The 42,288-nt window shown below is 51.4% G+C and carries 41 protein-coding genes (1 of these 41 only partly in view); 22 read left to right on the forward strand and 19 right to left on the reverse strand.

Annotated elements, in window-relative coordinates:
- Positions 1–300, forward strand: partial view of a sulfatase-like hydrolase/transferase gene (locus ACO0LF_RS14955; RefSeq protein ID WP_423015239.1) — the final stretch only. It extends 1,533 nt beyond the left edge of the window; 300 of the gene's 1,833 nt are visible here — the last part of the coding sequence; its start codon lies off the left edge, out of view; its stop codon occupies positions 298–300.
- A 173-nt stretch (positions 301–473) separates the two neighbouring features.
- Here the strand turns inward: ACO0LF_RS14955 and ACO0LF_RS14960 are convergent, their stop codons facing one another.
- On the reverse strand, positions 474–608 hold the full coding sequence (locus ACO0LF_RS14960; protein WP_423015325.1) for a hypothetical protein: 135 nt from the start codon (positions 606–608) through the stop codon (positions 474–476).
- Between ACO0LF_RS14960 and ACO0LF_RS14965 the strand changes: the two genes are divergently transcribed.
- Complete coding sequence (locus ACO0LF_RS14965; protein ID WP_423006141.1) at positions 544–1,245, forward strand: ZIP family metal transporter; 702 nt, start codon at positions 544–546, stop codon at positions 1,243–1,245. The two genes, ACO0LF_RS14960 and ACO0LF_RS14965, sit on opposite strands and share 65 nt — an antisense overlap.
- A gap of 182 nt (positions 1,246–1,427) precedes the next feature.
- On the opposite strand, the gene ACO0LF_RS14970 is transcribed toward ACO0LF_RS14965, so the two are convergent.
- Genes ACO0LF_RS14970 through ACO0LF_RS14980 form a run of 3 tightly spaced genes read right to left on the reverse strand, consistent with a single transcriptional unit; the run spans position 1,428 to position 4,375 of the window.
- Positions 1,428–2,273 carry a sulfurtransferase gene (locus ACO0LF_RS14970; RefSeq protein WP_423015241.1) on the reverse strand — a complete coding sequence of 282 codons (846 nt, stop codon included), beginning with the start codon at positions 2,271–2,273 and terminating at the stop codon, positions 1,428–1,430.
- Positions 2,274–2,299: 26 nt separating this feature from the next.
- Positions 2,300–3,220, reverse strand: coding sequence for a DMT family transporter (locus ACO0LF_RS14975; RefSeq protein ID WP_423015243.1), 921 nt, complete (start codon positions 3,218–3,220; stop codon positions 2,300–2,302).
- Between the two features lie 54 nt (positions 3,221–3,274).
- On the reverse strand, positions 3,275–4,375 hold the full coding sequence (locus tag ACO0LF_RS14980) for an aromatic ring-hydroxylating oxygenase subunit alpha (RefSeq protein ID WP_423015245.1): 1,101 nt from the start codon (positions 4,373–4,375) through the stop codon (positions 3,275–3,277).
- Positions 4,376–4,860: 485 nt separating this feature from the next.
- Between ACO0LF_RS14980 and ACO0LF_RS14985 the strand changes: the two genes are divergently transcribed.
- Both ACO0LF_RS14985 and ACO0LF_RS14990 read left to right on the forward strand, forming a co-directional pair.
- Positions 4,861–5,364, forward strand: a complete 504-nt coding sequence (locus ACO0LF_RS14985) for a GNAT family N-acetyltransferase (protein ID WP_423015247.1) — start codon at positions 4,861–4,863, stop codon at positions 5,362–5,364.
- Positions 5,365–5,433: 69 nt separating this feature from the next.
- Complete coding sequence (locus ACO0LF_RS14990; RefSeq protein ID WP_423015249.1) at positions 5,434–6,123, forward strand: Rid family hydrolase; 690 nt, start codon at positions 5,434–5,436, stop codon at positions 6,121–6,123.
- Here ACO0LF_RS14990 and ACO0LF_RS14995 read toward each other — a convergent pair.
- Genes ACO0LF_RS14995 through ACO0LF_RS15005 form a run of 3 tightly spaced genes read right to left on the reverse strand, consistent with a single transcriptional unit; the run spans position 6,020 to position 8,106 of the window.
- Positions 6,020–6,514: an SRPBCC family protein gene (locus ACO0LF_RS14995; protein WP_423015251.1), complete on the reverse strand. Its 495-nt coding sequence runs from the start codon at positions 6,512–6,514 to the stop codon at positions 6,020–6,022. The genes ACO0LF_RS14990 and ACO0LF_RS14995 overlap by 104 nt on opposite strands.
- A gap of 41 nt (positions 6,515–6,555) precedes the next feature.
- Positions 6,556–7,236, reverse strand: coding sequence for a GntR family transcriptional regulator (locus tag ACO0LF_RS15000; RefSeq protein ID WP_423015253.1), 681 nt, complete (start codon positions 7,234–7,236; stop codon positions 6,556–6,558).
- Positions 7,237–7,278: 42 nt separating this feature from the next.
- The gene (locus tag ACO0LF_RS15005) at positions 7,279–8,106 is read right to left on the reverse strand and encodes a fatty acid hydroxylase family protein (protein ID WP_423015255.1); all 828 of its coding nucleotides are present in this window, start codon (positions 8,104–8,106) and stop codon (positions 7,279–7,281) included.
- A gap of 591 nt (positions 8,107–8,697) precedes the next feature.
- Between ACO0LF_RS15005 and ACO0LF_RS15010 the strand changes: the two genes are divergently transcribed.
- Both ACO0LF_RS15010 and ACO0LF_RS15015 read left to right on the forward strand, forming a co-directional pair.
- Positions 8,698–9,630 carry a lipase family alpha/beta hydrolase gene (locus tag ACO0LF_RS15010; RefSeq protein ID WP_423015257.1) on the forward strand — a complete coding sequence of 311 codons (933 nt, stop codon included), beginning with the start codon at positions 8,698–8,700 and terminating at the stop codon, positions 9,628–9,630.
- 131 nt (positions 9,631–9,761) lie between these two features.
- Positions 9,762–10,718, forward strand: a complete 957-nt coding sequence (locus ACO0LF_RS15015) for a lipase secretion chaperone (protein ID WP_423015259.1) — start codon at positions 9,762–9,764, stop codon at positions 10,716–10,718.
- A 495-nt stretch (positions 10,719–11,213) separates the two neighbouring features.
- Here ACO0LF_RS15015 and ACO0LF_RS15020 read toward each other — a convergent pair whose 3' ends face one another.
- From ACO0LF_RS15020 to ACO0LF_RS15030, 3 genes are all read right to left on the reverse strand, one after another.
- Positions 11,214–11,636, reverse strand: coding sequence for a DUF7684 family protein (locus ACO0LF_RS15020; RefSeq protein WP_423015261.1), 423 nt, complete (start codon positions 11,634–11,636; stop codon positions 11,214–11,216).
- Positions 11,637–11,726: 90 nt separating this feature from the next.
- Complete coding sequence (locus ACO0LF_RS15025; protein WP_423015263.1) at positions 11,727–12,245, reverse strand: hypothetical protein; 519 nt, start codon at positions 12,243–12,245, stop codon at positions 11,727–11,729.
- A 267-nt stretch (positions 12,246–12,512) separates the two neighbouring features.
- On the reverse strand, positions 12,513–14,831 hold the full coding sequence (locus ACO0LF_RS15030) for a DUF1631 family protein (protein ID WP_423015265.1): 2,319 nt from the start codon (positions 14,829–14,831) through the stop codon (positions 12,513–12,515).
- 521 nt (positions 14,832–15,352) lie between these two features.
- Between ACO0LF_RS15030 and ACO0LF_RS15035 the strand changes: the two genes are divergently transcribed.
- From ACO0LF_RS15035 to ACO0LF_RS15065, 7 genes are all read left to right on the forward strand, one after another.
- On the forward strand, positions 15,353–15,640 hold the full coding sequence (locus ACO0LF_RS15035) for an exodeoxyribonuclease VII small subunit (RefSeq protein WP_423015267.1): 288 nt from the start codon (positions 15,353–15,355) through the stop codon (positions 15,638–15,640).
- A complete protein-coding gene (locus ACO0LF_RS15040; RefSeq protein ID WP_423015269.1) occupies positions 15,637–16,530 on the forward strand; it encodes a polyprenyl synthetase family protein in 894 nt (297 codons plus the stop codon). The genes ACO0LF_RS15035 and ACO0LF_RS15040 overlap by 4 nt, the downstream gene beginning before the upstream one ends.
- A 264-nt stretch (positions 16,531–16,794) precedes the next feature.
- Positions 16,795–18,636: a 1-deoxy-D-xylulose-5-phosphate synthase gene (gene dxs, locus ACO0LF_RS15045; RefSeq protein ID WP_423015271.1), complete on the forward strand. Its 1,842-nt coding sequence runs from the start codon at positions 16,795–16,797 to the stop codon at positions 18,634–18,636.
- A gap of 87 nt (positions 18,637–18,723) precedes the next feature.
- Positions 18,724–19,074: a response regulator gene (locus tag ACO0LF_RS15050; RefSeq protein ID WP_423015273.1), complete on the forward strand. Its 351-nt coding sequence runs from the start codon at positions 18,724–18,726 to the stop codon at positions 19,072–19,074.
- A 107-nt stretch (positions 19,075–19,181) separates the two neighbouring features.
- On the forward strand, positions 19,182–21,764 hold the full coding sequence (locus ACO0LF_RS15055; protein ID WP_423015275.1) for a tetratricopeptide repeat protein: 2,583 nt from the start codon (positions 19,182–19,184) through the stop codon (positions 21,762–21,764).
- 131 nt (positions 21,765–21,895) lie between these two features.
- The gene (locus tag ACO0LF_RS15060) at positions 21,896–24,811 is read left to right on the forward strand and encodes a tetratricopeptide repeat protein (RefSeq protein ID WP_423015277.1); all 2,916 of its coding nucleotides are present in this window, start codon (positions 21,896–21,898) and stop codon (positions 24,809–24,811) included.
- 12 nt (positions 24,812–24,823) lie between these two features.
- Entirely contained in the window at positions 24,824–25,396 is a 573-nt protein-coding gene (locus tag ACO0LF_RS15065; protein WP_423015279.1) for a hypothetical protein, read from the forward strand.
- Between the two features lie 23 nt (positions 25,397–25,419).
- On the opposite strand, the gene ACO0LF_RS15070 is transcribed toward ACO0LF_RS15065, so the two are convergent.
- Positions 25,420–26,094: a hypothetical protein gene (locus ACO0LF_RS15070; RefSeq protein WP_423015281.1), complete on the reverse strand. Its 675-nt coding sequence runs from the start codon at positions 26,092–26,094 to the stop codon at positions 25,420–25,422.
- A 273-nt stretch (positions 26,095–26,367) separates the two neighbouring features.
- Between ACO0LF_RS15070 and ACO0LF_RS15075 the strand changes: the two genes are divergently transcribed.
- The 4 genes from ACO0LF_RS15075 to ACO0LF_RS15090 all read left to right on the forward strand — a co-directional run bounded on the left by ACO0LF_RS15075 (position 26,368) and on the right by ACO0LF_RS15090 (position 29,555).
- Positions 26,368–26,871, forward strand: a complete 504-nt coding sequence (locus ACO0LF_RS15075) for a YfbM family protein (protein ID WP_423015283.1) — start codon at positions 26,368–26,370, stop codon at positions 26,869–26,871.
- Positions 26,872–27,097: 226 nt separating this feature from the next.
- Positions 27,098–27,787 carry a DUF1963 domain-containing protein gene (locus ACO0LF_RS15080; protein ID WP_423015285.1) on the forward strand — a complete coding sequence of 230 codons (690 nt, stop codon included), beginning with the start codon at positions 27,098–27,100 and terminating at the stop codon, positions 27,785–27,787.
- A gap of 135 nt (positions 27,788–27,922) precedes the next feature.
- Positions 27,923–28,486: a hypothetical protein gene (locus tag ACO0LF_RS15085; RefSeq protein ID WP_423015287.1), complete on the forward strand. Its 564-nt coding sequence runs from the start codon at positions 27,923–27,925 to the stop codon at positions 28,484–28,486.
- 331 nt (positions 28,487–28,817) lie between these two features.
- The gene (locus ACO0LF_RS15090; protein ID WP_423015323.1) at positions 28,818–29,555 is read left to right on the forward strand and encodes a glutathione peroxidase; all 738 of its coding nucleotides are present in this window, start codon (positions 28,818–28,820) and stop codon (positions 29,553–29,555) included.
- 59 nt (positions 29,556–29,614) lie between these two features.
- Here ACO0LF_RS15090 and ACO0LF_RS15095 read toward each other — a convergent pair whose 3' ends face one another.
- Positions 29,615–30,262, reverse strand: a complete 648-nt coding sequence (locus ACO0LF_RS15095) for a DsbA family oxidoreductase (RefSeq protein ID WP_423009598.1) — start codon at positions 30,260–30,262, stop codon at positions 29,615–29,617.
- Positions 30,263–30,700: 438 nt separating this feature from the next.
- Between ACO0LF_RS15095 and ACO0LF_RS15100 the strand changes: the two genes are divergently transcribed.
- From ACO0LF_RS15100 to ACO0LF_RS15110, 3 genes are read left to right on the forward strand one after another with little or no spacing between them, the layout of a single operon-like run.
- A complete protein-coding gene (locus ACO0LF_RS15100) occupies positions 30,701–31,813 on the forward strand; it encodes a patatin-like phospholipase family protein (protein WP_423015289.1) in 1,113 nt (370 codons plus the stop codon).
- Between the two features lie 2 nt (positions 31,814–31,815).
- Positions 31,816–32,565: an acetoacetate decarboxylase gene (locus ACO0LF_RS15105; protein ID WP_423015291.1), complete on the forward strand. Its 750-nt coding sequence runs from the start codon at positions 31,816–31,818 to the stop codon at positions 32,563–32,565.
- Between the two features lie 18 nt (positions 32,566–32,583).
- Entirely contained in the window at positions 32,584–33,366 is a 783-nt protein-coding gene (locus ACO0LF_RS15110) for a 3-hydroxybutyrate dehydrogenase (protein WP_423009592.1), read from the forward strand.
- Positions 33,367–33,464: 98 nt separating this feature from the next.
- Here ACO0LF_RS15110 and ACO0LF_RS15115 read toward each other — a convergent pair whose 3' ends face one another.
- Together ACO0LF_RS15115 and ACO0LF_RS15120 are read right to left on the reverse strand one after the other, a co-directional pair.
- Positions 33,465–33,863 (reverse strand): DUF6968 family protein, encoded by a 399-nt coding sequence (locus ACO0LF_RS15115; protein WP_423015293.1) that lies wholly within the window; start codon positions 33,861–33,863, stop codon positions 33,465–33,467.
- Positions 33,864–33,958: 95 nt separating this feature from the next.
- Entirely contained in the window at positions 33,959–34,510 is a 552-nt protein-coding gene (locus ACO0LF_RS15120; protein WP_423015295.1) for a cob(I)yrinic acid a,c-diamide adenosyltransferase, read from the reverse strand.
- A gap of 106 nt (positions 34,511–34,616) precedes the next feature.
- Here ACO0LF_RS15120 and ACO0LF_RS15125 point away from each other — a divergent pair, with 106 nt between their 5' ends.
- Positions 34,617–36,041: an FAD-binding oxidoreductase gene (locus ACO0LF_RS15125; protein ID WP_423015297.1), complete on the forward strand. Its 1,425-nt coding sequence runs from the start codon at positions 34,617–34,619 to the stop codon at positions 36,039–36,041.
- A gap of 188 nt (positions 36,042–36,229) precedes the next feature.
- Positions 36,230–37,117 (forward strand): LysR substrate-binding domain-containing protein, encoded by an 888-nt coding sequence (locus ACO0LF_RS15130; RefSeq protein WP_423015299.1) that lies wholly within the window; start codon positions 36,230–36,232, stop codon positions 37,115–37,117.
- A 200-nt stretch (positions 37,118–37,317) separates the two neighbouring features.
- Here the strand turns inward: ACO0LF_RS15130 and ACO0LF_RS15135 are convergent, their stop codons facing one another.
- The 5 genes from ACO0LF_RS15135 to ACO0LF_RS15155 all read right to left on the reverse strand — a co-directional run.
- The gene (locus tag ACO0LF_RS15135; protein WP_423015301.1) at positions 37,318–39,651 is read right to left on the reverse strand and encodes a putative bifunctional diguanylate cyclase/phosphodiesterase; all 2,334 of its coding nucleotides are present in this window, start codon (positions 39,649–39,651) and stop codon (positions 37,318–37,320) included.
- Positions 39,652–39,927: 276 nt separating this feature from the next.
- Positions 39,928–40,851 carry an aldo/keto reductase gene (locus tag ACO0LF_RS15140; protein WP_423015303.1) on the reverse strand — a complete coding sequence of 308 codons (924 nt, stop codon included), beginning with the start codon at positions 40,849–40,851 and terminating at the stop codon, positions 39,928–39,930.
- On the reverse strand, positions 40,848–41,498 hold the full coding sequence (locus ACO0LF_RS15145; protein WP_423015305.1) for a DsbA family protein: 651 nt from the start codon (positions 41,496–41,498) through the stop codon (positions 40,848–40,850). The genes ACO0LF_RS15140 and ACO0LF_RS15145 overlap by 4 nt, the downstream gene beginning before the upstream one ends.
- Before the next feature lie 294 nt (positions 41,499–41,792).
- Positions 41,793–41,936, reverse strand: a complete 144-nt coding sequence (locus ACO0LF_RS15150) for a hypothetical protein (RefSeq protein WP_423015307.1) — start codon at positions 41,934–41,936, stop codon at positions 41,793–41,795.
- A 56-nt stretch (positions 41,937–41,992) separates the two neighbouring features.
- Positions 41,993–42,288, reverse strand: a 296-nt coding sequence (locus ACO0LF_RS15155) for a hypothetical protein (protein WP_423015309.1), incomplete at its 5' end; no start/stop codon positions are given.

Consider the following 42,288-nt stretch of genomic DNA (forward strand, 5'->3'; position numbering starts at 1 on the left):
CAGGTCGATATCGCTCCCACCATATTGACCGAGTTGGGAATTAACATACCAAAGACTTGGACTGGCCAAGCCTTACAAGAAGATAGCAAAACCAGCAATACATTTTTCAGACAAGCAGGAGATAAGGGCCTCGTCGACAGCAGTAAATCACCTGTGATTTGGAAATATTGGATGAATATCAATACTGGTAAAGAATACGTGTATCAGCTTGATAAAGATCCACAAGAGTTAAAAAATTTGGCGAGTGAAATCCCATCAGCGCAAAAACGCCTATGGCAACAAACGCTCCGTTCACAATAAAATACCTTTGCCTGGAAAGACCGAGGTTTTCATCGCGAGTTTGACAAGCAAAATTTAGCTTGTCAGGCTCTCAATTTGGACAGTGCCCCTTGAGCCGCCTGCGACAAATTTGCAGAAACCCCCGCAATATGCTTTAATTTGCAACCTGGTTGCAAATTCCCGAGGCTTAAAATTCACTCCACGCTGTTATCCATCCTGTTTGCTACCACGATTGCTGGTGTCCTGAGCATCACTGCTGCTGCCATATTCTCGTTTTCGCTGCTATCCAAAGTGGTAGAGCGCATGGTCAGTTTGTCGGTGGGCATCATGCTGTCCACTTCTTTGCTGCATGCCTTGCCGGAAGCTTTTGAATCCGGCGCTGACCCGCGCACGCTGTTTGCCTGTCTGCTGGGTGGCTTGCTGGCTTTTTTCTTGCTGGAAAAATTCGCTATCCTGCGTCATTCCCACCATCATGAAGGGGATGGGCATCATCATGAGCATGGCCATGATGCGCATGAGGCAGGCAAGGCTGGCTGGATGATACTGGTGGGTGATGGCTTGCATAATTTCACTGATGGTATTTTGATCGCCGCAGCTTTTCTGGCCAACCCCAAGCTGGGTCTGGTAACTGGCCTGGCCATCATCGCCCATGAAATCCCGCAAGAGATAGGTGATTTCATTGTCTTGCTGAATGCTGGCTTCAGCCGCATGCGCGCCTATATGTATAACCTGATCTGCAGCATGATGGGTGTGGTGGGCGGTGTGCTTGGCTATTACACGCTGGAAAGCGCCAGCGGCATGATCCCCTATGTGCTGGTGTTTGCGTCTTCAGGTTTTATCTATATTGCAGTAAGTGACCTGATGCCGCAGATGCAGAGACGGGCGACCTTGAAAGAGACGATACCGCAGATTATTCTGGTGTCACTGGGGGTGGTGCTGGTGTTGTTTGTGACTAGTCACAGGTAATCTTTTACAGTTTGGTCACGCAAGGCTGCACTTCCTAGGTTGGGCCGAGCATTGTAGGTTGGGCTACGGGGTATCAGCCCAACACTCGGCGTTTAAATAACGCATACGTTTATTGAGGCCCAGTGTTGGGCTGGTGAAGCGTAGCCCAACCTACGAGAAACGTAATCCTCCCTGACCTCAACTCAACGCTCCACCGGCCTGCTCGCATCCGCGCACCATTCACTCCAGGATCCCGGATACAGGGCAGCCCCCGGCAAACCCGCCACTTCCAGTGCCAGCAAGTTATGGCAGGCTGTCACGCCTGAACCACATTGCATGATGGCCTGGCTGGCGTCGCCCACGACGGCAGACCATTCCTGTTGCAATTGTTCTACCGGTTTGAAACGACCATCGGCTTGCAGATTGTCTTTGAAGAAGCGATTTTTGGCACCGGGGATATGGCCGCCGACCGGGTCTATGGTTTCATTCTCGCCGCGGAAACGGTCTGCCGCGCGGGCATCCACCAGGGTTTTGGCGGCGCTGCTGATATTTGCCAGCACCTGGCTGACATCGACTGTGCCCACCACAGCTGCCTGCTCGCTGATATTGCCACTGCGTGCCGCAGGCACTTCTGTGCTTACTTGCTGTCCTGCGGCTACCCAGGCTGGCAAGCCACCATCGAGCACGGCGACGGCCTTGTGGCCTACCCAGCGCAGCATCCACCACAGGCGCGCAGCAAACATGCCGCCATGGGCGTCATAGATGATGACCTGACTGTCCTCATTGATGCCCAGGGCTTGCAGAGTGGCGATGAAGTCGGTTTTTTCAGGCAGAGGATGGCGACCACGGAAGACACCATCTGCGCCCACTTTGGCAGCCGACAGGCGCTGGTCGAGGTGGACGAATTGCGCGCCGGGGATGTGGCCCTGGTCATAGGCTGCCTGGCCTGCATTGGTATCCATCAAATCATGGCGGCAATCCAGCACGACCCACTTCTGGTCGGCGATATGCGGGGCCAGCTCGGTTGCACTGATCAATGTGGTGTACATCTTGGTCTCCTGAAAAAAGATGATGATTATTCTGAACTGATGGCATCGCCTGGTATGGGTTTGCGATTGGTTTTGGCATTATAGAATGTTGCGATGAGGCCGCTGCATAAAATCACGGCGATGCCCACCCAGCTTAACCAGGCCAGGCTGACTTTCCAGATCAATACATCCCAGACACTGGAAAACACAATACCCACATATTGCAGGTTGGCTGTGACCAGGGTATTACCAAGACGGTAGGCGCGTGTCATGGCCATTTGCGCACTCGCTGCGGTCACGCCTATTGCCAGCAAGAGCATGGTGCCTCTGCCTGAGAGCTGATGCCAGCTAATCTCGCCTGTCGTGGAAAACACGGTTTTTCCTACCAGCACGCCGATTAAACCAGCGACGGCGCAGGTCAATGAAAAATAAAACACCACGCGATATTCTGGCTCGCCCAGCAAACCCATTTGCCTGACTTGCATATACGCCCAGGCCGCCAGCATGCCCGACATCAGGGCCAGCACACCACCCATGACCTGATCGGTATGTATGCTGGGGCGCAGCAGCAAGACCACACCGACAAAACCCATGAGGATGGCGGCGATGGGTTGCCAGGTGATACGGCGCTGCTTGCTCCACCAGGCACTGGTCAGCAAGATGGCGGCGATCCAGATGGGGGACATGTAATTCAGAGTCACCGCCATCGCCAGCGGCAATTTGCCCAGGGCATAAAACCACAGCCATAGTGAGACCACGCCCACGCCACCACGTACCAGATGATGGTAGGGCATGCGTGTTTTTAAAGTGCCCCTCTGGAACCTGACCAGCGTGGCTATCATCAACATGCCTATGGCACCACGATAGGTGACAATTTCAGCCGTGGAATAATCAACCGATGCCAGCTTGACGCAGACACCCATGATGGAAAACAGAAAGCTGGCAAGCAGCATCCATAAAGACTGCATAAATACTCAACTCCAAAAGATAAGGGAGGCACACGCCTCCCTTAACATCTTGCATTAAACTGCGATTTTTCTTCGATACCATTCATGGAAGTGTTGCATGCCATCTTCCATCGGTGATTGATATGGGCCAACTTCATTGACGCCACGGTCAAACAGGATCTTGCGTCCGGCGTCCATGCGCTGGCCAATTTCATCATCCTCGACACAGGTTTCCATATAGGCCGCACGTTCAGCCGCGATGAAGTCGCGCTCAAACAACACGATTTCTTCAGGATAATAAAACTCAACCACATTGCGGGTCTTGCCAGTGGCTGTTGGCCACAGGGTAGATACCACCAGCACATGCGGATACCATTCAACCATGATGTTCGGGTACAGGGTCAGCCAGATCGCGCCATACTTGGGTGCTTCGCCATTGCGGAACTTCAAGACCTGCTCTTGCCAGCGCTGGTAAGTCGGTGAGCCTGACTTTTGCAAACCCTTGTGCACACCTACGGTTTGCACGCTATAGTCTTCGCCGAATTCCCATTTAAGGTCATCGCAAGAGACAAAGCTGCCCAGGCCAGGATGAAAAGGCTCGACGTGATAATCTTCCAGATAGACTTCAATAAAAGTCTTCCAGTTGTAATCACATTCATGCACTTCGACATGGTCGAGCATATAGTCAGTGAAATCCAGGTCCTGGGTGACACTGAGTTTGGACATGCGCTCCATGACGTTGTAGCCGTTTTGCTCGAACAACAGGCCATTCCAGTTTTGCAGCGGCGTGCGTTGCAAATTCAGGCAAGGTGTGTCGGCAAAATGCGGCGCGCCGATGAGCTCGCCTTTGAGGTCATACGTCCAGCGATGCAGCGGGCAGACAATATTATTGGTATTGCCGCGCCCATTGAACATCAATGCCTGGCGGTGACGACAGACATTCGACATCAGCTCTATGCCCTGTGCGCTACGCACCAGCATGCGGCCCTCGTTTTCGGCAGCAAGCGTGGCAAAGTCGCCGACATTGGGCACCATGAGTTCATGGCCGACATAACGCGGACCAGAATGGAATAAATCTTTGAGTTCGCGCTGTAACAGCGTTTCATCAAAATACACGTAAACCGGAAGTTGCGCGTCAGAACGCGCGAGTGTAGACAAAGAAGCCAGATCGGACATCCCCACCCCCCAAATTAATTTGCACCAACCTAAGAGAGAAAGAATCCACAAAAACCTGTTCCGTAAGGATTTTCAATCCCAACGAAAATTCAAACGATCAAACGACTTGAAGAGGAAATTTTGGACAGAACCGGGGATTATACCTGAACTTTAAAAAATTGCTCTAAAAGCTTAGCTAAATGATATAAAAAGACCAAGCTCATGAGTTGGCGCAGCAATCAAGGCGGCAATTCTTATGGCTACGCCCTCATCAAAGACCTGACATCACTGCCTGCCGAGCTAGTCCTCACTACTGCGCCCTCGCCTCAACTGAACATCACAGTTTGCAGAATTCCTGCAATGCACGCACTTATTTTGCAGAAATCCGACCATGACCAAACGCTATCATTTTGGCCAGATATGAATGCTGGCTATACAAGATAAACCAGATATACAAGACATAGCGGCATGCACCATGACAATAACAGCACGCAAACTACACCATCATGCACGACACCAACATACGTATCCAAGTAGCGACATCCGCTGATGCCGCCACCATCCTGGCGATGACTATACTTTTTCGCAATCATCTGGAACGTATACAGCCAAGCGACCAGCAGTTTGCAGCTTTCATACCGCGTTTGCTGGCCTCACAGGATGCCAGCTTTTTTCTGGCTTATATCGCGGATGAGGCGCTTGGCTATATCTTGCTGCGCTACCGCGATTCGATGTGGGTGAATGGCAAAGAAGCGACGGTGGAAGATCTTTTTGTTGATCCAGCCAAACGCAAGAACGGTATAGGCCGTGCTCTGGTTGCCCATGCACTGGCCCATGCAGAAGCCAGTGGCTGTGTTGCGGCCTGCCTGGACACCAATGAATTCAATCTGGCATCAACCAGGATTTATCGCGACCTGGGTTTCAATGATCATTCACAACGCTGGAATGGCAGGCAAGTGTTTTTTCGCAAAGCATTGACCAGCACTGCGACGCCAGTAATGGCGTCTTGAAAATTAATGCACGGCGAACCTGCTTGTCTTTGCTGCCGGGGTTCGAAGATTTTTTTATTGAAAGATAGTATGCAATATCGATTACTCCTTGCCCTGGCATTTGCCGCATTGTCACTGCCCGCCAGCGCCGAGACCGGAACCAGCATCACACGCACAGGCCCGGACACCAGCATAGTCTCGAATGCGATCTGGGTCGGTGACCACTTGTATTTGTCAGGAGAAATCGCCACGCCAGGCAAGCTCGCCGGCAAGCACGACACAAAACCTGTCATCACTGGCGACACCCGTGCGCAAACCATCAGCACATTGCAGGCCATACAAAGCAGCTTGCGACAACAAGGCCTGGACATGGCTGACGTGGTACAAATGCGGGTCTATCTGGTAGGTGACCCTGCCCTTGGTGGCAAGATGGATTTCGCCGGTTTGAACCAGGCTTACCGCCTGTTCTTTGGCACGACAACGCAAGCCAATAAACCTGTGCGCACGACGGTACAAGTTGCTGCCCTGGCCCTGCCGGAAGCGCTGGTGGAGATAGAAGTGATGGCAGTCAAGTCAGGCAGGCAATGCATACCTGGTCAACTGCCTTGCCATGCTGTCGGACCTTCAGACAACCCCACGACTCCCCCTACAGTCAGTCAGGCAGTCAGCAGGATCATCATGCGCTCGCAAGCAGGGGCTTGTCGTCAACAGGCGCAGCCCGGCTGCCAGCATGTAAAACAGTTTGCAGGCGCTGCAAGGACAAAGCCGATTCTGCTGTAATACGACGACGCAGTACCAGGACATTCAGGATTTTCAGCACCAGGTTAGGCAAGACATAATGCAGATGTCTCTCAAACAAGGTGCCACCGCTGGCGCTTGCTGAAAATTGATAAGTGACCGTCAGGCTGGCACCATTATCGACTTTCGCCCGGCCAGTCCAGCGCCGGGTGTCGTCGCATTCAGTCACGGTCCAGATCAGGTGCCCGGTGCGGCCTCCGGCGCGCACATCCTCTTCAAAGCTGCTGCCAACCTCTGCTATGCCCGCATTACTGGTATACAGCTTCAAGGAAGAAGGATGCCAGTCCGGCCAGTGAGCAGGTGCGCAAGCATAGTCAAATACTTGCTGGATGGGGACTTGTATTTCTATGGCATTGTAGATATGGGTGCTCATGGTATTTTCTTGTCTCCGCTGCAGTTGATGTTGGTTTGGGTTTAACTTCTATCCAGTGCGGCGCGGGTATAGGCTTCGACATTGTCTAGCAGCTTTTCCGTGGCAGTAACGGCTGCCTCGGCATCGCCGCTGGCAATGGCATCGGCCAGGTCGGCGTGAGTGCTCGCAGTGACATGCAGGATATCTTCAAACTGTGACTGTATTTTCCAGAACCGGCGTGACAAGGCATGCATGCGCTGTAACGCAGAAACCAGGAACTCATTACCCGCCACGTCAAACACCAGTTGGTTAAAGCTGCTATCGGTTTCGCTCAGCATGATTTCATCTGCCTTGCTGGCCGCCTCGCGAAACCCCTCTGCCAGCGCACGAAACCGGGCGCGCTCATCTTTACTGGCCTTGCGGGTGGCGATGCGTATCAGGCTGCCTTCCATGGCGCGCCTGGCTTCTATCAAACGCATCTGGCATTGCAGGTCGACTTCACTGACTATCATGCCGCGTCGTGGCAAGACCTTGACAAGCCATTCTTGTGCCAGCCTTTGCAGTGCCTCACGCACAGGCGTGCGGCCCAGGTCGAGGTAATCACAGAGTTCACTTTCAGTAATTGCCTGGCCGGGTTTGAGGTCAAGCGAGACGATGCGTAATTCCAGCAGGCGATAAGCGCGCGCGGCCTGCGACTCATTTTTGATGAGGGGGAAGAGTTTGCTGAATTCTGTTTTATCCATGGTTTGCCGAGGTAAGCGATTTTTACTTCATCAATTATTGCATCACACTTTGTTTAAATCCGCGGGCATCACCGACGGACTGACAGATTCCAGCGGTGCCTGCACATGTGGCACTGGCGGTTCCATACCAAGTTCCTGATAGCGCTTGGCCACTTCAGGTTTCAAGTGTCGCGAACCATAGCCATTGAAGATAGTGCCCAGCAAACTGCGTTGTAAATCCGATGTGCCAAACAGCCAGTCAGCAAAAGGAAAAGTCAGGTTCATATTGTATTCCGTCATCAGGGCCTGGGTATGGTGCACCATATGATTTCGACGCATGGTATTGACCAGTGGCAGATGCCTGATCAGGGCGTTTTCATCGACATGGCAAAGGAAATGCACGGCTTCATACCAGAGATAAAAAGCGATGGCAGTGGCAAATACGATATAGCCCAGATTGCGCCCGCCTAACAATGCACAGAGCAAACCCAGCAAGACACTTTGTACAGCGACCATGACAAAGGCATAGGCGGGGAAAAACACGATACGGTATTCACGCGTGCTGGCCACACGCATTTCTTCATGGGTGAAGTAATGATGATGTTCCCTGGTATGGCGATGCCAGATCAATTGCGACAAGCGGCCCTTGCCGCGCTTGTGCAAGCGGTTTTTATGCACATGCCACTCATTTACATTGGCAAACAGCAAGGTGGCTGGCACACCCAGCCAGGCCCAGCCTGCGCCCTGCGCCTGTACGTGCACCTGCACCAAGGCAATCGCGATCAGGGCAAAGCCCAGCCCGAATACAAACAGCACATGCAAGACACCATGGTAATAAGGGCTGATGGCAGCCTGATATTGAAGGCGGAAAAGTCGCTGTTTGTCATCCATTGTTGACTCCCGGATTGCCATAATTAATGTTGAACAACTGATATATCACCAATTCATCATATACCCTTCTAAAAAATTTGCACAGCATCTGCGCATATATTTTTGTGAACCCAGGTTTTACTCAGCACAGACATGAGGCATCTGTCGCCACCTCGTGTGCCGTTGTCGTACCAGCTGAAGATAGATGGAATGGGAAAAAAATATCGCCAGCATCAGGGCAAGCCATGGCGGCAAGAAGATGCAGGACATGAACAAGCGACGGGCGCAATGCCTGTTGTGACCAGCCTACAATTTTCCCCTGTTAAAAACGCAAGCCTGCACTTTAGTGAATTTCATCTAAAACCAGTTAAACCTTAGTCTTATGCGGGCATTTACAGAGTGCATATAAATGATTTAACTATTTTCTACTGACATCGCATCGTTAGAAATGAACAACACTATTCATTTTCCACGCGATTTTATGTTGCATAGCAACTTGCTAATCAAGCCCGACAAACCTAGCCTGAGCATGCCATATCAAGACCCGCTCACAGAAGCAGGCACGTAGGCACCGCTGCGTTTCATTTCAACGATAACAATGAAAGAGACAAAATGAAAAAACAAATGCTAAAGAGTGTAGTGATCTTGGTCATGACCATGATGGTGTTACCAGCACCGTCCTGGGCTACAGGTTATACGGAGACAAAATATCCTATCGTGCTGGTGCACGGCCTGTTCGGGTTCGACAATATTGGCCCGGTTGATTACTGGTATGGAATTCCCTCGGCCTTGCGCAGTGATGGTGCCAAGGTCTATGTCACCCAGGTTGCAGCTGCCAACAGCACTGAAGTCCGCGGTGAACAATTGCTGACCCAGGTCAAGCAAATCCTGGCCGTGACTGGTGCAAGCAAAGTCAACCTGATAGGTCATAGCCATGGTGGCCCTACCATACGCTATGTAGCTTCGATCAGGCCTGACCTGGTGGCCTCGGCGACTTCAGTAGGTGGTGTCAATCGCGGCTCCAAAGTGGCTGACGTTCTGCTAGGGGTGGCACCGGCTGGTTCTTTGTCGAACACAGTACTGGTCTCGATCAGCAATGGCCTGGCACAAGTCATCAGCTTCTTGTCTGGCAAACCAAAAATGTCACAAGATGCCCTGGCTGCAGCCAATTCGCTGAGTACAGCAGGCTCGCTGAAGTTCAATGCCAAATATCCAGAAGGCATACCAACGACAGCATGTGGTGAGGGTGCCTACACGGCACGTGGCGTGGCGTATTACTCCTGGAGTGGTGCCAAGCCTTACACCAATTTTCTTGACATCATAGACCCTGCACTGGCCCTGACTTCACTGGCATTTTCCGGTGAAAAAAATGATGGCCTGGTGGCTAGTTGCTCTACCCATCTGGGCAAGGTGATACGTGACGATTATGCGATGAACCATCTGGATGAAGTGAATCAGACCATAGGTTTGATCAACATCTTTGAAACCAATCCTGTCACCTTGTATCGTCAACATGCCAATCGTCTGAAAAATCAGGGCTTATAAAAATTGTGTGCAGATACTGTTGTAAAAGCTAAGGCTTTTATTACATTTTCATGACAAGAAGTAGTAAGCTAATGATGCAGGGCGAGTCCGCAGAGTAATAAGTAGTACATCTGAAAAAGGAGCGGTAGTCTATGAGAACAGCCAATCTGGCATTTGCCGGCGCGACGGCCTTAGTCGTCGCGGTTTTTTTTGTGTTGACGTCCCTGAAATCAGAAAACAATAGCGAGCCTATCAAGCTACGCAAGGCAGACCAAAGCTTTGACTTTGTACGCTCGTTTGAAGGCACTACCCATGACGGCAATATCAGCCTCAATGCAGGTGGTGATTTGCAAGTCAGCGCCGAGCTGCGCCTGCTGTTTGACTATTATCTGGCAGCCACTGGCGAAAAAAAATTACCCGAGATACGCGCAGAAATTGAAAGAGTACTGGAGCAAAAACTCCAGGGCACTTCTGCCGTACAAGCCAAGAATTTATTGTCCCGCTACATCCAGTATAGAGAAGCCCTGGTCAGCGTGGAAGCGAATGCCCAAAACATCAGCATGAGTAAAACCACCATGGCCGCAGCCGCGCGCCAGCGCTGGTCTGCCATGCAGCAAACTCGCCAGCGTTTTTTCAGCGAAAAAGAAAACCAGGCCATGTTTGGTTTTGATGATGCCTATGATATCGATGCCCTGAACCGCATGGATGTGGCTGAAAACACCAGCCTCAGTCCCGAGCAAAAACAGGCACAGCTCAAAGCCCTGGACGATGCCTTGCCAGCCGCCTTGAGAGAAGAAAAAAATGCGCCCTACCAGGTCATACGTCTGGAAGAACAGGCAAATGCGCTACGTGCCAATGGCGGCACAGACGCAGACATCTACAATATGCGCGCCACCGCCACCTCACCCGAAGCCGCCAGCAGACTGGCCGAAGTCGACCGCGAAGAAGCCATCTGGAAAGCCCGCATACAGCAATACCTGGAACAAAAAAACAAACTCAATACCGAAATGGCCTTCCACAGCGCGACAGAAAAACAGTCCGCCCTGGAGCAGGTGCGCAAGCAGTATTTCAATGCGGATGAACAGCGCAGGTTGCCTGCGTATGAGTGAGGCTGGCAGTTATTTGGATTCAATAAATTCTAGCCCAAAAGCAGAAAGATGTGATTAGCCAAGAAGCTGCCACCAATCCATTCACGCAAGTGGCATAGCCTGCATAACTGTGTAGGGTGCGCTATGCGCACCGCCTTTATTGCCAACAATCTTAAGAAAGCATCTCAAGAAATACGTGGCTTTATGCACTGCAACGCGCGCATAAAAATGGTGCGCATGGCGCACCCTACCGGACATAAACCACATATCCGTTCTTTATTGTTTAGCTTAAACGGCTATTGCAAAAATTCGAGGGACTCTGCTCAGAAGCTACGATTTCGTAGGTTGGGCTACGGTGTATCAGCCCAACACTGGGCTCTGGATAAACGAACACTTTATTGAACACCAACTATTGGAATAATAAAACCTAGCTTGGCAAGGCTCAACCCAACTCAATGACCGCATGCAAGACATCTCTGATTACAAGTCATTTAAATAATGAGAATCTACACATTATCACGCCTCCGCATACGCTCTCAGTATAGCGCCATCATTACTGTGGGCAGAAATGTGCAGCAATACTGTATGTCTGAGTTCTACAGTAGGATGTTCTACATGGACTTTAGCAAACTCAAAGACTTCTTCCAATGCGTAATCTGCGAACCAGCATGTAGGCAAGAAGTCTTCCTCAGGGTAATCTCCAAAATCAAATTTTTCCATGTGTGCCCAGTCCACTGCATCATCCCACAAGGAACATTCTGGCCCCCAGGCTATCATGTACAAACAGCCAGAATGGACCAGCCATTTGCTAATTTCCCAGCGCCACTCTGATGTGACTTCAGCATCAATCACAACGATGGCAAGGTAGGGAGCAAGTGCTGAAATATCATCAGGAACAGTGTCTGGTTTGAGGTGCAGATAAACAATATTATTTGTCATGATGCGGTTTGCAAGAGATGCCTCAACAGGCAGGCTTTGAAGACCAGCGTGGCGCAGCTTTGCCGACATTGCCATTGCCTATGTCTAAAGTCACTTTTCCCTTGATAGTATCTGCCAACTCAGATCCGCCCCAAGTACATCTTCATTGCGCCAGACCGGATTAACAAATTGCGCAATCACCATTACAGGATCGTTCTTCACAGGCGTGCTCAGGATGCCAGCGTATCCTTGCCACAATTTTTCCCCGTACAGCTTGTAGACTGTCCAGTCCTCACCATCAAGACCACTCTGCTGTTCAATAGCGAGAAATTTTTTCCCTTTTGGCGACATCAATATCGTATGACCTGCCCTGAAAATCTTGCCATCGCTGTGGCGCAAGATGACACCACTGAACAATGCATCTACGTTGCGACCTATCAGATGCACATTTTGTACTGCGTTATAGCCACAGTAAAACCAGTGCGTACCTGCCATAGCTTCATGTGGTGGCTTGTCGATAAACTGTTTCTTGCCTTTTGCAAGCTTCACTTCCAGCATATGCTCATCTGCCCTGCTTACTTGTGCAGGATGTTGTTGCATCAGATTACGCTCGACTTCGGGGTAAAGCATGGCATCCTGGCAGCTCAATTGCTGGCCTGCCGCATGGGAACTCACTACCCAAAAGGCAGCGATAATTAGGCAAGAAAATCTCATATTTAAAAAGTAGAGAACAATCCTGCAATGCGGTCACGCGCTTTTCGATTAAGCAGATGACCCGCGGAGCGTTCTTTAAGATATGTATTGAAAGGATACCGAGTGTGCCATCTTAATCTGTTTCAAACAAGGTGATGCACACTGGAGATGGCAGACGTTAGCGTGAGGGACTTGCAGAAAAAATCAGACGAGACTCATCTCTTCTTCAGCCTCTTGCGTATCCGGTGTATTTTCCAGTGCTTCGGTCAAAGCGCGGTCGACGACGCGGTCGAGTTCGAGTATCTTCGCGCGTTTTTCGCGGAAGGTTTGTTCGAGTTCTTCGGCGGTGACCTGGAAAGTTTTTTCCTTGTCGCCGGTAGTGAAGATATACAGGCTGCGCATGGGGCTGACCCAGGCGAGTTTGACTTTGTTGCTGCCACCGGTTTTCTTGGTGAACTCCAGCCAGACACCGCGCTCAAGTTCAGTGACGGTATCGACGTGTTCATCAGGTGCTGGAGGTGCTTCTGTTTCTGCCTTGGTTTCGGCTTCGGCGCGTTTCGCCAGACGGCGTTCGGCAGCTTGCTGTGCGACTTCGACAGCAATTTCTATCTGACGTTCTGGTGACAGGTCTAGCGGTGCGCGGACGATGGAGGCATGGCATTCTGCCAGGTCAGCAAAGAATTGTACGCGGTCAGCATCTTCCCACTTGATCAGGCTCAGCCATTTATTCAGGCGGGCCAGGATGGCGGGCAAACGGTTCAGTAACTCTTGACGCTGTTGCAGGGATATCTTGGGCTTGACGCTCCAGATCAGATCATCCATGGTCTTGATGGCGTCTTCTACAGCATAGGGTTTTTCTTCCTTGACGCTATAGGCCAGGGTCAATACCTTGGTCCAGCGGGCTTCGAGGAAGGTTTCTACAAAGGCGACTACTTCGCCAGTACCTACGCGCAGTGCCACTTCATGGGTGGCGGCGATATTGGCTTGTTTGACTTTTTCTTTTTTGAGCGCAGTCTTGATCGGCAGTTGCAGTGCTTCAGCCGATGCTTTTTCTTCTTTCTCGATGAAAGATTCAAGATCGTTGACGACTTCATCAAACAGGGCGATTTCCTGGTCAAACTCTTGCTGCACGCGATGCACATTGCGCTGCATGGTTTGGAACAGGGGGTCTTGCTGACCTTTTTTCTGATCCCAGGCCAGGCTGTAACGCGACAGCAACTCTATCATGCGGCGGGCCGGATGATTTTCCTGGAAGAAGAATTCCTTGTCCATCAAGGCAGCCTTGAGGACAGGGATTTGCAGGACCGAGATCAATTCCTTGATCTGGGTAGGAATCGCCTGATTGCGGAAGACGCTGTCAAATACTTGCGACAGCAAATCCAGAGTATTTTTTTCTATACCGGTATTGGCGATATTGGCCATTTCCGGCATTTGCTCGCGCATTTGCGAGAGGCGCAAAACATCTTGTGCGCCAGACATCATTTGCTGCAGCTTGACACTCTTTTGCAAGTCAGCCAGCTTTTGGAACAATTCGGCACGGGGCACGCTTTGCATTTCACCGGCTTGCGCAAAACCTGAGTAAGGTGCGCTGGAAGCAGCGCCGTCTGATGCGCCCCCCATAAAGCCACCCGCATTGCGATGACCTGCGAAACCACCAGGGCCTGCCTGAGCACCGCCAGGATATCCACCAGCCTGGCCGCCTTGACCACCACCGGCAAATTGCCCGCCAGCTTCATTCATGGCACCAGCCTGGGCATTGCCAGACAGGAGATCCCTGAGTTTTTGGGATGCATCGCCAGGCGAAGCATCCTTGCGTTTTTCAGAATTGCGGCTGCGGCGTATGCGGAAAGACTCATGCAAGTCCGGCAAGATACCTTTGGCGATCAGCGCTTCATTGAGCGCATTCAAGATAGGCTCAAGATCAAACAGGATATCTGCGCGCAGCAGCGGCAAGACCAGCTCATGGGTATTGACCTCGGGGTCAAATTCACACCAGGCAGAATAAATCGTGTGCAGGAAAATTTCTGGACGGAAGGGATTTTGTGCAATGCTCAGCGCTTCATGGTCCATCAGATGAGCGAAGCGCATGTTCAGTGCGGCATATTGCTCGGCACTGTCCAGCTCCAGGGTGCGACCAGCGCGGCTCAGGGCCAGCTTTTGGTCCATCTCTTCATAGGTGACCAGGGTCAGTGCGGCATCATTATTGCTCGCCATGACTTTGACACCTTGCAGGAGAGCATCGACTTCCTTGCGGAAAGCGCCTTCAAATCCTGCAGCAGCCAGGTAATAAAAGGCATAGCCATTTTTTTTCAGCAATTGCCCGGCATTAAAGCTCAGGTTAGCTTCACGCGCATCCATGCTTTGCTCGGACAAGGCCAGGAAGGCATTCGCCAGACGAGCAGAAAAAGCATCTATTTGCGATGCCACCATATGATTTGCCAACGGAATCAGGGCGCGCAAGACTGCATCACGAGACTGCATGGCAGTACCGCTAGGCTTGGGCTGATTGATAGGCGTGGACATGGTGGCAATAAATCGGTTTATTTTGCTAAAACAACAAATTCAAGGTAGAACAAGCAGCATCGTCTGCCTCAGGCGGCATTTCCGGCATTTTGTTCAACATAGCTACAAACGTGGTGCAAATCTTATATAAGGGCTACATACAATTGCCGTACTTATAACTTTAAAGCATTTATTTCAGTTTCAGACACTTTGTTGAAATTGCGGCAATCTGCATAAAAATTAGTCAAATCAGATAGGCGTACTATATACCGATAATTTCCACATGGAAATGTTTGAAACGCAATTTCTACAAAATTTAAGTATAGCTTCTGAATAAATCCAAAACAGCAACAGCTTTAGATTAGTGCGCGATCTTGCTTATTAATTTGCTTATTAATTGCTTATCAGGATTGCACTAAACAGTAAATTTCTCGGGATTGCACTAAAATAGCAGGTTGAACTCTGTTTACCTTATTTTTCACGCCGATTTTTACGTTTGGTTTCACTTTTTTTTGTTAACGGCGCGAAACAAACATTTCTTTATGACAAAAAAACAAGCAACTGCAAATCTATCTGTTCCAGCCCATCTGGAAGGCCTGTCCTTTGAAGCCGCCATGGCCGAGCTCAATACCCTGGTCGGCAGCATGGAGGCAGGTGAGCTGCCGCTAGAAGCCTCAGTGAGCGCTTACCAACGCGGCTCAGACCTGGTGAAATATTGTGCAGCCCAGCTGGAAAAAGTAGAGCAACAAGTCAAAGTACTGGAAGCTGGCATGCTCAAGCCTTTTGCTGATTCCGGCAATCAAGGCGCTAACACCGGCAGTGAGGAATGAGCATGAATGAACAATTTGGTAACTGGATGCGACAAACTCAGGCGACTTGTGAAAGCAGCCTGCAACAGTTTTTGCCGGATGAAAATACGGTCCCGCAGCAATTACATGCCGCCATGCGTTATGCCACCCTGGATGGTGGCAAACGGGTGCGCCCCTTATTGGTATATGCAGCAGGGCAATTGTTTGATGCCCCGCCTGCCTTGCTGAGCCGGGCCGCAGCGGCGGTAGAAATGATTCATGCCTATTCATTAGTGCATGACGACATGCCTTGCATGGATGACGATGCCTTGCGCCGTGGCAAACCCACGGTACATGTCAAATATGACGAAGCCACTGCCTTGCTGGTGGGAGATGCCTTGCAAGCCCAGGCGTTTCTGGTATTGTCCGAGGGTAAAGGCGATGCCGTGGCCAAACTGGCGATGTTGCAATTGCTGGCCCGTGCTGCGGGTTCAGTAGGCATGTGCGGTGGCCAGGCCATTGATCTGGCCAGTGTAGGTGTGGCCCTGAACCGTGAACAACTGGAACAAATGCACAGGCTGAAAACCGGTGCCCTGCTGCGCGCTTCTGTATTATTGGGAGCCATGTGTGGTAAAACCCTGTCGGCAGATGAAACTGCTGCGCTGGACAGCTATGCTGCAGCCATAGGTCTGGCTTTTCAGGTGGTCGATGATGTGCTGGATGCAACGGCCGACTCAGCCACGCTGGGCAAGACGGCAGGCAAGGATGCGGCAGATAACAAGCCTACCTTTGTCAGCCTCATGGGCCTGGATGCTTCACGCGCATTGGCAACGCAACTGTGCCATGATGCGCATGCAGCCCTGGATAAATTTGGTGACAAGGCCAGTTTATTGCATGAGCTGGCGGATTTGATCGTACAGCGTCAGGCTTGATGTTATGTTGTAGGGTGCGCATGGCGCACCCTACGGGCCGGGGTAAATAAGACAGTTTAGTAGGGTGCGCCGTGCGCACCGCGGCAGCAGTAAAAAATAGTAAAGCGAAAGATAGATTTGGCAAAGCATTCTGCCAAAGGATAGTAGCCAGACAGAAGTACGCACTAACAGTAATGCAGTGCAGGTATGCGATAGCAGCCCTGGCATTCGGCGGTAGAAGAGGCCGATCACCAGGGACGTTTAGCCAAGTAATGAAAAAGAACAATGACGACTTTATTAAACTCCATTAATTCCCCCGCTGACCTGCGCAGCATGACGCGCAGCCAACTCAAGCCTCTGGCAGATGAGTTGCGTCAGTATGTGATCGACTCTGTTTCCAAGACGGGCGGCCATTTGTCGTCCAACCTGGGCACGGTGGAATTAACTCTCGCCTTGCACTATGTCTTCAATACACCAGAAGACAGGCTGGTATGGGATGTCGGTCATCAGACTTATCCGCACAAAATATTGACGGGCCGCCGTGATCAGATGCATAGCCTACGCCAGTTAAATGGTATTTCCGGTTTCCCGCGTCGCTCTGAAAGTGAATACGATACCTTTGGCACCGCCCATTCATCGACCTCCATCTCTGCCGCGCTGGGCATGGCCCTGGCCGCCCGCACCAAGGGTGAAGACCGTCATGCGGTTGCCATCATCGGTGATGGTTCTATGACCGCAGGCATGGCCTTTGAAGCCTTGAATAATGCTGGCGTACATGATGATATCAATCTGCTGGTGGTATTGAATGACAATGACATGTCGATCTCCCCACCCGTCGGTGCACTGAACCGCTATCTGGCGCGCCTGATGTCAGGCAAATTTTATGCAGCAGCACGCAATGTCGGCAAATCGGTGTTGCCATCACCTGTGCTGGAACTGGCCAAGCGTTTTGAAGAACATGCCAAGGGCATGATAGTACCGGCCACCATGTTTGAAGAATTCGGTTTCAATTACATAGGCCCTATCGATGGCCATGATCTCGATTCCTTGATACCGACGCTGCAAAATATCAAGAACCTCAAAGGCCCGCAATTTTTGCATGTGGTCACCAAAAAAGGCCAGGGTTACAAACTGGCTGAAGCTGATCCGGTTTTGTATCATGGCCCTGGCAAGTTCAACCCGGCAGAGGGTATCAAGCCTGCGGTTGCTCCTGCTAAACAAAGTTATACCCAGGTATTTGGCAACTGGTTGTGTGACATGGCGGCAGCTGACTCCAAACTGGTGGGCATTACACCTGCCATGCGCGAAGGCTCGGGCATGGTGGAATTTGAACAGCGCTTCCCCAAGCGTTATTATGATGTAGGCATTGCTGAACAGCATTCAGTCACCTTTGCCGCTGGTCTGGCTTGCGAAGGTTTGAAACCCGTAGTCGCCATTTACTCGACCTTTTTGCAGCGTGCTTATGATCAATTAATACACGACGTTGCCCTGCAAAACCTGGACGTGACTTTTGCACTCGACCGCGCTGGCCTGGTCGGTGCTGATGGCGCAACGCATGCCGGCAATTATGATCTGGCCTATCTGCGCTGCATCCCGAATATGGTGGTCATGGCAGCATCCGATGAAAATGAGTGCCGCCAGATGTTGAGCACGGCTTATCAATATCCTGGCCCTGCGGCGGTGCGTTACCCGCGTGGTGCCGGCACAGGCGTGCCAACCAGCAAAGACCTGGGCACTATTCCGCTGGGCAAAGGCGAAATCAAACGCCAGGGCAAGCGCATCGCCATACTGGCCTTTGGTTCCCTGGTCCACCCTGCCTTGCAGGCAGCAGAAAAACTCGACGCCACCCTGGCCAATATGCGTTTCGTCAAACCGCTGGATGTGGAGTTGCTCAAATCCCTGGCTACCAGCCATGATGAATTGGTGACGGTGGAAGAAGGCTGCACCATGGGTGGTGCCGGTTCTGCCGTGGCTGAAGCCATGGCTGAAGCTGGCATCAGCAAACCCTTGCTGATACTGGGTTTGCCAGACCGTTTTGTCGATCATGGCGACCCTGGTTTACTGCTGGCGCAATGCGGGCTGGATGCTACCGGGATAGAGAAATCGATACGTGCCCGGTTTGCCTGAGTCTGCGAAAATCCTGAAAACTCAGTTGAGGAATACAAAGTAAGGCGGAGAAAATCTTCACCGTCTTGTAGTGTAAGCACCTGCAATTTGCGCCAGCTCTTGTCACAATGGGGTTGCACAGTCCTAACAGCCAGTTCAGGTGCAGCCATGCTGGCACAACTGGCAAACACTACGCGCGCACCAGATCTGATTATCTGTGATCATCGCTTGCATGATACCGTCACTGGGATGGATGTCATCAATAGCCTGCGCCATGAATTTAACAGCGACATCCCGGCACTCTTGATCACTGGCGACACCTCGCCCGACAAAGTAAAACTGCTCATGGCTACGGGTTTGCCGGTATTACACAAGCCCTTGCAGGATCATGCGCTGCATGCAGCTATTCTTAAGCTTGTACATGCACGAGAGACAAGTCCATATCAGAAAGATGATTAAAACGGCACTGTACGCAGGCATGTTCATTTCTGCACCTGCAATCAAATTGCTTTTTTAAAAAGCTTGGAGTAGTGTGACAGCCTGCGAAGAAAACCGAAACCACTCTCATGTTTACCTGGCTCAAAAAAAAGCTTAACGGCAGTAATGACAAACTCCCGGCAACTGTGCAAACCGGCAACGCGCCCGTCGCCTGGACTCCTGCTCCTGGCACTGTCGCCACCACTGAATACCAAAAGCAAGGGGTGGTCTTTTTTGTAGCGGGTCTGTTGCAAGAGGCTGCTCACTGCTATCGGCAATTGCTGCTCCTGGACGAGCACAATACGGCAGCCCATCAGGCGCTGGGCGATGTCCATAAGGCACAAGGAAATGTGGTTCAAGCAGAATCCTGCTACCGCCGTGCGCTGGAACTGAGCCCGGACGCTGGCATCACCCTGTATAGTCTGGGCTTACTACTCGATCAAAAAAACCAATTTGCCGAAGCAGAGACTTGTTACCGCAAAGCCCTGCAAGCCCAGCCAGATGATGCGAACGTCCATTATCATCTGAGCCTCAACCTGAAATCGCAGTCGCGCTGGCAAGAGTCAGAAAGTAGTTGCCGCAAGGCGCTGGATATCAAGCCAGACTTCAGTGAAGCACATGCCCAACTGGCAGCCTCGCTGCAACAGCAGGGACGCCTGAGCGAAGCGGAAACCAGTTGCCGCCAGGCCCTGCAATTAAACCCTGCTTTGGCATCAGCCCATTTCTGTCTGGGCATGCTGGCGCATCAACATGGCAAATTGACCGATGCCGAGGCGGCATATCGTCAGGCGCTGGCATTGCAAGCTGGTCACCATGGTGCGCTTGATTATCTGGTACTCCTGTTACAAGGCCAGGGACGCCATGCAGAAATAGAAGCTGCTTATCAAACTGCAGCGGCCAAAAATCCTGGCGACGCCACCGCCTTATGCAAGCTGGCATCGATGCAAATGGAATTCGGCAAACTGCAGGAAGCAAAAAGCAATCTGCAAAAAGCCATCAGCATCCAGCCTGACTATGCAGATGCGCATGGCACCATGGGGATATTGCTGATGAGCCAGGGGCAATATGCAGTAGCAGAAGCTTGCTTCAAGCAAGTATTAAAGATACGTCCAGATGATGCCATAGTCTTTGACAATCTTGGTGTGATCGCCTACCAGCAAAAGCGCTTTCCTGATGCCCTGGGCTATTTCAAACGTGCCGCAGATTTGGCACCGGGCATGGTAAATACCCATAATAATCTTGCCAGTGTTTATAAAAGGTTTGGGCGTCTGCAAGAAGCTGCGGACAGTTACCAGCATGTATTGCAGCTGGATGCAAGCAACCCCAAAGCCTATGATAATCTCGCCATGATCTATGCGGACCAAGGACGCCTGGATGAAGCGATTGTCTTATATCGCAAGGCCATGCAGATGGCTCCAGATGCGGCAGAAATTTATTCACATCTCCTGTTTGCCCTGAACTATCATCCAGAACTCAGCAGTGCTGCCATCTATGCTGAGTATGATGCCTATGACAAACGTTTTGCTCAGCCACTGAAGCAAAAATGGCGTACTTTTTCCAACCAGCGCAATCCTCAAAAACGTTTGAAGATAGGCTATGTTTCTCCTGACTTGTTCACCCATCCGGTGCGGCATTTTCTTGAACCACTGCTAGCCCATCATGACAAGCGCGCATTTGAGGTTTATGCCTATTCCTATGCCCAACCAGAATGGGAAGACGCTGTCACCAGGCGTTATCAATCCTATGTAGACCACTGGGTACAAACACTGAATATGTCAGAAGATGCCATGGCAGAGCGTATTCGCGCCGACGGCATTGACATACTGATCGATCTGGCTGGCCATACTGGTAACCACCGCCTGCAAGTATTTGCGCGCAAACCCGCGCCTGTGTCTACCTCGTGGCTGGGTTTTGCCTATACCACAGGTGTCAAGGCCATCGACTATATGTTAATGGATAGCACCTGCCTGCCTGCCGGATGCGAGGCATTTTTTGCAGAGCAGGCATGGCGCCTGGAAACACCAGGTTATGCCTTCCGGCCGTCTGAAAACATGGGCTCAGTCAACTCGCTGCCTGCACTGCAATGTGGCCATATTACCTTTGGCAGCCTGAGCCGCGTCATACGCATTAACGATAAAGTCATCGCGGTATGGGCTGGCATACTGCATAAAGTAGAAGGAGCAAAACTGATTATCGACAGCATCAGTTTTGCTGAAGCGAGCATGCAAGAAGCCATTATCGCCAAATTTGAAGCCCATGGCATTTCACGTTCACGACTGGAAATAGGTTTTCATAGTCCTCCCTGGGATGTCATGCGCAAGATAGACATCCACCTGGATTGCTTCCCACACAATTCTGGCACTACCCTATTCGAATCCCTGTACATGGGCACTCCCTATATTACGCTGGCGAGCCGCCCCAGCATGGGCTTGCTGGGCAGCTCCATACTGGAAGGCGCAGGTCATCCTGAATGGATCGCCAGATCAGAGCAGGAATACATAGACAAAGCAGCGGCACTCGCCAGTGACCTCTCACATCTAGCACAAGTACGTCGCGACTTGCGGGAGCAGACTCAGGCCAGTGCATTAATGGATGAGAAAGGCTTTACAGCTAAAGTTGAAGCCGCCTATCGTAGCATGTGGGCTCGCTGGTGCGAGCAAAATCCATCTTGATGCAGAACAGATGAGCGCAAGGCCTCACTGCTTTACGCTGCGTTTTTGTTACCCTGCCCCGCTGATGCACGCTCGCTACAGAGCGTAGACAGGTTCTCAGCACCCTGCCTTAAGAATATTGGTATAAATTTATGTTTAAATGGCTAAAAAAGCAATTCACCTCTGAGCAAGTCAGTCAAGTGGTTCAGTCCGAGGAAGTTCCTGGCGATATCCCTGTCACACCGGCTGCAGCAAGTGCGACCAGCAATGGGGCGGACCATGCAATTGTCGATATTCAACCCTACCTGCAACAAGCTGCCGCCTTTTTTCAAGAGGGTAAACTGGATGAGGCAAAGAGCTGCTATCAACAGGTTCTGGCGCTGAATCCACGTGACGCGCCCACCCATAACAAGCTGGGCGATATTTATTATGAGCAGCAGGCATGGCCGCAGGCAGAGGCGGCCTACCGCCAGGCCATTGCATGCCAACCAGAATATAGCGTGGCATTGTTGAATCTGGGCTTGATACTGGATCAGCAAAACCGCCTGCCTGAAGCCGAGGCTTGCTACCGCCAGGCCTTGCACATCACCCCAGACGACGCCCTGGCTCATTACAATCTGAGTATCACCCTGACGTCACAAAACCGCAGGGCCGAGGCAGAAAGCAGTTGCCGCCGTGCGCTTGAAATCAAACCTGAATTCAGCCACGCCCATTTCCATCTTGCCACATTATTGCAACAACAAAGCAGACTGGAAGAAGCTGAAGTCAATTATCGCGAAGCCATACGTATCAACCCCGATTTTTTGCAAGCGCATTTCACTCTCGGTGGTTTGCTGCAACAAGCCAACAAAGCAAATGAAGCAATCACTTGTTTCGAACAAATCCTCCTTATCAATCCTGACCTGCATGAGGCAAGAAATGCCTTGCTTGGCATCTTCTTGGCACAAGGGCGCTATCCAGAAGCCGAAGTCATTTGCCGAAGCGCGCTGGAGTTACAGCCCGAACATGCGCCACACCACTTTAATCTCAGCATGACTTTACGCGGGCAGGGTAAGACCTCAGAAGCCGAAGTGAGCTTGCAAAAAACCTTGGCATTGGAAGCGAATTTCCCTGAGGCATATTATCACCTCGCCGTCATTGAGCAAGAGCGCGGGCGACACAGCGAGGCAGAAACCAGCTTCCATAAAGCACTGGCACTACAGGCCAACCACCCTGCGGTGCTGGAGCGACTGGCTGCGATACTGCAAAATCAGGAGCGCTTGCCTGAACTACTCGCAATCTATCAGCAAGCTTTGGCGAGCACACCTGGCGACACCAGCATACTGTGCAAGCTGGCTGCGGTTTACGTGGACATGGGCAAAAATAAAGAAGCCGAAACCATCTTGCTGCAAGCTCTGGCCTTACAAGCCGATCTGGCGTATGCCCACGGTTTGCTGGGTGGGATTTACATCAACCAGGGTCGCTATCCCGACGCTGAAGCCAGTTTACAAAAGCTGCTGAAAATCACGCCGGACAACGCTTTGGCCTATGACAATCTGGGCTCTCTGTCTTATTCGCAAGGCCGTTTTGCGGAAGCGATAACACGCTTCAAAACTGCTGTGCAACATGACCCAAGCTTATGGAATGCCTACAATAATCTGGCCAGTGCCTATAAGAGGGTAGGACGCCTGCAAGATGCGCAAACAAGTTATCTGGAAGTTTTGCAAATGCAACCCAATAGCGCCACTGCACATAATAATCTGGCACTGGTGCATGCAGACCTGGGCCAGATCGAGCAAGCCGTCAGTCTCTATAGAAAAGCCCTGGAAATCGATCCCAGCTTTGCCGAGGCACATGGCAATTTATTGTTTGTACTGAATTACCATCCTGAGCTCAATGGCAATGAAATTTATGCGGCCTATGAAGAATATGACAGGAAATTTGCCCAGCCTCACCAAGCTGAGTGGCATGCCTTTGCTAATCCGCGTCTGCCAAACAAACGCCTGAAAATCGGCTACGTAACACCCGATATGAACAGCCACTCGATCAGGCATTTTTTAGAACCGCTGCTGGCGCGCCATGACAAAAACAGTGTAGAAGTACATGCCTACGCCCATCTGCAATGGGAAGATGCCGTCACCGCACGTTATAAAACCTATGTTGATCATTGGATACCAACACTGCATCTTTCAGATCAAGCACTGGCCGCACGCATCCGTGCCGATGGCATAGATATCCTGGTCGACCTGGCTGGCCATACCGGCAATAGTCGTCTGCTGATGTTTGCCCGCAAACCAGCCCCCGTGTCAGTTTCATGGCTGGGCTTTGCCTACACAACTGGCGTCAAGGCGATCGACTATATGCTCATGGACGGCACCTGCATGCCCCCAGGCTGCGAAAGTGTATTTGCGGAACACCCCTGGCGCATGGACACACCTGGTTACTGCTATCGCCCAGCCGAGAGCATGGGTGCAGTTGGCTCCCTGCCTGCACTGCAGCGCAATTACATCACGTTTGGCTGTCTCAGCCGCGCCATACGTATCAATGATAAGGTCATCGCTGTTTGGACAAGGATACTGAAAAAATTACCGGATGCCCGGCTGATCATAGACAGCACCAATTTTAATGAAGACTTCATGCGGGAAGCCTGCTTCGTCAAATTTGAAGCCCATGGCATTTCACGTTCACGACTGGAAATAGGTTTTCATAGTCCGCCATGGGACACCATGCGCAAGATTGATATAGGCCTGGATTGCTTCCCTCATAATTCAGGCACCACTTTATTTGAATCTCTTTACATGGGCGTTCCTTACGTAACACTGGCAGATCGCCCCAGCATGGGCTTGCTGGGCAGCTCCATACTGGAAGGCGCAGGTCATCCTGAATGGATAGCCAGATCAGAACAAGAATATATAGACAAAGCCGTGGCACTTGCGAGAGACATACCGGCACTGGCACAACTGCGACTTAATTTACGTGAGCAAACCAGGGCCAGCGCCCTGATGGATGAACCGGGTTTTACACGCAAGGTGGAAGCGGCATATCGCGCAATGTGGACCAAGTGGTGCGAACAAAATCCCATCCTGTAACGACTAAAGACCATGACAGTAACAGAACTATTTACCGCCATACGCGCGTCCTATGTAGCGCTCTTATCTGCCACCGCGCAAAAAGACCAGGCGCATATTGAGCCAGCTTATCGCAATGCCGATGGTACATTGGCGCTGGAAGGCAACCCGGCTTTACCCTGCCGTGCAGACTTTATCCCCAAGACAGGTCCATTTGCAGGTGAGGCATATACCGTGGATGCGAACTCACAGCTGGAGTTTGAGCCTGTCCATTTTCAATTGTCAGCCACGGACATCCATATCCAGCCCTTCACCTGGGACTGGCTGAATTTACAGGTCCATGGCTTGCAGCCAGACATAGCCGGGGCAATACTGGCGGACTGGTTCATGGCCTACTTTGATGGCGAAGATGAAAACCAGGCAAATGAGCAAGGCCTGTATGGCGTCGTGCATTTCATGTCGGCCTTCTCTCAGCAGGTTCAGCAGGTTCAGCAAGCTCAGGCTTTGCAACTGACGATAGACCTGGGTTCTGTTCCTGGGTCAGCGCTGGAAGACCTGATGTTGCGCCTCTCGGATGCCGGGGCGCAGGCAGTACATCTGGGTTAAATTTCACCAGGCCAGGAGCAAGCTTACTTTGCCCTGGTTTTTCTATACACCCCATCAAAGCTGACATTCGCGCCACCGCAGTTTTTATTGTCAGCCACCAGCAGATATTCACCAAGTAGTCTGAAGCTGGCCACGCAGGCATATTCCCCTTCTCCATCCTTCATCTGCGCCAGATTATTGTGCGGTGTAATGTGGGCATTGATATCACCGGTATGTACATTGGCGTTCAAACCACGCCAGTAAGCCTGCCCTTCCAGCGCCAGGCCTGCGCCACTTTTCTTGAAATTCAGAAAGCCCGACTGATAGAAATTCCATTTTCCATACCAGTCATCCAATGTGCCTGTTTTTTTGGGTTTGCTGATCAATTTCTCGCCGTCTATCCAGCCCACAGTGGCAGACTTTGCGCCCGGGAACCAGGCACAGGCCCATTTACCCATGCGCTTGCTGACCAGAACTTCATCGCCATTGAGGAGATAGGCTTTCTCTTTACAGCTATCGCCTTTTTCCGGGCATGCGTCATCGTCCTTCAGAAAGTGCAGCCTTTGACCGGACGGGATATTAAGGCTGGCGACCTCGATCTTGCCCAGGTCGGCGGTATACAAGCCTGCCCTGCACATGCGTTCATCCTCGGTCAGCGCATGGGCTTGCCCAACCATGCAGATCAAGAGCAGGGGAAATAGTGTTTTGCGATGACTCATCAGGACATCCTTCGTGATTTGTTTGCAGCATCATAAACCATGCTACAGGCAAATTTGTATCTGACGTCCATCTGATCGCGTAATAGCGTATGGCAGCGAACACGGCTGAGTATTCTGAATATCACCACAAGGAAATCATCAAGTACAAAAAAAAATCAAAAAAAACGAACTAAATTTCTTAAGACAACTCGAATCATATACTTGCATAATTCACAATCAACAACGCCCAGGTTTATCGTGTAGTCAACAACACTTTTCATGAGGAGTAGATAGATGAGTTGCCGTGGAGTTCATTTTGCCCTGACCGCCAGTGAAGTTGCTGAATTAATGTCTATCGAAGATGAAGATGCTCGTCTTGAGCATCTGCAAGAAGAGATAGAAACACATTATTTTGAAGAAGCCAAAGACTACCTGGCCGAAAGCGATAAAGCCTGGGACGCCATGCATCGCACACTTGCCGATGGGCTGCTGAGCTGGGACGGCGGCGACTATCCTTTGAATCACACCGTACTGGCTGGTGAGCTTTTATATACAGGTGATAATTACATCATGAGCCTGAAAACTCCAGAGCAAGTGCAAGCGATTGCCCAGGCCCTGGCCGTATTGAACATCACCGAATTCAGACAAAGATATGATCAGATTGATGCCGACAATTATTGTGATGACTTAAGCGATGCAGATTTTGAATACACCTGGGAATGGTTCCAGCATGTGCGCAAACTCTATGCCCATGCCGCAATTGAAAAACGCTATGTCTTGTTTACGGTAGACCAGTAAATTTGCTTGATGAATCTGCTTGATGTATGTGCTGAATGCATATGGGGTAAGATGTGCAGTGCTTGCTTCGCTCTTATCCCATAGTAAATAAAATATCACAGCCTTTAAGAAGGACTGAGTTGACGCTGCTCATATGCTAGCGATGGCTTGGGTAAATAAGTCTCTTTAGTAAAATGATGCTTGCTATGCGGGTCCACCGGACTGCCAGATCAAAGAGCTGAAAAAAATGAATCCAGAAGCCGTAAAATCATTAGCGCTGTTACGCCAAAAACTCAGGAAAGCATCCATCGCCACGCTAGGTGGTTTTCGCCCGCCTGCCGATCCGCGGGTCTCTTATTTTGGTGCAGGCGTGGCATTGCCAGCAGAAGGCTTGCCAGTATGGAATGGCAAAGCCATGTTCCCGCTCTTGCAAATACGGGTGGCAGAACTGCCTTTTATCCCTGAACAGCTCCAGGACATTGCCTTGCTCGTCCTGTTTCACAATGACGATGAACACCCGTTTGACCAGCCGCATGGTGAAGGCTGGCTGATACGCGAATACCGCGAGGCCGATCTGGAGCATCTGCAGCCCTTGCCGCCATCTCATGCCAGATATGCGCCCAAGCCCTTCCCTATCGCCTGGCAGCTGGTCGAAGACGATGCACCCGGCTGGGAAGATGGCTGGAATGTGCTTGATCTGGATGCCATCAATCATGACGAAGCAGCGACCGATGCATTTTTTGATGATTTTTCACGCTATGCCAACACCAAGGTCGGTGGTTATCCCAAAGAAATCCAGCATGGGGCAGGCATACATGATTTTGTATTCCAGGTCGGCTCTGAAGAAAAATCACGCTGGATGTGGGGAGACAATGGCATAGGCTATTTCTTCAAGGATGCAGACGGCGTATGGTCCTGGGGCTGCCAGTTTTATTAAGGCTGCCAACGACAAGGCTGACTACCTTACGTCGCCTGATTATGCCGCTGATCGCCTGGAATTTGGAACTGGCCGCATTTCATCCCTATAATATTGGCACCGGAATTTATGCTCTTCATTTTTAAGGAAATTAATATGCGCATCCAAATCCAAAGAATCTGTCTGGCCATGGTGATGCTGGGCTCTTTGTTTTGCGGGCTGGCTCAGGCAGCAGATACTGATGGACAAATATTGACCACGGATGACAAGCATGTCAAATTTTGGGCCGCAGGCAAACCCGAAAAAACCGTGGAGAAACTGTCTGAACGCAAAGGTTTCCCTTATCAGCGCACCACCTATACGATGGAAGCAGAAGGCAGCATGCTCATGCTGGGCGTACTGGAATTTCATAGCGACGATTCCTCGCCTGCAGGCTATGAAATGGCTTATCTGAACACCATGCTGGACAATTTGCGCAGGGGATTCATTTCCAAATTTGCACTGGATGCCGATGGTGGCTGGGTAGATATCAGCCTGCCTACAGGCAATCTGAAGGGCAAGCAATTGAAGGGCAGACTACAAGGCCAGGATTTCACCCTGCGCGCCTATGTCGCCCCGCACACCATTTACATGCAACAAATTGGTCACTCACCAATAGACAAGAAGGCCGCTGAAGTCGCGAATAAATTTCTGCAGTCGCTAGTCATAGAAAAAGAATGAGGGGCTAGCCGCAAGACCATGCCCGGTGTTTGCATTGCCGGGACAGGTCTTTGCTTTGCTATACCATCAACGCTACAGCAGGGTGTGCCAGGTAAAGAAATAGACCGAAAAATATCCGCGATGTTTGGTCTGTACTCAATTGTCTACAGGCCCGCCTGCCCTGCCATACTTCTTCAAGGCTGCATATTCTCCTGTCAATTTTACAAATTGCACAGCATCTTCAGGATATCATAGTGACCGTCAGCCTTATGACTCGCGTATCGCGCGCAGCATGCGCAAAAGAATCCATGCATCAAGGCATTTATTAGCGACCAACCCCATCAAAGGACACATCATGCAAAATTTCGAAGGTAATCAAGTTCCTCAAGTCGACTTCAAACTCCACGAAAACAATCAATGGGTGAGCACCAATAGCGCAGAATTGTTTGATAACAAGACCGTCGTGGTTTTCTCCTTGCCTGGCGCGTTCACGCCTACCTGTTCATCGACGCATTTACCGCGCTATGAAGAACTGGCACCACAGTTTAAAGCACATGGGGTAGACAGCATTTTGTGCGTGTCTGTCAATGATGGCTTCGTCATGGAATCCTGGGCACGCGACCAGGGCTTGACCGCTGTGCGCCCGATTGCCGATGGCAATGGCAGCTTCACCGAGGGTATGGGCATGCTGGTCGACAAATCTGCACTGGGGTTTGGCAAGCGCTCCTGGCGCTATTCCATGCTGGTCAAGAATGGCGTGGTCAGTAAGATGTTTATAGAACCTGATGTAGCAGGCGACCCTTTCCTGGTCTCCGATGCCGACACCATGCTCGATTACATCGCCCCGAATGCTGTTAAACCTGAGCAAATTGCCCTGTTCAGCAAAGTTGGTTGCCCATTTTGTGCAAAAGCCAAAGAAGAACTCGATGCCGCCGGTGTGCATTACCTGGAAATGCCGCTGGCGGACAATGTGCGTCAGCGTCTGTTGTCTGCCGTTGCAGGCAAGGGTACGTCCCCACAAATGTTTGTCAATGGCGTATTGATAGGAGATGGTACAGCCATCAGCGCATGGATTAAAGCACGCGCTTAATCGTGAATCATATTCCATGCCACTTCCCCTGCCTGGGGAAGTGACATGGAACCCACTGCTTATGCCTCGGCCATGATCTTGCGTAATGCCTCTTCAAATATTTCAGGCGGCTGACCACCTGAAATCAAATGGCGTTCATTGATGATGATAGCCGGTACCGAGCTGATACCATTTTGCTGGTAGAAACGCTCTTTTTCACGCACCTCGGCAGCATAAGCGTCTGTTGCCAGCACGCGTGCAGCCTCTGCCGTATCCAGCCCCACTTCACCAGCCACCCGCACCAGTATCTCATGCGAAGCCGGGCTCTCGCCCTTGCTGAAATACAATTCAAACAAAGCTACTTTCAAAGCATGCTGACGACCTTGCAATTCAGCCCAATGCAGCAAGCGGTGCGCATCAAAGGTATTGTAGATGCGGCTGCGCGCTGGCATATTAAACTGAAAGCCCAGCTCTTCGCCACGTGCCCGTATGGCTTCACGGTTTTTGGCGGTTTGCTCAGCCGTTGCACCATATTTTTCTGCCAGATGCTCGGTGATGTCCTGCCCTTCCGGCACCATCGCCGGATTAATTTCAAAGGGCTGGAAATGCACTTGCACAGCGGCTTCACTGCCTATCTCAGCGATGGCTTGTTCCAGCGATTTAAGTCCTATGATGCACCAGGGGCATGACACATCCGATACAAAGTCTATCCTGATTTCTTTGCTCATTTTTCTTTATCTTTCCGCTGCCAGCTTCTATGCTGCAGCTATCAAATATCTGGCACCTCAGGTGCTGTACCTGCCACCAGTCTGATACCACATATGCGCACGCTTGCAAGTAATTCAAGTACCGGCAATGCGTGCCTGCATACCGTCGTCAATCCCGAGTTCATAGATTATTCTCAAGATGCACTATTTCCCTACGACACAATTTGCTGGACTGATGTCGATCAAGGCTTACTGTACTTGCCGTATTTTTTTGTAACATAGTCGAAATTAGTTTTTTATTATTTTCATATAAAATTGCTAAAAAAGGCATGGCCCCACTTTTTTTATATCTGTATGGCTATATCTAAAGATGTCATCCTTGCCAAATCTTCAATCTACAGATCATCTCATTGAACAAGAAAGCACAGGACAGCAAAACCTCAACCTCGAAAGGACAGTATGTCGGAACAGAGTTCGGTTTTAATTTTACAGGGCGGAGGTGCCCTGGGTGCCTATCAGGCCGGTGTCTATCAATGCCTGCATGAGAAACACAGGCCACTGGATTGGGTCATAGGCACATCCATAGGTGCTATCAATGCCGCCCTGATCGCTGGCAACCCACCAGAAAAACGTCTTAACCAATTGCGGGCATTCTGGGGTAGCCTGGCCCCGGACGCCACTCACCGCGCCAGTTTCTGGCCCGCAATGACGATGATGCCTTGGGCAGGACTGGCCAGCACCATGAATACCATGGGCACGATCATGAATGGCGTAGGCGGTTTTTTCAAACCCCGCCCTGGCGCATCCTGGGACATGAATGCCAAAGTCGCGTTGAACCAGACCGCTTTCTACGATACCTCGCCACTCAAGAGCACCCTGGAAAAATATGTGGATTTCGACTACCTGAATCAGGGCGAAATACGCCTGAGCGTCTGCGCTGTCGACCTCGACAATGGCCAAAGCGCTGTATTTGACAGCAGCAAGCTGAAGATCACGCCAGAACACATCATGGCAAGTGGTGCCTTGCCCCCGGGTTTTCCACCCGTGGAAATTGATGGACGTGCCTATTGGGATGGCGGCGTGTATTCAAACTCACCGCTGGAAATCTTTTTAAGAGAGGGCAACAACACCGATGCCCTGTGCTTCATGATCGATTTATGGGACCCGACAGAAGCACGCCCCACCTCGATTACTGAAGCCATGGCGCGCTATAAGAACATACAGTATGCCAGCCGCTCAACAGAGCAATTACAGGCACATCAAAAAATCCAGAACCTGCAACGCGCCATCCGCACACTGTCAGAGCAACTCCCTGAAAGCAAGCGCAATAGCGAAGCTCTGAAAAATCTGGTCGCCATGGGTTGCGACCATACCGTCAATGTCGTTCATCTCATCATGAAAGCCTTGCCGGATGACCAGTACTTCAAGGACGTGGATTTCAGTTCCGGCACCGTACAGGCACGCTGGGCAGCAGGTATCCACGATTGCCAGCGCGCACTCAGGCATAAAGCCTGGCTACAACCCCTGCCACCCCACGCAGGGCTTATTATTCACGAATTACCTCAGGAATAAACATGACTGAAGACGAAATCCGCCGCAATGCATTTGCCATGCCCTACACCAATTCTGCTTTTCCACCGGGGCCTTACCGCTTTACGGATAGAGAATACCTGATCATCACCTATCGTACTGATCCCGAGTTGCTGGAAAAAATTATTCCGGCACCACTCAAGCTGGCAGAACCCGTGGTCAAATTCGAGTTCATCAACATGCCTGACTCGACCGGTTTTGGCCATTATTGCGAATCTGGCCAGGTCATCCCGGTCACCCTCGATGGTGTGCATGGTGCCTATGTACACAGCATGTATTTGAATGACCACCCACCGATAGCGGCCGGGCGTGAGCTGTGGGGCTTCCCGAAAAAATTGGGTGAGCCTGAACTCAGGGTCCATAAAGATACCCTGGTTGGTACACTGGACTATAGCGACTTCCGCATCGCTACCGGCACCATGGGTTTCAAGCATACCAAGCTGGATCATGCCGCCATCAAGGCAGGCATGGAAGTCCCGAATTTTTTATTGAAGATCATTCCCCATGTCGATGGCACACCCCGTATCTGCGAACTGGTCCAGTACCAGCTCACCGATGTCGTCGTCAAAGGTGCCTGGGGTGGCCCCGGCGCACTGGATTTGCATCCGCACGCCCTCGCTCCCATCGCTGGCTTGCCAGTACTTGAAGTATTATCTGCAGTACACATACTTTCTGACCTGACTTTGCCCTATGGCACAGTTGCGTACGATTACCTCGCCACCATCAAGAAATAAGCAAATAAAGGAAACCACATGTTACTCAATAACAAAGTCGCCCTCATCACCGGTGCCGCCAGCGGCATAGGCAAAGAAATCGCCATAGAATACGCCAAGCAAGGCGCCAAGATCGTCATCGCCGACATGGCCCTGGAAGCAGCACAAGCCACCGCCAAAGAAATCGAAGCATCCGGCGGCACCGCCATGGCCGTGGCCATGAACGTGACAGATGAAGCACAAGTGGATAAAGGCGTGGCCGATGCAGTCGCCGCCTACGGCAATATCGACATCCTCATCAGCAATGCCGGCATACAAATCATCAGCCCTGTGGTTGAGCTGAGCCTGGACAACTGGAAAAAAATGCTGGCCATCCACCTTGACGGGGCTTTCCTGACCACCCGTGCCTGCATGCGTTCCATGATCGCTGGCGGCAAAGGCGGCAGCGTGATCTACATGGGCTCAGTCCACTCCCATGAAGCCTCCCCTCTGAAAGCCCCTTACGTCACCGCCAAGCATGGCTTGATCGGCCTGGCCAAAGTCGTCGCCAAAGAAGGCGCCAAAAACAATATCCGCGCCAACGTCATCTGCCCCGGCTTCGTCCGCACCCCGCTGGTCGATAAACAAATCCCGGAACAGGCAAAAGAACTGGGTATCACAGAAGCCGAAGTCATCAAAAACGTCATGCTCAAGGAAACCGTGGACGGCGAATTCACGACTGTGCAAGACGTCGCCCAGACCGCGCTATTCCTGGCGGCGTTTGGTACTAACGCCTTGACTGGTCAGTCCATCACGGTTAGTCATGGGTGGCATATGCAGTAAACTGCTCTTTGGGGTAGTGAATTAATGTGCTGAATTAAGCGTACCCGCAGTATTACTGCGGGTATTTTTAATTGCGTATTTGCTTTGAATATTTTGCTTCAGGAAGAGGGAAATGTATCTACAGTTAACGCGGGAAAACCGTGGTGAGCACCATACTGACTGAAGCGCCCATCAAATTCATTTTCCAGGGCAGATAAATGGCTGCTGATCTTATGTGTCGCCAATAGCAGCGCCTGCATACTATCGTCCCCATCACCATAAGATAATTTCTGAAAGTGAGCAGTCTGAATCAAAAACGAGCATCGCCAATTGTGTGGTCCAAGCTCTGTAGGCTGCCACACCCATACCTGAACATCAATAACGCGACCATCTGCAAAGGTAAATTCAAAATCCCGACGGGCGATAGCATGTTTTGCGAGATCGGGATACGACAGGAATTCGCCGACGAATAACTTCTTTCGCATGCGTCGGCTACGGGATTTTTTGAGGCTGCTCATTAATATGCGATTAAAACCGGGCAATTAGACCAAGAAATATTTTCATCTCGGAAACTCAAAGAGCTATTACTGCAGGCTCAATTAACATGATGTACTCATCTTTCCCGCTCCTTCTCCCACAAAACATCACTACCTCCCGCATACCGGTTCAACACCCGCGACAACACAAACAGCAAATCCGACAAGCGGTTCATATACTGTCTTGGTGCATCGTTGATAGTCTCGGCATTGCCTACGCTGACTATCGCACGCTCGGCGCGGCGGCAGACGGTGCGGCAGACGTTGGCGATGGCGGCGGCGCGGGAGCCCCCTGGCAGGATGAAGTCTTTTAGTGGTGGCAGGTCAGCATTGTATTTCTCCAGCAGGGCATCGAGCCTTTCTACCTGGGTATCGGTGATCATGGTGTAGCCGGGGATACATAGTTCGCCGCCCATGTCGAATAGGTCGTGCTGTATGGAAACCAGCTCATGCTTCATCTGGTCTGGCATGTCTTCGCAGAGCAGGACGCCGATGTGTGAGTTGAGTTCATCCACGTCGCCCATGGCGTGTACGCGCAGGGCGTCTTTGGCGATGCGGCTGCCGTCACCCAGGCCGGTCGTACCTTTGTCGCCGGTACGTGTTGCGATTTTTGAGAGTCGATTACCCATGGCAAATAAAATAAGTAAAAAATAAATAAGGAAGTTTGAAAGGATACGGCAAAATTTGGCCGGACACAGCATAATAGAGCGCATCACGACCAGTACGGACCTCATTATGAACCATCCTGCCATTTTGGCGAGTGTCAGAAAGCCCCTGCCCCCAGGCTTGCTGCATGCCCTGCAAGCGTTGCTGGAAGACCGCTGCAGCGTCGCGCTGGCGGTGCGTGAGCACCATGGCCGCGATGAATCCTCGTATGAGCCCATGCCGCCAGAAGCGGTGGTGTTTGTACAGAGCACGCAAGAAGTGGCCGAGGTCCTCAGACTGTGTCATGCGCATGAGGTGCCTGTCATACCCTACGGTGCCGGTTCCTCGCTGGAAGGCCATATCCTGGCCCTGCATGGGGGTGTGACGATAGATTTGTCGCAGATGAACAGGATGATCGCGGTACATGCCGAGGATTTGACCGCCACCGTGCAGGCAGGCGTGACGCGCAAGCAATTAAATACCGAGATCCGCGATACCGGCCTGTTTTTCCCCATAGACCCGGGTGCTGATGCCAGCCTCGGTGGCATGGCAGCCACGCGGGCATCGGGTACGAATGCGGTGCGCTATGGCACCATGCGTGAAAACGTCATGGCGCTGACGGTGGTAACTGCCGATGGCCGCATCATACGCACAGGTTCGCGCGCCAAGAAATCATCTGCCGGTTACGATTTGACGCGGGTGTTTGTTGGCAGTGAGGGTACGCTGGGCATTATCACTGAAGTGACGGTCAAGCTTTATCCTTTGCCAGAAGCAATTTCTGCCGCAGTATGCAGCTTCGCGGATAATGCCGATGCAGTAAATACCGTGATCCAGACCATACAGATGGGGGTGCCGATTGCGCGGGTAGAATTTCTGGATGCAAATGGTGTGCGTGCCATCAATGCGCATGACAAGCTGGATTTGCCAGTCAAGCCTTTGCTGTTGTTTGAATTCCATGGCACTGAGCATGGTGTCAAGGAACAGGCAGAGCTGGTGCAAGAGATAGCAGCAGCCAATGGTGCCGGTGATTTTGAATGGGCCACCAGGCCAGAAGACCGCAGCCGCCTGTGGGCTGCGCGGCATAATGCCTATTTTGCGCTGCTGCAATTGCGGCCAGGTTCACGTTCTATCTCTACCGATTGCTGCGTGCCGATTTCTCGCCTGGCTGAATGCATCAGTGAAACCCAGATCGATTGTGAAAACCATGGCATCACCTATTCCATCATCGGCCATGTGGGTGATGGCAATTTCCATGTCTTAATGCTGGTAGACCCGGATAGGCCCGATGAAATTGCGGTGGCAGAATCCATCAACCAGCGCATGGTGACGCGGGCGATTGCCATGGATGGTACGTGCACGGGTGAGCATGGCGTGGGTATACACAAGATGGCGTTTTTGATCGAGGAACATGGAGCAGATGCGATACACATGATGCGCTTACTCAAGCATGCGTTTGATCCTAAGAATATTTTAAATCCAGGCAAGATTATTGCGTGGGATGAAGTTGAAGAATAAATAAAGACAGTATTCGGCTTTTCAAAACAAAACCGCTCACCACAGAGACTCAGAGGCACAGAGGTGGCACAGAGAAAAACATATAAAGAAATGCAGAGTTTCTCTGTGTCTTCAATATGATGATTCCAGTTGCATGTGATTTTTTGAACTGCTTACGAATACGCTACATAAAACAAATCAGGAAGAGTATGGCAACACGATTACCACCAGTACATGCATTATCGGCTTTTGAGGCTGCGGCGCGGCATAGTTCTTTTGCGGTGGCGGCGGAGGAGTTATGTATTACGCCTTCTGCGCTGTCGCATCGCATACGTTTATTGGAAGAGCATTTATGTGAACGCGTTTTTGTGCGCGAAGGGCGCAGCGTCACGCTGACTGAATTTGGCCGCCGTTATCTGGATGTGGTGCGGGTAGCCTTGCGCACTTTGTCGGATTTTCCGCTACCTAACAAGGTCACGCAAAGCCAGTTGCGCGTCAAGGTGACTGTGCCGCCGACCTTTGCGCGCTATATGTTCATGCCGCGCCTGGCCAGCTTTACGTCAGCTCATCCAGAGATAGAAATTGAAGTCTATCTGTTTGTGCCCTTGTATGACCTGAGCTTGTCTGAAAGCGATGTGGAGATACGTTTTGGTGCGGGTGAATACCCCAATCTGGTGACCAGGAAATTGTTCATCGAGCCCAGCTTCGTGGTCGCCAGCCCGGCCTACCTGAAGACCCTGCCACCGATACTAAGCCCGGCAGATTTGCGCCATGCCAAACTCTTGCGCTCAGCCCTGGAACCCTGGCAACCCTGGTTTGAAGTGGCGGGACTGGACTGGCCAGAACCGACTACCGGCTTACGGGTGGATGACCTGGGTCTGTTGCTGGAAGCAGTCAAGCATGGCCATGGCCTGGGCCTGACCCGCCAGCAATTTGCCCAGGACATGATTAGCAAAGGCGAAGTGGTCAGGGTACTGGATACACAGCTGGCGACACCACCGCATGCCTATTACCTGGTACATGAGGCGCAAGCGAATATACGGCCCGAGGTGCAGCTGTTCATAGAATGGATGCAGGCGACTTATCAGCAGGTTTAGGGCTGAATTACTTCCTGTAGGGTGCGAATGGTGCGCATAGCGCACCCTACCGACATTGACACTACATTCTGTAGGAGCGGCTTTAGCCTCGAACATTTAACCGTGCAGGCTATGTGCTGTCGGCGAACCGCCATAGCTTATCAAAGATTCGCGGCTGAAGCCGCTCCTGCAGAGCACAACATACCCGGGAAATTTTTACGCTAAACCACCCTGCTACTTTCCTTCCCCGGTTGCGCTATCTGCTGCTGCAATAACAGCCATTTATCCAGGGGCATGGGGCGGGCGAATAAAAAGCCTTGCATGGAAGCGCAGCCATTGGCGATCAGGAATTCGGCCTGCTCCCTGGTTTCTACGCCTTCTGCCACGACCTTTAATCCCAGATGGGATGCCATCGATAAAATCGACTGCACGATGGCCGTGCCATTGGCATCATTCGGAGTATCTTGCACAAAACTCTTGTCTATCTTGAGTTCATACAGGGGCAGGCGCTTGAGGTAGGCGAGGCTGGAATAACCCGTGCCAAAATCGTCGATGGAAAAACGTATGCCCAGGGTCGTCAGCTCCAGCATGCGGGCGATGGTGTCTTGCAGGTTTTCGATCAGCAAACCTTCGGTGACCTCAAAAATCAGGCGCGAGGGTGGTGCGCCTGTGTATTTCAATACCCGCCTGACCTTGTTGACAAAATCAGGCTGGCGGAATTGCTTGGGGCTGACATTGACAGACAGCGGCATGTCCCAGCCAGCCGCCTGCAATTGCAACAGGGCCAGGCAACCTTGTTCCAGTACCCAATCGCCCAGGCGCAGTATCATGCCTGATTCTTCTGCGACGGGGATGAAGAGTGCCGGCGAGATGAAGCCACGTTCCGGGTGTATCCAGCGCATCAGCATTTCACCGCCTACCGGTTTGCCCAGCCTGTCGACCTGAGCCTGTATGTACATATGCAAATGCCCGCCGGAGATGGCTTCGCCCAGCTCCCGCTCCATGGTCAGCCTTTGCTCGACCTCGGTTTGCATGCCGGTTTCATAGAAGGCGATTTGATTGCGACCACTGCTCTTGGCGCGATACATGGCGGTATCTGCCTCGCGCAACAAGTCGTGGGAATTCTGGTTGTCGCGTGGCAGCAGGGTCACGCCTATGCTGCAGGTGGTACTGTATTGCAGGCCATTGATATCAAAAAATTGCGAGATTGAATAACGGATTTTTTCTGCCACGGCTTGTGCTGCATGGGCACCCGCCACCACGTCGTTGGAGATATGGCAGAGCAGGACGACGAACTCGTCACCACCGATATGGGCCACCGTATCCACCTCACGCAGGCTGCCGCTCAGCCTGTGGGCGACCAGGTTCAGCAAGGCATCGCCAACGGCATGGCCGCGTGCATCATTGATGTATTTGAAGTGATCCAGGTCGATGAACAGCACTGCACTAATCATATTGCTGCGTCTAGCAGTCGCCAGCAAAATACTCATGCGATCCAGCAACAGGCGGCGGTTAGGCAAGCCCGTCAGCACATCAAAATAAGCCAGCCTGTGTATATGTTCCTGGGCTTTTTTACGGTCACTGATATCGCGCCCGGTAGCTACCCAATGACTGAAGATGCCCTGTTCATCTGCCAGTGGTACGACATCGGCCTCCATCCAGAATTCGCTGCCATCATGGGTATAGCAAATCAATTCTATGTGCACGGATTCGCAGTTGATCAGGGCTTGATTGAGTCTCTCAAGTTCATCAACCTGGGTACGTGGACCTTGCAAAAATACCGGTGACTTGTCTATCACGGCTTCACTCTGGAAACCGGTCTGGCGCACGAAAGCATCATTGACAAAGACAATCTTCAGGCGACGCTTGCTTGCGCTTTCGACATCGGCCTTGATGATCATGACGATGTCGTTCAGGCGCGCCACAGCAGCGACGATGAGGCGCAATTCTTCATTCGTGGTTTTCAAGGAAGATTGCCCTTGCTGCAGCGAGGCGGTGATGACGCGCTGGTGTTCGAGTGAACTGTCCAGCCTTTGTAAGAGCACGCCACATGAAATGGACATGACAGTCGCAATAAAAGCGAAATTGATGGTGACTACCACCAGTTGCATGACAGGGTGGGAATCAAAACCGTAGACATGCAAATTCGCATCGGCGACATAACCTACCACCAGCAAACTGACTGAAGCCAGCACCAGTGCTTGCAGGGATAAGCGCATATCCAGCAGCAAAGAAGTCAGCACGGGAAAGGCCAGTAAATAAATCAGGCCAGTCAAACCCACTTTGATGAGAAACCAGATGCCCAGCAAATACAGGAACAGCAAGAAATTCCAGGCGCGCTGCTGATAACTCAGAAATGGCAAGCGCCAGATGGTGGCCACCCAGGCCAGGGCGAACACATCGACCACCACCACTGACCACAGATTTTCACTGATGGCCAGCACGATACTGGGTATGGCGGTCGCCCCACCCAGTGCCAGGACAAAAAACAGGATGGCCGACAACACTTGCTCACGCCACTGGTGGGTTTCACCCAGTGGCGATGAGTTTGCCATGTAGTTACTGCGAATGAATTGAAAAACAGTCACAAATCCTGTCCTTCTGCAATCACATCACGAAACAGGCCAGGCTCCGTTGAGCGGCCAGATCAGTAATACTATACCAACATTTATGACTGCAAACAGAAAATACGCTGCTACTGGCAAAAAGCCACAAAATTGCATTTACCTATAGCAATATTGTGACTCTATCCCGTATTTCTGGTCTTGCCATACTGCAAACAGAGCAAGATCGCTACTATTCCGCCAGTTACTGCTTTGAATAATAGCCTGTTAATCGACATTCTTGCCAGCGGATGCGCACCATAGAGCAAACCATTGTTCACGACTGAGAGTGATTGTGGTGGCTTTGACAGCCTCCTGTATTGCGGCAATACGCCCGGAACCGGTTAATACCAGTGGCCTGGATGGATGTTGTAAAATCCACGCAAGTGCGATGCTGCCTGGGCTGGTATCGAGCTCATTGGCGATGCGGGCCAACGCTGCGCTGACACGCTGACTACGCTCATCCTGCTCATGGAGTGGGCGGAACAAGCTGCCACCACCCAGGGCTGACCAGATCATGGGCGCAATCCGCAGGCGCTGGCACAGGTCCAGCGTGCCATCATGCAACGGCTGCATATGCAAGAGCGATAATTCCACTTGATTGGTCACCAGCGGGAAACGCGCTGCCAGCAATTCAAACTGACTATTGGTGAAATTGGACACACCAAAATGCCGGACCTTGCCACTCTCTTGCAATTGCCTGAAAGCGTCCGCGATTTCATCCGCATCCATGAGAGGATCTGGTCTGTGTATCAGCAGTAAATCCAGCTGTTCTATCTGCATTGCGCGCAAGGATTGCTCAGCTGAGGCGATGATGTGCGCGGCGCTGGTATCGTAATGCTGCATGCCATGCGCAGGCCGCTGGTCAGACACCAGCTTGATGCCGCATTTGCTAACGAACTGGAATTGATCGCGCAAATGCGGTGCCAGCGCGATGGCTTCACCGAGCAGGCTTTCACTCTGGTAATCGCCATAGATGTCAGCCTGGTCTATGGTGGTAACACCCAGAGCCAGCGCCTGCTCCAGAAATGTCACTCTCTGCTGCGTCGTCATTTGCCAGCTACCTAGCCGCCACAAACCCAGCACGATACGGGAAAACTCAGGGCCATTCGGGGCAATCTGCAAACGCGGGCTGTTCGTTGAAATACTCATGCTTGTTGTACCTGTTGTAAAGTGGCGATCAAATCATCACGTGTGGTAAAGCCGGAAGCCAGCATATGCAAAGCTTCTTTATGCACCAGCAAGAGTGCCGGAAAACCGCGTATGCCCCATTGCTGTGCTTGCTCAAAATGCTCCCTGGTATCTGACATGGTCATGGCTGAGACCAGGGTCTCGGCAAAGCTGTGCACATCAAAACTGTCTTCACCTTCGACCTTGTTCATGGCTGCAACCGCCAGTTCTGACAAGACCGCAGTGTCACGTACATCTTTGCCCTCTGCATAAAATCCATGCTGTATCGCATGAAATACCGCCAGCGCCGCACGGCCAGTATCATCATCCGTCAATGTGCGCGCCGTTACCACGGCACGGCAAGCAGGCTCGGTATCATAGATAAAACCTGGCTGCGACAGCGCTGCACTGTCGAAAGGCAAACCAGTACGCTCGGCCACATGCTGCCAGTGCCCGAGGATAGTGGTGCGTGTTGCCTCATCCAGCACTTGCTTGTTATAGGCACGCAAACCACCCATGATCACATCCAGCTTGGAACCAGGTAATGTATCCAATAAAGCCAACAATTCCGGCCCAAAACCATAACACCAGGAACACATGGGGTCGGCCACATAAATCAACTGCGTCATAAGTTTATCTCTGAATAAAAAGGGATATGCCATTGTATAGAAACTTGGAAATGGCTGGGCAGTGAGGAAGTTTTACGGCCCAAGACCAGAGGCTCTGATAATCCACGAACGTCACTGGAGCGCCAGCCGGTAGCCTCCAGCCTGCGCAGGAGCGACGATGTTAAGTTTTCAGATTGAAACAGACGCATCCGATTGTAAAAACTTGAACTATCTCAACACTTTGTGAAAGTTTCAGGTTGAAATACGCACGCATACGGACGCAAAGATTTGAACGCAACTTCACTGATCGTACTGTCAATGCTGGTAGCCAGCCGCCCTGGTTGCAAGAGAATGAGCCCCACAACCGTCGCTCCAGCGCAGGCTGGAGCCCAGCGCCGTTGCTTGATGCGCCGTATGGTGAGCAAGATCGCGCCTGGTCGATGAAACAACGGTGCGCATGGCGCACCCTACTTTGGTGAATTGAAGGCTAGCTCCTTAAAGAGCCATGTCCAGGATTAAAATAAAAAGCCAAAGCCACAGAGTAAAAACAGAGATATCTCATGTTTTTGCTGCTCTTTTGTTTTTCTTGTCTTTCTCAGTGCGACTCTGTGTCTCGGTGCCTCTGTGTTGAGAGGTCTTGACCTTGATTTTGATCTTGTTTTTAGTTTGTATTTTCCGTTTTTCCAAAAGCAAAACCCCCACTCAATTAAATGAGCGGGGGTCTGCAGAATAAAAGCCTGACGATAACCTACTTTCACACTGGTTGCAGCACTATCATTGGCGCGTAATCGTTTCACGGTCCTGTTCGGGA

Origin of the sequence: Undibacterium sp. Di27W (assembly GCF_049340345.1) — a bacterium.
Taxonomy (GTDB): domain Bacteria; phylum Pseudomonadota; class Gammaproteobacteria; order Burkholderiales; family Burkholderiaceae_D; genus Undibacterium.

Coding starts and splice junctions, on each gene's coding strand:
- ACO0LF_RS15070 (WP_423015281.1), bottom strand. CDS start 26,094: ATGAGTCATCGCAAAACACTATTTCCCCTGCTCTTGATCTGCATGGTT.
- ACO0LF_RS15020 (WP_423015261.1), bottom strand. CDS start 11,636: ATGACAAATAATATTGTTTATCTGCACCTCAAACCAGACACTGTTCCT.
- ACO0LF_RS15040 (WP_423015269.1), top strand. CDS start 15,637: ATGAGCATGAATGAACAATTTGGTAACTGGATGCGACAAACTCAGGCG.
- ACO0LF_RS15005 (WP_423015255.1), bottom strand. CDS start 8,106: ATGGATGACAAACAGCGACTTTTCCGCCTTCAATATCAGGCTGCCATC.
- ACO0LF_RS14985 (WP_423015247.1), top strand. CDS start 4,861: ATGCACGACACCAACATACGTATCCAAGTAGCGACATCCGCTGATGCC.
- ACO0LF_RS15065 (WP_423015279.1), top strand. CDS start 24,824: ATGACAGTAACAGAACTATTTACCGCCATACGCGCGTCCTATGTAGCG.
- ACO0LF_RS14995 (WP_423015251.1), bottom strand. CDS start 6,514: ATGAGCACCCATATCTACAATGCCATAGAAATACAAGTCCCCATCCAG.
- ACO0LF_RS14970 (WP_423015241.1), bottom strand. CDS start 2,273: ATGTACACCACATTGATCAGTGCAACCGAGCTGGCCCCGCATATCGCC.
- dxs (WP_423015271.1), top strand. CDS start 16,795: ATGACGACTTTATTAAACTCCATTAATTCCCCCGCTGACCTGCGCAGC.
- ACO0LF_RS15115 (WP_423015293.1), bottom strand. CDS start 33,863: ATGAGCAGCCTCAAAAAATCCCGTAGCCGACGCATGCGAAAGAAGTTA.
- ACO0LF_RS15120 (WP_423015295.1), bottom strand. CDS start 34,510: ATGGGTAATCGACTCTCAAAAATCGCAACACGTACCGGCGACAAAGGT.
- ACO0LF_RS15030 (WP_423015265.1), bottom strand. CDS start 14,831: ATGTCCACGCCTATCAATCAGCCCAAGCCTAGCGGTACTGCCATGCAG.
- ACO0LF_RS14960 (WP_423015325.1), bottom strand. CDS start 608: ATGATGCCCACCGACAAACTGACCATGCGCTCTACCACTTTGGATAGC.
- ACO0LF_RS15075 (WP_423015283.1), top strand. CDS start 26,368: ATGAGTTGCCGTGGAGTTCATTTTGCCCTGACCGCCAGTGAAGTTGCT.
- ACO0LF_RS15130 (WP_423015299.1), top strand. CDS start 36,230: ATGGCAACACGATTACCACCAGTACATGCATTATCGGCTTTTGAGGCT.
- ACO0LF_RS15105 (WP_423015291.1), top strand. CDS start 31,816: ATGACTGAAGACGAAATCCGCCGCAATGCATTTGCCATGCCCTACACC.
- ACO0LF_RS15140 (WP_423015303.1), bottom strand. CDS start 40,851: ATGAGTATTTCAACGAACAGCCCGCGTTTGCAGATTGCCCCGAATGGC.
- ACO0LF_RS15100 (WP_423015289.1), top strand. CDS start 30,701: ATGTCGGAACAGAGTTCGGTTTTAATTTTACAGGGCGGAGGTGCCCTG.
- ACO0LF_RS14975 (WP_423015243.1), bottom strand. CDS start 3,220: ATGCAGTCTTTATGGATGCTGCTTGCCAGCTTTCTGTTTTCCATCATG.
- ACO0LF_RS14990 (WP_423015249.1), top strand. CDS start 5,434: ATGCAATATCGATTACTCCTTGCCCTGGCATTTGCCGCATTGTCACTG.
- ACO0LF_RS15135 (WP_423015301.1), bottom strand. CDS start 39,651: ATGGCAAACTCATCGCCACTGGGTGAAACCCACCAGTGGCGTGAGCAA.
- ACO0LF_RS14980 (WP_423015245.1), bottom strand. CDS start 4,375: ATGTCCGATCTGGCTTCTTTGTCTACACTCGCGCGTTCTGACGCGCAA.
- ACO0LF_RS15055 (WP_423015275.1), top strand. CDS start 19,182: ATGTTTACCTGGCTCAAAAAAAAGCTTAACGGCAGTAATGACAAACTC.
- ACO0LF_RS15095 (WP_423009598.1), bottom strand. CDS start 30,262: ATGAGCAAAGAAATCAGGATAGACTTTGTATCGGATGTGTCATGCCCC.
- ACO0LF_RS15145 (WP_423015305.1), bottom strand. CDS start 41,498: ATGACGCAGTTGATTTATGTGGCCGACCCCATGTGTTCCTGGTGTTAT.
- ACO0LF_RS15085 (WP_423015287.1), top strand. CDS start 27,923: ATGCGCATCCAAATCCAAAGAATCTGTCTGGCCATGGTGATGCTGGGC.
- ACO0LF_RS15125 (WP_423015297.1), top strand. CDS start 34,617: ATGAACCATCCTGCCATTTTGGCGAGTGTCAGAAAGCCCCTGCCCCCA.
- ACO0LF_RS15025 (WP_423015263.1), bottom strand. CDS start 12,245: ATGCTTTACCCCGAAGTCGAGCGTAATCTGATGCAACAACATCCTGCA.
- ACO0LF_RS15035 (WP_423015267.1), top strand. CDS start 15,353: ATGACAAAAAAACAAGCAACTGCAAATCTATCTGTTCCAGCCCATCTG.
- ACO0LF_RS15010 (WP_423015257.1), top strand. CDS start 8,698: ATGAAAAAACAAATGCTAAAGAGTGTAGTGATCTTGGTCATGACCATG.
- ACO0LF_RS15000 (WP_423015253.1), bottom strand. CDS start 7,236: ATGGATAAAACAGAATTCAGCAAACTCTTCCCCCTCATCAAAAATGAG.
- ACO0LF_RS15150 (WP_423015307.1), bottom strand. CDS start 41,936: ATGCGCACCGTTGTTTCATCGACCAGGCGCGATCTTGCTCACCATACG.
- ACO0LF_RS15060 (WP_423015277.1), top strand. CDS start 21,896: ATGTTTAAATGGCTAAAAAAGCAATTCACCTCTGAGCAAGTCAGTCAA.
- ACO0LF_RS15110 (WP_423009592.1), top strand. CDS start 32,584: ATGTTACTCAATAACAAAGTCGCCCTCATCACCGGTGCCGCCAGCGGC.
- ACO0LF_RS15015 (WP_423015259.1), top strand. CDS start 9,762: ATGAGAACAGCCAATCTGGCATTTGCCGGCGCGACGGCCTTAGTCGTC.
- ACO0LF_RS15080 (WP_423015285.1), top strand. CDS start 27,098: ATGAATCCAGAAGCCGTAAAATCATTAGCGCTGTTACGCCAAAAACTC.